We start from the raw sequence: 57,671 nt of genomic DNA, 5'->3' as shown, positions 1-57,671 counted from the left end.
TCCTGGCCCAGATCGCTCCCCTGGAGGGGATTTCCCTGCGCGTCTTCCACGTGGATCACGGCCTGCGCCCGGACTCCGCCCGCGAGGCGGAACACGTGGAGCGCGCGGCGCGCGGCTACGGGCTCTCCTTCCGCTCCGTAAGGGTCGAGGTGGAGGCCCCCGGACCCGGGGGATTGAGCCCGGAGGAGGCGGCCCGCGAGGCGCGCTACCGGGCCTACGAGGAGGAGCTGGCGAAGAGCGGCGCCCGGCGACTGGCCACCGGCCATACCGCCGACGACCGGGTGGAGACCCTGCTGCTCCGCTTGTTCACCGGCGCGGGGCCGCGGGGACTGGCGGGTATCCCGCCGGTGCGTGGTCCCTACATCCGTCCCCTTTGCCTCCTGTGGAGGGAGGAGATAGAGCGGTACGCGCGCTTCCTCCCTTTTCCTCCAATGGAAGATCCTACCAACCGGGATACGAGCATCCCCCGCAACCGCATAAGGCACGTCGTGATCCCCTTCCTGGAGGAGAACTTTCCTGGGGCGAGGAAGGTGCTCCTGCGGGAGGCGGAGGCCCTGGGAGAGGTCTGGGAATGGCTGGAAGACGAGGCCCGGGAGGCCGAGAAGAGGGGGGTGCGGGAAGAGGGAGGGGTCCTGGAGGTGAGCACCTCCCACCTCCTCGCCCTGCCCCCGCCGCTTCGCCGGGAGCTCGTCGCCCGCCTGGTGCGCCGGGCGGGGGCGGAACCCGATTACCACCTGCTGGAAGACATCCTGCGGCTGTCCAAGGGCGGGGGCAGTGCCTCCCTGGATCTGTCGGGAGGCTTGCGCGCGAGCCGGGAATACGGACGGCTCCTCTTCGGCCCGGCGCCCCGCGGGGCGGCGGTGGAGGGGGAAGGCTTTCACGAGGTGGACGTACACGGCGAGGGCGAGTATCCCCTCCCCGGCGGGGGGTGCCTGAAAGTGGAACTGGTATCCCGGGCGGGAGGGATTCCCCCGCCCCGCGAGGGGGATCCCCGCGTGGCCTGGCTGGACGCCGACCGCCTTACCTTTCCCCTGCGCCTGAGGAGGATGAAGCCCGGGGACCGCTTCCATCCCCTGGGGGCGCCGGGTACCCGCAAGCTGCAGGACTTCCTGGTGGACCTCAAGGTTCCCCGCCGGGAGAGGGAGAGGGTGGCGGTGCTGGAATCGGGGGGCAAGATCGCCTGGGTGGTGGGCTATCGACCGGACGAGCGCTTCAAGATCACGCCGCGGACGGAGAGGGCTTTGCGGTGCGAACTACTTTGAAGGTGGTCATGTCTTCGATCTTCGGTTGTCGTGGGGTGATGGACTCCTCCCCGTCCATTTTGCGACGGCAGCGGCGCTCCCGCCCGCGCCCCGCCGTCCCCAGGGCGGCCTCCGGCCCCCGCGCCGTATATGATCCCTCCCCGAGGGAGGCATCCTTCCTCCCCGGGTGGGCGGTGTCATCACTCTCCGGGCTGCCCGAGAATCGAAATCCTGCAATATAAGATCAGATGTTTTCCCATCATAATTCAGGAAAATAATGGTATATTTACATAATTTTATCAATTTTCGGTCACCTGTCTCCTTATCTGGCGGCCGCGACCCTCCTGCGCTTACCACGCTGTAACGTGGGCCGCCGGATTCCCTCGCACTCGCCGTGTATCCTCTCGAACCCGGTTGGGGTAAAATGAGGAGGCCGGGGCCCGCCAGGGCTCTCCCTACCCTATCCGCTTTACCGGGAACGCGGAGCGCCGTCGGTACGACAAAGGAGGGAGAAAGGAGGAAGAGGCCGGTGGAAGCGAAGCCCGGCAGGGTGCTCATCGGGCGCCGGGAACTTGACCAGCGCGTGGAGGAACTGGCCCGCCGCATCACCGAGGATTACCGGGGTCGCGACCTGGTGGTGGTGGGCATCCTCAAGGGGGCCTTCGTCTTTCTGGCCGACCTGGTGCGCCGGGTGGACCTCCCCCTGGAGGTGGATTTCGTGGCCGTCTCCAGCTACGGTAAGGACACCGAGACCTCCGGGGTGGTGCAGGTGATCAAGGACCTGGACCTGAACATTCGGGGCCGGGACGTGCTCCTGGTGGAGGACATAGTGGACACCGGGTTGACCCTGGATTACATCGCCCGGATGCTGCGCCAGAGGGAGCCGGCCTCCCTGGAGATCTGCGCCTTGCTCAACAAGCCGGAAGCGCGTAAGGTGGACATAGAGGTCAAGTACTGCGGCTTCGACATCCCTCCCCTCTTCGTGGTGGGGTACGGGCTGGATTACGCGGAACATTACCGGCACCTCCCTTACGTGGGGGTGCTCGAGGAGGCCCGGGAACCGGGGGGAAGCGCCTGAGCTTCCGCCGCTCAGCCTCCCGGTTTCAGGCCCGGGCCCCGGAGGTCGAATAGAGAAGTGACGGACGGATCCGGAAAGACGAACCGCCGGGACCCCGTTAGCCCCCTAAAAAGGAGGACGCCGGAAAGGAGGACGGGGACCGGTTGCGAGGAAGGGCGCCGGGACGCGAGGGGCGCGGCTGGGGTAGGTGAGCCCGCGGGGGTTTCTTCCCTGAGGCGGAACCACGCGACGGAGCGGCAGCCTGGACACGGGGAATCGCCCGGGCGCATTTCCCGGAGAAAGGAGAGCGGTAGGTCTTGAATACCGGAAACAAGAGGATTTGGCGGACAGCCATCTTCTACCTGGTGATTGTCTTCGTCATCCTGCTGGTGTGGACCAAGTCCCCCAGCATCTTCGGGACCAAGAAGGTCCACGACCTCTCCTGGTTCCAGGACCGGCTGGCGGCCGGGGAGATCTCCACCCTGACCATCAAGGACAAGGATCACGTGGTGGTGGGGACCCTCCAGAACGGTGAGGAGTTCGAGGTCAGCTTCCCCGCCGACTACACCAGCGACCTGGTGAAGGAGATCAATTCCTTCCGGGCCAAGGCCGATTCGGCGGATGCCGAGGAGGCCCGGAAGTATGCCGCCTACCGGGACCTGGAGATCAAGGTGGATACCCAGGGAGGCTTCGATTTCCTGGGAGTGGTCCTCAACTTGCTCCCCTTCATCCTCATCGTGGTCCTCTTCTTCTTCCTCTTCCAGCAGATGCAGGGAGGGGGGAGCAAGGTGATGTCCTTCGGCAAGAGCCGCGCCAAGCTGGTGTCCAAGGACCAGCCCAAGGTCACCTTCAAGGACGTGGCCGGGGTGGACGAGGCGGTGGAGGAACTCAAGGAGATCCGCGATTTCCTGGCCAACCCCGCCAAGTTCCAGGCCCTGGGGGCCAAGATACCCAAGGGGGTCCTCCTCTACGGTCCTCCCGGCTCGGGAAAGACCCTCCTGGCCAAGGCGGTGGCCGGGGAGGCCGGGGTGCCCTTCTTCTCCATCTCCGGCTCCGACTTCGTGGAGATGTTCGTGGGGGTGGGCGCCTCGCGGGTGCGCGACCTCTTCGAGCAGGCCAAGGCCAACGCGCCGGCCATCATCTTCGTAGACGAGATAGACGCCGTGGGGCGGCACCGTGGGGCCGGGCTGGGCGGAGGGCACGATGAGAGGGAACAGACCCTCAACCAGCTCCTGGTGGAGATGGACGGCTTCGACACCAAGGCCGGGGTCATCCTCATCGCCGCCACCAACCGGCCGGACATACTGGATCCCGCGCTCCTGCGGCCGGGAAGGTTCGACCGCCAGATCGTGGTGGACCGGCCCGACCTGCAGGGCCGCATAGAGATACTCAAGGTGCACACCCGGGACAAGCCCCTGGCCGACGACGTGGACCTGGAGGTCCTGGCCCGGCGCACACCGGGCTTCACCGGCGCCGACCTGGCCAACCTGGTCAATGAGGCTGCCCTCCTGGCCGCGCGCCACGGGAAGAAGAAGCTGGACATGGAGGAGATGGAGGAGGCCATCGACCGCGTGGTGGCCGGGCCGGAGAGGCGCACCCGCCTCATCAGCGACAAGGAGAAGGAGATCATCGCCTACCACGAGACGGGCCATGCCCTGGTGGCCCACGAGCTCCCCAACGCCGACCCGGTGCACAAGATTTCCATCATCCCCCGGGGCCAGGCCCTGGGCTACACCCTCACCCTCCCCACCGAGGACAAGTACTTGGTGACCAAGTCCGAGCTGGTGGACGAGCTGGCCATGCTCCTCGGAGGCCGGGTGGCCGAGGAGATGGTCTTCGGGGAGATCACCACCGGGGACCAGAACGACATTGAGAAGGCCACCCGCCTGGCCCGCAAGATGGTCTGCGAGTTCGGGATGAGCGAGAAGCTGGGACCCCTTACCCTGGGGCAGAAACAGGGGGAGGTCTTTTTAGGGCGGGATCTGGTCACCCACCAGGATTACAGCGACCAGATAGCCTACGAGATAGACCGCGAGGTGAGGAGGCTGGTGGACGGGGCTTACGACCGCGCCAGGGAGATCCTCACCCGGAACCGGGATAAGCTGGACCTCATCGCCCGCACCCTCATCGAGCGGGAGACCCTGGAGAAGGATGAACTGGTGGCCCTGCTCGAGGGGCGGGAACTGGAGAGCACCGCCCCGGCGGAAACCCCTTCCCGGGAGGAGAGGGGGGAGGAGCGGGAAGCGGTGCGCCCCCCCGCGCCCATCAAGGGTAAGCCGGCCATCCAGCCGGAGTGAGGTTCGAGTCGAGCTTTCCGGCATCAGCACGCGCTTCCGTCGCCCCTGTTGCCTATGTTCACCATGCTCCTGGAGCCCTACGCTAGTTTCGTTCCGGAAACGACGCTTCAGATTTGGTAAATAATGGTAATCAATCAGGCAAGACCATCCATGCCCGTATTGCTCCTCTGGATTTGGTCCCGGCAGGGGTGGGCGGCGGACGGCGCGACCTTTTGGGCGGCGTCCGCGGCCGCCTTCGCCAAAAGGTCCTGGCCGCCAGGGCTTGCGTTATAATATCCGGGTGGCGCTTCCCGGGGGCGGGAGCGGCATGGCACCGCCCATGGGCACGGAGCGAAGGGAGGACGGCCCCTCGCGGCCGCGGGGCGGAAAGCCGCGGAACCCGGGAGAGACGAGGCCTCGGGCCGGGAAGTGGTGGAAGGGGCGGGCACCGCTGGTCCCGCCGGACGCGCGGAAGGTGTGAGGTGGACCGGGAGAAGATAAAACAGGGCGTGCGCCTGATCCTCGAGGGGATCGGGGAGGACCTGGAGCGCGAGGGCCTGGTGGACACCCCGGAGCGGGTGGCCAAGATGTACGAGGAGATCCTCTGCGGGATGGACGTGGATCCCGCCAGCGTCATCCAGGCTATGTTTACCGAGGAACACGAGGAGATGATCGTGGTCAAGGACATCCCCCTCTACTCCATATGCGAGCATCACCTCATGCCCTTCCTGGGAAAGGCCCACGTGGCCTACATCCCCGGGCCACAGGGGCAGATAACCGGCATCAGCAAGCTGGCCCGGGTGGTGGACGTGCTCTCCAAGCGCCTCCAGGTGCAGGAGCGCCTGACCACCACCATCGCCGACACCCTGGTCAAGGCCCTCCGGCCGCGGGGAGTGCTGGTGATCATCGAGGCCGAGCACCTGTGCATGTCCATGCGGGGGGTGAAGAAGCCGGGCACCCTGACCATCACCTCCGCGGTGCGCGGTACCTTCCACACCAATGCCGCTTCACGCGCCGAGGCCATGGCCCTCATACGACAGAAGAGCTGAGGAGAGCTCATGCGGTACAACCCTCGCCTGCTCCGGGTGGAGGACCTGCGCGAAGCCTTTGCCCGCCTGGACGAGATCGGCCCCAGCGACCGCGGGCGCGCCATCATGGCCCCCAAGATGGTCCACCGCGTGGTCCGGGTGGACCGCCTGGATACGCGGGCGGCCAACATCCTCAAGCAGAACATGCTCTCCATAGGGGGAGAGGTCTCCCTCCCGCGGGAGGTCTTCGACTACCGGGAGAGGGAGGTCCCCGCCGTGATCTCCGGGACCCTCAAGCATTACCGGGCCCTGATCGCGCGCCTCAAGGAGCAGCCCTTCGGGTTAAAGGCGCTGGCCGCCGAGCTGGAGGAGGTCCTGGCCCCCGCCTTCCGGGAGGAGGAGAGGACCCTGGTCCTAGGGGGAAGGGAATACCGCCTGGGCGAGCGCACCCTGGTCATGGGCATCGTCAACGTGACCCCGGATTCCTTTTCCGACGGTGGAAGGTATTACCAGGTGGAGGCCGCGGTGGAACACGGCCTGAGGCTAGTGGAGGAAGGCGCGGACATCCTGGACATAGGCGGGGAGTCCACCCGGCCGGGGTCGGATTTCATCTCCCTGGACGAGGAGCTCCGGCGGGTCATGCCCGTGGTGGAGGAGCTCGCCGAGCGGGCCGGCGTCCCCCTGTCCATCGACACCACCAAGGCGGAGGTGGCCCGCCGCGCCCTGGACGCGGGGTGCGCCATGGTCAACGAGATAAGCGCCATGCGCCTGGACCCGGACATGCTCCCCCTGGTGGTGGAGCGGGGGGTCCCCTTCTGCCTCATGCACATGCAGGGTATGCCCAAGGACATGCAGGTCAGCCCCCATTACGATGACGTGATCGGCGAGATCGCCGCCTTCCTGCGGGAGAGGACGGAGGCGGCCCTGCAGGCCGGGGCCGATCCTTCCAACATCATCCTGGACCCGGGCATCGGCTTCGGAAAGACGCTCCGCCACAATCTGGAGATACTGCGGCGGCTCCCGGAACTGAAGTCCCTGGGTTACCCGCTTCTTTTGGGGACTTCCCGCAAGTCCTTCATCGGCATGATCCTGGATCTTCCGGTAGAGGAGAGGCTGGAGGGCACGGCGGCCAGCGTGGCCTTGGGGGTAGCCGGGGGAGCGGACATCGTGCGGGTGCACGACGTGCGGGAGATGGTGCGGGTGGTCCGCGTGGCGGAGGCCATCGCCGGAAAGGGTCCGTGGCGGGATGGAGGAGAGGAGTGAAAGGGCCCCGGCGGTCCGGGTAGCGGAGGAACGGTGGACGACAGGAGGTCGAGGTGGGTCGGGCCCAGAAATTGAAGCAGCAGCGCAAGGAAGAGGAGGCCAGGAAGGAGCGGGAGAGGAAGAGGGACCTCCGGATGCGGGTCCTGGCGGTGGCGGGGGTCTTGGCCGCGGTAGGGATAACCGTAGGACTGGTCTTTTTGGTCAACCACCTAAAAACCAAGGAAAAGGAGCCCAAGGTCACTTCCCGACTGGTGCTGGAGACCACCAAGGGGGAGATCGTCATCGGCCTATACGGTAAGGAGGCTCCCCTCACCGTGCAGCACGTGACCGACCTCGTGGGCGGGGGTTTCTACGACGGCCTGCGCTGGTACCGGGTGGAGGACTTCGTGGTCCAGACCGGCAGCCATTACCAGTCCTTGCGCGCGGAGTACGGGGAGGCCGAGCCCGACCAGGCGGCCCTGGAGGAGGCCATCTCCCGGGACGCCGAGGTGGAGAAGGTGGCGGACGAGATCGGCCTCTCCAACCTGCGGGGCATGGTGGGCATGGCCAAGCCCAACGACCCCGAGACCCAGCTCCCGGAGCCCGACTCCGCCACCACCGACTTCTACATCCTCAAGCGGGACTCCACCTTCCTGGATACCTACTTCACCGTCTTCGGGAAGGTTATCAAGGGCATGGAGGTGGTGGATTCCCTGGAGACCACGGACACCCTCGTCTCGGCCAGGGTGGAATGACCCCGTGATCCAGCGGGTTTCCGGGCCCGGGAGATACCGCCGGGAATCGAGGACCGCCTCCTGGAGGGCCGGCGGTAGCGAGCAGGTTTTGTGGTAAATACTACCATATTCAATCTGGGTACGGGTTGAAGCCCGCTTCCCGCGGGGTAAACGGAAGAAAGGGCGGCGAAGTGGTAGATATTTCCACAGCACGTCAAGGGAAGGAATTCAAGAAGTGAGGGGCGGGGGCGCAGAAGACGACCTTGAGGAGCGCGTTCGGCCGGGGAAGGAGAGGGGGCTCGAGGCGTGAGCGACCGGAAAGGCATGGCGAGGATCCTGATAACCGGGCTGAAGGCCTACGGATACCACGGCTGCACCGCGCAGGAGCGGGAGAAGGGCCAGGTCTTCCGGGTGGACGTGGAGCTGGAGTACGACGCCTCCGCGGCGGTGCGGGAGGACGACCTTTCCCTGGCCGTGGACTACGACCGGCTGGCGGAGGGCATACGGGACATCGTGTCCGGGAAGCCCTTCCGGCTCATCGAATCCCTGGCGGCGGAGATAGGGAGGTACATCATGGCCGATACCCCGGCGACGCGGGTGCTGGTCCGGGTGCATAAGCCGGAGGCGCCCCTGAGCTGCGAGGTGGGCGACGTGGCCGCGGAGATGGTCTTCCGCCGCGATGCCGGGAGCTGAAGGTCCCGCCATGTGGATGGGAGGGGTGCGTGGAGGGAAGCCGCGAGCACCGGGTCTACCTGGGGCTGGGGAGCAATCTGGGCGACCGCAGGAAGAACCTCCTCTCCGCCCTGAGGATGCTCGACGCCCTCTCTGGGGTGAGGGTCCTCAAGGTGTCCTCCATCTACGAGAGCGAGCCCTGGGGGCCGGTCGAACAGCCGGAATTCCTCAACCTGGTGGCCCTGGTCTCCACCCGGCGCAGCCCGCGGGAGATGCTGGAGGCCTGCCGTGAGGTGGAGGAGGCCCTGGGAAGGGTTAGGGATGTGCGCTGGGGGCCGAGGGTGATTGACGTGGACATCCTGCTGTACGACGATATCGCCTGGGAGGAGGAGGACCTGGTGATACCCCATCCCCGCATAGCGGAGCGGGATTTCGTCCTGGTCCCCTTGTGGGAGCTGGACCCCGGACGGGCGCCCTCGGCCGGCCGGGAGGGGGGAGCGCCGACGGGGCTGCGACGGGTGGGCCGTTTCGAGGAGGGGGAGTGGCGTGGTTAAGAGGAGCGACCGTTTCGTGGTCATCGGGGGCGGACGGGTGGGCACCGCGGTGGGCTACCTTTTGCTCCAGGCGGGACGGGAGGTCGCCGCCGTGGCTTGCCGCAGCGAGGAATCCCTGCAGAAGGTGAGGGAGTACCTTCCCCGGGCCTACCTGACCACGGACATGGTCAAGGCGGCGAGAAGGGGGAACGTGCTGCTCCTCACCACTCCCGACGATCTCATCGCCGACGCCTGCATTACCCTGGCCAGCGCAGGGGCCATCAAGAGGGGAAATTACGTGGTGCACATGAGCGGAGCCTTGGGCCTCGACGTGCTGGAGGCGGCGGAGGAGGCGGGGGCGGCCACGGCGAGCATCCATCCCCTCCAGACCTTCGCCGACGTCAGGGGGGCGGTGAAGAAGATACCGGGCTCGGTATTCGCGGTAACCGTCAGGGACCCGCGCACCGGGGAATGGGCGGAAGGCCTGGTGCGCTTGCTGGGCGGGGAACCCGTCCGGCTGGAGGAGGAGCACAAGGTCCTCTACCACCTGGGGGCGGTGATGGCCAGCAACCTGCTGGTGGCCCTGGAGCATGCGGCGGAGCTGCTCTACCAGGAGATCGGCATGGAAGGCGAGAAAGCCCTTCGGGCCCTGCTCCCCCTCATCGAGGGCACGGTGGGCAACCTGCGTCGCCTGGGGACGGAGATGGCTCTCACCGGTCCCGTGGCCAGGGGGGACATAGGGATCATAAGGCGCCACCTGGAGAAGCTGGAGGAGGAGGGCAGGGAGAAGCACCTGCGGGCCTACGTGGCCCTGACCCGCTTCGCCCTGGACCTGGCGGAGGCCAACTTGAGCCGCTCCAGGAGCCAGGAGATAGCCGAACTCCTGGAGCGCTATTCCTGAGGGAAGATAGCCACGGTTTGCCCGGCCGGCACGAGGAAGGACATGAACCTGGAGGAAACCGGATGCACATCGTCACCGCGCCGCGGGAGATGACCCGGCTGGTCATGGAGCGCCGGGAGGCGGGGCAGAGCGTGGGCCTGGTGCCCACGATGGGGTTCTTCCATCCCGGGCACGTGAGCCTCATGCGCGCCGCACGGGAGGAGAACGATTTCGTGGTGGTCAGCCTCTTCGTCAACCCCACCCAGTTCGGTCCACACGAGGACTTCAAGGATTATCCCCGCGACCTGGAGCGGGATGTGGAGATAGCGAGGCAGGCGGGCGTGGACTGCATCTTCCATCCCCGGGTGGAGGACATGTATCCCCAGCCCTATCTCACCTTCGTGGAGGTGGAGGGTATAACCGAGGGCCTGTGCGGGGCCTCGCGCCCGGGGCACTTCCGCGGCGTGGCCACCGTGGTTACCAAGCTCTTCCATATAATCCCCGCCCACCGCGCTTACTTTGGCCTCAAGGACGCCCAGCAGGTGAGGGTCATCCAGAAGATGGTGGAGGACCTCAACTTCGACATCCAGATCGTGGTCTGTCCCACGGTGAGGGAGGATGACGGGCTGGCCATGAGCTCCCGCAACGTCTACCTCCGGCCGGAGGAGAGGAGGGCGGCTACCGCCCTCTACCGCTCCCTGCGCCGGGCGGAGGACATGGTGCGCGAAGGAGAGAGGGAGGCCCGCAAGGTGCTCTCGGCGGTGCGGGAGATACTGGAATCCGAACCCCTGGTGGAGCCGGAGTACGTCGAGGCGGTGGACTGGGAGGGGCTGCGCCCCGTGGAACGGCTGCAGGGCAAGGTGCTCATCGCCCTGGCGGCGCGGGTGGGGAAAGCCCGCCTCATAGACAACGTACTCCTCGACGTTTAATGGGGGTCGTATATTCGATTATTCGCCCTCCGCAGCTTCCTCGTGATGGGACCACATCTTATCTGGGGGTTGGGTATTCGATTTTCGCCCTCGGCGACTTCCTCTGGATGAGTCCGCATCTTCTCCTGATGGGGTCAAACTTGATGGGGCCAGTCCTCGATATCCGCCCTTTAAATTTTTTCACGGAACCCCCCTCCGCCGCCTCGGAGCGGCCGGCGAAGGACGGAGACGCGACCCCGATTTTTCCCGGGCGGTTGTTATGTTATATTTATTGGGGACAGCCCGGCGTCGAGCGGAGGCGCAGAGGCGAGGAGCGAGGCACGCAGGGTAGTGAGATGGCCAGACGTCGTATCATGCTCAAGAGCAAGATCCACCGGGCCACGGTCACCGACGCCGACCTCCACTACGTGGGAAGCATCACCATCGACGAGGAGCTCATGCGGGCGGCGGACCTCCTTCCCTACGAGAAGGTCATGGTGGTGGACGTGGACAACGGGAATCGCCTGGAGACCTACGTCATAGGTGGCGTCCCCGGATCGGGCACCATCACCATGAACGGCGCCGCGGCGCGGCTCATCCACCGCGGGGACAAGGTGATCATCTTTTCCTTCGCCGTGGTGGACGAGGAGGACGTCCGGGACCTCAAGCCGCGTATCGTGTACGTGGACGAGCTCAACCGCATAACCCACGTGGAAGACCACGTGGCCGCCGACGACATCTGCTGATCGGGAGAGCTGTGCGGAAACGGGGCGGGGCCTTTTTTTATTCCTTTCCAGGGGAGGGGGAAGGATTGTTGCTTCCCTGCCGGGCATGTGGCGGTAGAGAGGCGGGGAAGGGCGGTAGGAACGAGGCGCTGAAAGGCCTCCATCCCTCCGGAAGGGCAAGCCTTCCCGGATCGGCGGGCGGGGAGCGATCAACGAGCCGAAAGGGGCGAACGGTTTCTTGGAACGCGAGAGGCTCATCGAGAGCATAAATAGCCTCCGGGAGGAGCGCGGGGCGGTCATCCTGGCCCACAACTACCAGCCTCCCGAGATACAGGACCTGGCGGACTTCGTGGGCGACTCCCTGGGGTTGGCCCGGCAGGCGGCGGAGACGGAGGCCAGGGTGGTGGTCTTCTGTGGTGTCCACTTCATGGCTGAGACATCGGCCATCCTCAACCCGGACAAGGTGACCCTGCTTCCGGAGCCGCAGGCGGGCTGCCCCCTGGCGGACACCGTGACCCCGGAGGGGATCCGAACCCTGCGCAAGCTCCATCCCCGGGCGGTAGTGGTCACCTACGTGAACTCCACGGCGGCGGTCAAGGCGGAGAGCGATTACTGCTGCACTTCGGGAAACGCCGTGGCCGTGGTCCGGAGCATCGAGGCCCCGGAGATCATCTTCACCCCGGATGGGAACCTGGGCAGGTACGTGCAGAAGGCGACCGGTCGCGAGCTCATCATCTGGGAGGGATGCTGTCCCATTCATGATGGAATACGCGTCGGGGACGTGCGGAGGCTCAAGGAGGAGCATCCCGGAGCCCTGGTCGTCGCCCACCCCGAGTGCCGTCCGGAGGTCCTGGAGCTGGCCGACGAGGTGGCCAGCACCTCGGGCATGTTCCGGGTGGTGGAGGAGTCGGATCGGGAGGAATTCATAGTCCTCACCGAGTCGGGAATGGGTTACCCGCTCGGCAGGAGGTTCCCGGGGCGCCGCTTCTACTTCCCGTTCGCCGAGCCCCTCTGCCCGGACATGAAGGTCGTCACCCTGGAGAAGGTGGAGAGGTCCTTAAGGGACATGGAACCCAGGATAACCGTTCCCGAAGAGACGCGCGTCCGGGCCCTGCGGGCGGTGGAGAGAATGCTTGCGATCGGTTGAGATTTGCCGGGCGGGAAGAGGACACCGAGTGATCCCCCGATACCTCGTCAACTTTGAACTGGAAGAACTTCCCACCACGGACTGCGACCTGGTGGTGGTGGGCAGCGGGGTGGCCGGACTGTCCACGGCGCTGCGGGCGGCCCGCCGTTTCCGGGTCGTGCTGGTGACCAAGACCACCCTCACCGCGACGGCCACCAAATTCGCCCAGGGAGGGATAGCCTCCGCCCTGGGCGCCGACGACTCGCCGGAGCTCCACTTCCGGGATACGGTGGAGGCGGGCAAGGGGCTGTGCGAGGAGGAGGCCGTGTGGGTACTGGTCCGGGAGGGCCCCCGCCGCATCACCGAGCTCATCGAGGAGGTGGGCGCCCACTTCGACATGACCGACGGCCACCTGGATCTCACCATGGAGGGAGGGCATTCGCGGCGGCGGGTGGCCCACGCCCAGGGGGACGCCACGGGGAGCGAGCTGGAGGCCTGTCTCATAAGGCGCCTGATATACAACAAGCGCCTCCAGATCCTGGAGGATTATTACGCGGTGGATGTCGTCACCCACGGAGAACGCTGTCTGGGGCTTTTGGCCATGGACACCGACACCGGCACCCTGCATTACCTGCGCGCTCCCGCCGTGGTCCTGGCCACGGGGGGCATGGGGCAGCTCTACTCCGTGACCACCAATCCCGAGATCTGCACCGGGGACGGCGTGGCCATGGCCCTGCGCGCCGGTGCCGAGGTGGCCGACGTGGAGTTCCTGCAGTTCCATCCCACCGCCCTGCACGTCCCCGAGAACCCCCGCTGGCTGATCAGCGAGGCCCTGCGCGGGGAGGGGGCGGTCCTGGTAGACCACCGCGGGCGCCGCATCATGCGTGGCGTGCACCCCCTCGAGGACCTCGCTCCCCGCGATGTGGTGGTCAACGAAATGGTCAGGGTGATGAAGGAGCTGGACCGGGACCACCTCTTCCTGGACGCCACCGGCATCCCCGCGGATACCCTGAAGTCGCGCTTCCCTTCCATCTACCGCCATTGCCTGGAGGCGGGGCTGGACATCACCCAGGCGCCCATCCCGGTATCCCCCGCCGCTCATTACATGAGCGGCGGGGTGGTCACCGACCTGCGGGGGAGAACCAGGGTGGCCGGGCTTTACGCTTGCGGGGAGGTGGCCTGCACCGGAGTGCACGGGGCCAACCGCCTGGCCTCCAACTCCCTCCTCGAGGGCCTGGTCTTCAGCTGGAGGATAATGGAGGACCTGGAGGAGACCGTCGCTGGGGGCGCGGATGTCCATGTGCGGACGCCGCGCGTGAGCTACAGGAGAAGGCGCCATCACATCCCGGTGGACGTGGCCCTGCTCCGGCGTTCCCTCCAGCAGGCCATGCAGGACGGGGTGGGCTTCCGGCGCAGCCGGGAGAGCCTCACCGAGGCGGCGAGGTTCCTGAACAAGAACCAGCGGGTCCTGGAGGCCTCCTACCTCTCCCCGGCCGGCTTCGAGGTGCAGAACATGATCCTTCTGGCCGGGCTCATGGTACGCGCCGCCCTCCTGCGCGAGGAGAGCCGGGGGTGCCACTTCCGCGTGGACTTCCCCGGGGAGGCGGAATTCTGGAGACAGCACATCGTTTTCCGCTCCGGGGAGGATGGTTTATCCTGGGAACTGAGGCCGGTGGGGGGACTCACGGGAGCCGGTTACCGGTGGTGGGAGGAGGTTTGATCGCCCTTGGACGAGGAGTTCAGGCGCACCTGCATGGAGGCCGTCCGGCGGGCGCTGGACGAGGACCTGCGCAGCGAGGGGGACATCACCTCCCGGGCCCTGATACCTCCGGATATGCGTGGCAGGGGGGTGATCGTCATGAGGGAGGAAGGAGTGGTGGCCGGCCTTCCCCTGGCCTCCATGACCTTCCGCCTCCTGGATCCCAGGGTCCGTTTCCAGCCCCTGGTGAGCGACGGCGACCGCCCCGCGACCCCCGCCGAGATCGCCGTGGTGGAGGGAAAGGTATCCACCATCCTGGAGGGAGAGAGGACGGCCCTGAATTTCCTGCAGCGGCTCTCGGGGGTAGCCACCCTCACCTCGCGCTTCGTGGCCGCGACCGCCCCCTACGGGGTGGAGGTCCTGGACACCCGCAAGACCACCCCAGGGCTCCGGACCCTGGAGAAGTACGCCGTGCGGGCTGGAGGGGGAAGGAACCATCGCTTCGGCCTGTACGACGGCGTGCTCATCAAGGATAACCACATCACGGCCGTGGGGGGCACCGCGGAGGCGGTGCGGCGGGCGCGCGAGGCCCTGGGGCCGGAGACGAGTATTGAGGTGGAGGTGCAGGACCTGGAGGAGCTCGAGGAGGCCATACGGGCGGGAGCCGACGTGGTCATGCTGGACAACCTGAGCGTGGAGGAGGTGCGGGAGGCGGTGCGCCGGGCGGCGGGCAGGGTGAAACTGGAGGTCTCCGGGGGGATCAACCTGGAGAACGTGGCCTCCTACGCCTCCACGGGGGTGGATTTCATCTCCGTGGGCGCCCTGACCCACAGCGCGCCCGCCCTGGATATAGCCCTGGAGCTCTCCATGTGAGCGGGTCCCGCAGGGCGGAAGGTTTCCGTGCCCCGGTTCCCGGCCGGGGACGGGGTCCGGACGGCAAGTTCCCGAGGCCCCTCGAGGGGTCGGCGGTTCCGGAAAGGGAGGTCGTCATGCTTCTGGCCATCGATGTAGGCAACACCCAGACGGTCATAGGCGCGTACCGCGGCGAGGAGCTGGTGGGCCACTGGAGGATTTCCACGGATGCCAACAAGACCGGGGACGAGCTGGCCCTCTACTACCAGGGTTTCCTGGGCCTCAAGGGCCTCAGCTTCGAGAACTTCGACGCGGTCATCGTCTCCTCCGTGGTCCCCTCGGCCACCATGGCCCTGGAGCACATGACCAGGGAATACTGGGAATTCGAGCCTCTCATCGTGGGGTACAACCTGGACGCGGGCATCGACATCCTGGTGGACAACCCGCGGGAGGTGGGCCCGGACCGGCTGGTGAACGCCGTGGCCGCCTTCCGGCGTTACGGGGGCCCGTGCATCGTGGTGGATTTCGGCACCGCCACCACCCTGGACGTGGTCTCCTCGAGGGGCGAATATCTGGGCGGGGCCATCGCTCCCGGAATCGAGATATCCTCCAAGGCCCTCTTCAAGGCCGCAGCGCGGCTCACCAAGGTGGAGCTGCAGCGGCCGCCCTCGGTCATCGGCAAGAACACCACCTGGTCCCTGCAGTCGGGGATAATCTTCGGCTTCGCCGGGCAGGTGGACCGCCTGGTGGAGATGATGCTTGCCGAGCTGGGCGAAGAGGCCACGGTCATCGCCACCGGGGGCCTGGCCGAGGTAGTGGTCTCGGAGTGCCGCACCGTTCACCATCACGATCCCCTGCTGACCCTCTATGGCCTGCTGCTCATCTACCAGGAGGTGGCGCGGCGCCTCCCGACTTGAGTTTTCTCGGGCGCCGCGGGACTTCAACGCCCGGGCTTTATCGCCGTCTCCAGGAACGGGGTGTCGACCTCCCCAGGCAGGACGGGCGGTTCGATGCGGACGGGTACGACATGAGGCTCGCCGGCGGCGGTGTATTTTTACCACCCGCGTTTTATTGACACCCCCAGGGGCTGAAGATATTATGTTACGGGAGTTGAGAGAAGGTGCCGAGAGGCGTGAAAGCCGAGAATCGCCCTGTAGGGTTCCGACGGACGGCCGGCCAGAGTCGAAGCAAGAGGTCGAAACACCATGGCAGGAGCTAGGCAGAGGTCGAAGGAGAAGGCCCGCGGAGGGAAGAGGAAGCCCAGGCAGATAGCCGAGCAGCTTGAAGAGAAGTTCGTCGGATCCCGGACCGAGGTATTCAGCCGCATATCCGCCAAGGAAGCGGAGATCCGCGCCAAGGTCAACGCCGAGAGGACCAGGGCCGAACGCCTCATCGAGGACGCCAAGGGGGAGGCGGCGGCCATCAAGCGCAAGGCCACCCTGGAGGAGCTCGGCCAGGACACCTACCAGAAGATCATCGCCGCTGCCCAGGAAGAGGTAAAGGCCATCGAGGAATCCACCGCCCGGGAGATCTCCGCCGTGGAAAGGCGGGGGGAGGAAAACCTCTCCCGGGCGGTAGAGTTCATCGTGGAGGCCGTGATCTCACCGCGGGCTTCCGGGACGCAGCAGGATCGTAGTTGAAAGAAGGACGCGGAAACGGACGCAGTAGAGTCGAAGGAGTTCTCCGGCAGGACAGAAACCAATCTCATCCGAAGTAGGGGGAGACGGAAATGCTCTTGACCATGTCCAAAGTGGAGATCGTGGGTCTCAAATCCCTCTTCTTCCAGGTGCTGGAAACCCTCCAGGACCTGGGAACCCTCCACCTGGAGGATATAACCAAGAAGAAGGGGCCCCGCTACGCGGATCTCCTTCCCATGGAGATGGATCCCGCCCTGGAGGAGGAGCGAAATCTCCTCCAGAACCTGGCCATGCGCAACAACGCCATCCTATCCGAGCTGGCTCCCCCGGAGAGGAAGGTAACTCGCGCTGAGATAGAGGAAAAATACAGGTCCTTCCAGGGGAAGACCCTGGCCGAGATATCCTCCATGGTGGAGGAGGAGGAGAAGGCCACCCGCGAGCTCATCAACTACAAGCACGAGCTGGAGGTGGAGCTATCCCGCCTCTCCAAGTACGAGCCCATCATCAAGAAGGTCTACCCCCTGGCCAGCAAGGTGACCGCCACCGAGAACTACACCTCCGTGGCCCTGCTGGTGGAGGAGAGGTACAAGCAGGTACTGGAGTACATAGAGAAGGAGCTGGAAAAGATCACCAGCAAGCAGTGCGAGGTCTTCTCCGCCCGGGTGGACGAGAACACCCACGCCGCCATCCTGGTCTTCCACAAGCGTTACTCGGAGCAGGTACACAACTTCCTGGCCACGGAGAACGTCAACCAGGTGCGCCTGCCCAGCGAACTCTCGGACAAGCCCTACGATGAGGCCCTCAAGGAAATCGAGACCCGCCTGAACGAGATACCTCCCAAGCTGAGAAAGGTACGCGAGGACCTGGATAAGATTTCCGAGGACTGGTACGTCACCCTGGTGGCCCTCAAGGAGTACCTGGCCGATCGCATCGAGTCCCTCAACGCCATTCCCAAGTTCGGCCAGAGCGGCCACGTATTCGTCATCACCGGGTGGATGCCTTCGGACAAGGTGGAGGAAGCGCGCCGGGTGCTGGAACAGAAGTTCGCGGGCAAGGTGGAGCTCACCGAGATGGCGCCCACCCACGAGGAGCTGGAGGAGGCGCCGACGGCCCTCAGGAACCCGGCCGCGGTGCGCCCCTTCGAGTTCATCTACATGCTCATCAACCCGCCCAAGTACGGGCACATAGATCCCACCTTCCTGGTGGCCATCTTCTTCCCCATCCTCTTCGGGTTCATGCTGGGGGACATGGGATACGCCCTGGTGCTCCTGGGCGTGGTCTTCCTCATGAAGCGCCTGCTCAGGAAGCGCGAGTCCCGGAGCCTGTTCTTCGAACTCTTCGCCAACGTGCTTCTGATCTGTTCCCTATCCTCCTTCGTGTTCGGGCTGCTGTACTTCGAGTTCTTCGGCGACCTGCTCATCAGGCTTCTCGGCTGGAAGGACGCCGCCGGGCACATGGTGGTCAAGTGGGTGTGGGGGCATACCTCCAGCGGTAAGCCCTGGGGCTGGCCCCTGGAGCGCATCGCCCAGGCCAACCCCGACCTCTTCAAGCTCCTGCTCATCGTGGTGGCCCTCATCGGGGTGCTGCACATGGGCAGCGCGCTGGTCATAGGGCTCATAGACGGCATCCGCCACCGCGACCGCAAGCACGCTCTGGAGAAGCTGGGTTACCTTCTCTTCGTCCTGGGGCTGGTGGTCATTTTCGGCGGCGTGTGGGGGATCAAGAGCCTCAAGTCGGTGACCATGCCCGTGGGCGCCGTCATGGCCGTGGTAGGCATCGGGCTGGCCGGCTACGGGGGCGGTTTCGGCGGCGGGCTGGAGGCCGCCCTCACCTTCGGGAACCTCCTGTCCTACGCCCGACTCTACGGCATCGGCCTGGCCTCGGTCATCCTGGCCGAGGTGGCCAACGAGCTGGGGGCGGAGTTCGGTGGCGGGGCCATGGTCTTCCTGGGGGTGATCGTGGCTGCCCTCCTGCACGTCTTGAACATCGCCCTGGGGGTGTTGAGCCCCTCCATCCAATCCCTTCGTCTCAACTTGGTGGAAAGCTTCACCAAGTTTTACAAGGAGACAGACGTAGTCTACAAGCCCTTCAAGCGATCAGGAGGTGAATAGTTTGGAACTCGGACTCATCGCCATCGGGGCAGCTCTGGCCATCGGACTTTCCGCCCTGGCCACCGGTTGGTCCCAGTCCAAGATCGGGGCGGCCATGGCGGGAGCCCTCGCCGAAAAGCCGGAGCTGGCGGGTAACGCCATCATCATGATCGCCATCCCCGAGACCATGGTGGTCCTCGGATTCGTTATCGGTTTCCTTATCACGGGGTTGAAACCCGGAGAATAAGCCGGGATTCTCCCCGGTTCGGCCGCATCGGCTCACCGGAACGGGAAGTGAGGACATGTCCATAGAAGACATCCTGCAGGCGCTGGACGAGGAATGCCGCGCGGAATGCCAGGAGATCTTCAGGCGCGCCGAGCAGGAGGCCAAGCAGATACTGGAGAAAGCCCGGGAGGAGGCGGAGTCCATCCGCCAGGCCCGCCTGGCCAAGATAAGGGCGGAGGCGCAGAGCGAGGCCACCTCCATCCTCTACTCGGCGCGGCTGCGGGCCAAGAACTCCGTCATCCAGGCCAAGGAAAGGGTTGTGGAGAAGGCCCTGCGGCAGGCGGTGCAGGGCATGGAAGGCCTGCGCTCGCGCGGCGACTATCCCGACATCTTGGCCGGGCTGATCGAGGAGGGCCTCTCCCGGGTGGGGGGAAGGGTGGTGGTCCACGTGGACCCCGCGGACCGGCAGCTGGCGGAGGACATCCTCCGCCGCCGGGGAGTGGAATTCGAGGTCCGGACGGACATCGAGACCCGCGGCGGCGCCGTGGTCTCCGATCCCGAAGAGAGAGTGCGCATCATCAACACCGTGGAGGAGAGGCTGAACCGGGCACGGGAGAAGTTGCGCCTGCAGGTTTCCGCCCTCCTCTTCGGCGAGGAGGTGGAGGCCGCCGGGGGAGGGGGATAAGCCCCCTCTTTCCGTCTGGAGAGGTTGCCCATGGTTCAAGTTCCCATAAAGGATTACAGCTACGCCAATGCCCGGGTGCGGGCCATGACCTCGCGCCTGCTGGAGCCCTCCGTCTTCCGGGAGCTCTTGGCGGCACCGGATTATAACCTGGCCCTGGGGGTCCTGGAGGATACGGATTACCAGGAGGACCTGGAATATTTCATGCTGGAGGGGGCCAGGCCCACCATCGTGGACCGGGCCTTCAACCGCAACCTGGTGCGAAACTTCGGGAAGATAAAGGAGTTCTTCACCGGCAAGCCCCTGAAGCTTGTGAACCTGCTGCTCTCCCGCTGGGATCTCCACAACCTGAAGACGGTCATGCGGGGCATGAGGGCCTTGGTACCCAAGCAGGAGATCCAGCGCATCCTGGTGCCCGTGGGGTTCCTGGACGAGGCCATCCTGCAGGAGATTATCAACCAGCCCGACCTCCGGGCCGCCCTGGACGCGGTGGTGATCTTCAGCATGGAGTGGCCCATCCCCTACGGAAGGGCCATAAGCGAGCACCTGGTGGAATACCTCCGGGAGCATGACCTCTCCATCCTGGAGCTGGCCCTGGACAAGTTCCATTACCGCCAGGTGACCGGGGAGCTGAAGGACAGGGACCCCAACACCTCGCTGGTACGCGAGGTGGTCAGGCTGGAGGTGGATGCCATCAACCTGGCCACCCTGATGCGCATCTGCGGGATGGAGCTGGAAACTTCCCGGGCGGAGGACTTCTTCGTCCCCGGCGGGAGCCTTGATGACCCTGCCGAGTTCATCCGCCTGATGTCCCAGGGCCAGCCGGAGAGCGTTTACCAGGCCCTTTTCCGGCGCTTTCCGGAGTACCGGGAATCCCTGCAGGAGGCCTGGAGAAACTTCGACGCGAAGGGGGAGGGGGCCTTCGAGGACGAACTACAGAAGAACCTCATCCGCAGGTGCCTGGGCATGGCCAAGGATCCCCTGGGAATAGGGGTGATCATCCATTACATGTGGAGGAAGTACCTGGAAATCACCAACCTGCGCATCATCATGCGGGGCAAGAGCATAGGGCTCATCGAGTCCCAGATTCGCAAGGAGCTCTTCCTGTGGGAGGAAGAGACGGCCCGGGAGGGTGCGGCGAGGGGGTGATGGAGGGTGTACAAGGCCATCGTGATCACCGACCCTGAGACCGCCGACGGGTTCCGCCTGGCGGGGGTCAGCGTGGTGGAGGTGGAGAACGCCGACGAGGCCAGGGAGAAGATAAAGGCCCTCCTGGACGACCCGGACGCCGGCATCCTGGCGGTCAACGAGAGCTTCTACAACGCCATAGACGAGAAGACCCAGGAGAAGATAGACAGCATTTACCGGCCCATCGTCATCCCCCTGCCCATCAAGGAGACGGTGGAGATGGCCGGCGAGAGGAGAGCCTACCTGGCCCGGCTCATCCACCGCGCCATCGGTTTCGACATCACCCTGAGGGCCCGGGAAGGGGAGTGACAGCCGGGGATGAAGGTGCCGGAGCGGTAGGGGATAATGGGAAATGGAGCGACGCGGCGTGAAAACCTGAGAACGGGGAGTGTAGGCATATGATCGAGGGAACCATCGTCAAGGTATCCGGACCCGTGGTCAGCGCCGAGGGCATGTCCGGCGCCAAGATGTACGACATCGCCAAGGTGGGTGAGCTGGGGCTCATCGGCGAGATCGTGCGCCTGGACGGGGACACGGCCATCGTGCAGGTCTACGAGGACACCTCCGGGCTGCGGGTGGGCGAGAAGGTCCTGTGCACCGAGGAACCCCTGCTCCTCGAGCTGGGACCCGGCCTGCTCACCTCCATCTACGATGGGATCCAGAGGCGGCTCACGGACATCGCCGAGAGGTACGGGGACTTCGTGGTCCGCGGAGTCTCCACCGACGCCCTCCCCCGCGACCGCCGCTGGGGGTTCCAGCCGGTGGTGGACGTGGGAGACGAGGTGGTGGAGGGCGACGTGGTGGGGGAAGTTCAGGAGACCGCCCACATCGTTCACCGCATCATGGTCCCCCCGGGGATCTCCGGCCGGGTGGCGGAGGTCAAGGAGGGGGAGTTTACCGTGGACGAGACGGTGGTCTTCCTCGAGGACGGGACGGAGATAAAGATGTACCAGACCTGGCCGGCCCGGGTGGCCCGCCCGGTGAAGAGGAAGGAGAAGCCCACCGTACCCTTCATCACCGGTACCCGCATCCTGGACACCTTCTTCCCCATCGCCCAGGGCGGATATAGCATCATACCCGGCGGCTTCGGGACCGGCAAGACGGTCACCGAGACCACCCTGGCCAAGTGGGCGGACGCGGACATCGTCATCTACATCGGGTGCGGGGAGCGGGGCAACGAGATCACCGAGGTGCTCACCGAGTTCCCCAACCTCATCGACCCCAAGACGGGGGTCCCCCTCATGCAGCGCACCATCCTGGTGGCCAACACCTCCAACATGCCGGTGGCGGCGCGCGAGGCCTCCATCTACACTGGCATCACCCTGGCCGAGTATTACCGGGACATGGGGTACAACGTGGCCCTCATGGCCGACTCCACCTCCCGCTGGGGGGAGGCGCTGCGCGAGGTCTCCGGCCGCCTGGAGGAGATGCCCGGGGAGGAGGGATACCCCGCCTACCTGGCCACCCGCCTGGCCGATTTCTACGAGCGCTGCGGCCGGGCGGTGTGCCTGGGCAGCGACGACCGGGTGGGCTCCATCACCGCCATCGGGGCGGTCTCCCCTCCGGGAGGCGATTTCTCCGAGCCCATGACCCAGAACTCCCTGCGCATCACCGGCGCCTTCTGGGCCCTGGACACCTCCCTGGCCTACCGGCGCCACTTCCCGGCTATCAGCTGGACCAAGAGCTACACCCTGTACCTGGACCAGATCCAGGACTGGTACGCCAAGAACGTGGCCGAGGACTGGAGGGCCCTGCGGGACAAGGCCATGAGCCTCCTGCAGAAGGAGGTGGAGCTGCAGGAGATCGTGCAGCTGGTGGGCCCGGACGCCCTGCCCGATTTCGCCAAGGCGGTCCTGGAGACCACCCGCATGCTGCGCGAGGACTTCCTGCAGCAGTTCGCCTTCTCCGACGTGGACGCCTTCTGCTCCCTGCGCAAGCAGTACCTGATGCTCAAGGTCATCCTCACCTACTACGACTGCCTGGAGGAGGTGCTGGTGCAGGGGGTCCCGCTGCGCCAGGCCACGGAGCACCCCATCAAGAACGAGATCGCGCGCATGAAGGAGATACCCTCCGAGGAGGCGGAGGAGAGGCTGACCGATCTCCTGGAAAGGGTGCAGCGGGAGCTGCGCTCCCTGGGCGAGTGGTAAAGGGACGGAATCGGGTCCCCGAGGTCCGAATGGAAAGATATGGTAAACAACGGAAACGGGTGATAGAGAATGGCTGACGGAAGAGCTTTTCTGGCGACCACCGAGTACCGGACGGTGGGGGAGGTGGCCGGCCCCCTCCTCTTCGTGAGCAAGGTGAAGGGCGCCGCCTACAACGAGATGGTGGAGATCCGCTCCGCCGACGGGTCGGTGAAATACGGGCAGGTCATCGAGCTCCACGGCGAGCTGGCCGTGGTCCAGGTCTTCGGCCCCACCGCGGGGCTGGACGTGGAGCGGACCAAGGTACGCTTCAGTGGCGAGGTGGCCAAGATGCCCTGCACGGTGAACCTGCTGGGGCGCATCCTCAACGGCATGGGCCAGCCCATCGATGGGGGCCCGGAGGTCTTTCCCGAGGAGGAACGGGAGGTTACCGGCTCCCCCATCAACCCCTGGAGCCGCGAGGAGCCCCGCGACTTCATCCAGACCGGTATCTCGGCCATCGACGGGCTGAACACCCTGGTCCGCGGGCAGAAGCTCCCCATCTTCTCCGGGGCCGGACTGCCCGGCAACGAGCTGGCCGCGGCCATCGTCAAGAACGCTAAAATCCTGGGGGGCGAGGAGTTCGCCATCGTCTTCGCCGCCATGGGCATCACCCGGCGCGAGGCGGCCTTCTTCCAGGAGAGCTTCGCCCGCTCCGGGGCCCTGGAGCGGGTGGTCTTCTTCCTCAACCTGGCCGACGATCCCACCGTGGAGCGGTTGCTCACCCCGCGCTGCGCACTCACGGTGGCCGAATTCCTGGCCTTCGAGCACGACATGCAGGTGCTGGTCATCCTCACCGACATGACCAACTACTGCGAGGCCCTGCGCGAGATCTCCACCGCCCGCGAGGAGGTCCCGGGCCGCCGCGGTTATCCCGGTTACATGTACACCGACCTGGCCTCCATCTACGAGCGGGCGGGGCGCATCAAGGGCAAGCCGGGTTCGGTGACCCAGGTGCCCATCCTCACCATGCCCGACGACGACATCACCCATCCCATTCCGGACCTCACCGGGTACATCACCGAGGGCCAGATCGTCCTCTCCCGCCAGCTGCACCGCAAGGGCATCTTCCCGCCCATCGACGTGCTTCCCTGCCTCTCCCGGCTCATGAACCTGGGCATCGGGGAGGGGAGGACGCGCGGCGACCACCGGGGACTGGCCGACCAGCTATATGCCTTCTACGCCGAGGGCGTGGACCTGCGCCGCCTGGTGGCCATCGTGGGGGAGGAGGCCCTTACGGACATGGATCGACTGGCCCTCAAGTTCGCTGACGCCTTCGAGCAGAACTACCTGGACCAGAAGGACGAGAACCGGGAGCTGGAACAAACCCTGGAGCTGGGCTGGAAGCTGGTGAGCATGATGCCCAAGGAGGCCATCAAGCGCATCAAGACCGAGTACATCGAGAAGTACTACAACCCGGAGTACGCCCAGGAGTTCACGGCCTCCGAGAGCTGAGGCCTAGAGAAAGAAAATGCGAAAGGGAGGATAAGTGGAGCAGGTCCACCCCACGCGCAGTGAGCTCCTGAAGCGCAAGGCCAACCGCGCCCTGGCCGAGCAGGGCATGAACCTGCTCAAGAAGAAACGCGACGCCCTCCTCCAGGAGTTCATGCCCATCATCGACGAGACCATGCGCCTCTCCCTGCGTCTGGAGAGGGTTACCGCCGACGCCCAGTACGACCTGGCCATGGCCAAGGCCAAAGACGGGGGCCCCGCGGTGAGGTCGGCCTCCTTCGCTTCCCAGGGGGAGGTGCTGGTGGACATCACCGGGACCCACGTCATGGGGGTGCCCATCCCGGTCATCCGCAAGGGCCAGAGCACCATGCGCAATGCCCTGAAGCGGGGTTACGCCGTGACCGGTGTCTCCGGGCGGGTGGACTCCGCGGCGGAGAAGTTCGAGGAGATCATCGACGTGATCATCGAAAGCGCGGACATCGAGACCCGCTTGCGCCGCCTGGGCGAGGAGCTGCGCAAGACCAACCGCCGGGTCAACGCCCTGGAGAATATCGTCATCCCCGATTTCGACGAGCAGATAAAGTTCATCGAGATGAGCCTGGAGGAGCGCATGCGGGAGGACATCTTCCGCCTCAAGAAGGTGAAGAAGGCCCTGGTGCGCAAGGAGGAAGCCCGCCTGGAACGCCTCCGCTCCGGCTGACCCCCTTTGTGTCTCCCATCCCTTCATCCCTTCTTACCGTTATCGCCCCCCTTTTTCGCCGTCCCATCTTTTCCCACACCGCTTCCCCTCCTTCCCACCATTGCCCGGCCCCCTTATTGTCATCGCGAGGAGCGGAGCGACGAAGCGATCTCCTCCGCATTTCCCTAAGGGATTGCTTCGTCGGCGCTGCGCGCCTCCTCACAATGACGTTGTCCGTGGTGCGCGCCTCATCTCAATGACGTTTACGCGATGTGTGGAACCGGTGTGGTATTATCGCAGCATGAATGGGGAAAAACTGGTCATTACGGGCGGAAACCCCCTGCGGGGGGAGGTGAGGGTAGGGGGGGCCAAGAACTCCGTGCTCAAGCTCATGGCCGCCAGCCTGCTCACCCCCGAGGAATGCGTCATCCACAACGTGCCCCACATCACGGACGTGGAGATCATGGCCGAGGTGCTGCGCCACCTGGGCGCCGAGGTGGCGTGGGAGGACGATACCCTCCGCGTCCGGGCGGGGGAGTTCTCCGGGCGCGAGGCCCCTTACCACCTGGTGCGGCGCATGCGGGCCTCCATCGTGGTCCTGGGCCCCCTGGTAGCCCGTTTCGGGGAGGCCAAGGTGGCCATCCCCGGGGGCTGCAACATCGGTTCGCGGAAGATAGACATGCACCTCCGGGGACTGGCGGAGATGGGGGCGGAAATAAGCACGGAGCACGGGTACATCTACGCCCGGGCCTCCCGCCTGCGGGGAAGGCATATCATCCTCGAATTCCCCAGCGTGGGGGCCACGGAGAACCTCATGATGGCCGCCGTCGGCGCCAAGGGGACCACGGTTATCGAGAATGCGGCCCGCGAGCCGGAGATCCAGGACCTGGCCGCCTTCCTGGTCTCCATGGGGGCGGAGATACGCGGGGCGGGCACCCCCGTCCTGGAGGTGGAAGGCGGGGGAGAGCTGCACGGGGCAGAGCACATTGCCATCGGAGACCGCATCGAGGCCGGGACCTTCGCCGTTGCCGCGGCGGTCACCGGCGGAGACCTGACCATCACCGGCATCCGGCCGGAGTACCTGGCCCTTCCCCTGGAGAAGATGCGGACCGTGGGGGTGGAGGTCGAGGAAGGGGAGGAGTTCCTGCGCGTGAGGGGAGGAGGGGATTATCGGGCGGTGGACGTGGCCACCCTTCCCTTCCCCGGGTTTCCCACCGACATGCAGCCCCAGATCATGGTCCTCCTGAGTTTGGCACGGGGGACCTCCGTGGTCACCGAGAACGTCTTCGAGAGCCGCTTCATGTTCGTGGACGAGCTCAACCGCATGGGATGCGATATCACCATCGAGGGCCACCACGCCATCGTGCGGGGAGGGAGGAGGCTCAGCGGAACCGAGGTCTGCGCCACCGATTTACGGGCTGGGGCGGCCCTGGTCCTGGCCGGGCTGGCCGCCGAGGGGGAGACCCAGGTCCTGGAAATCCACCACATCGACCGCGGCTACCAGCGCCTGGAGGAAAAACTTACCAGGCTTGGGGCGGAGATCAGAAGGGTGAGCGGGGATTGATGGCTTCCGCCGCACCTGCGACGTACCCGGTGGCGAGTTCCCGCAGAGCCCCGGTATGCGCCGTCCGGTTTTTGTATCGTGGTTCCGTCGGCGCGCTTGCCCGGAATACTCTTCCTTAGAAGGTGCAAGTTCTTGAGCCCGTCTGACGATACAATCATCAGCGGTCGGGTAGGGGAAGTTCCGGAAGGACCGTTCCGGGAGCCGGGGAGCGGGACGGCGCGACTGTCGAGTTCAGAAGGATTTGCGGGGGGTAAGGGAGCGGAAAACGGGAAGGACGGAGGGGATGAGAGGAAATCCAAGCCGCCGGGTAACGAGAAGGACTCTGCTCTCGCTCGTCGCCCTCCTTTTATCCCTTACCCTTTTCTACCCCGCGGCGGCGGGAGGGAGGGCCGACGCCGGGGCCGGCCATCCATCCGAAAATGCCGGAAAGCTCGATGCGGCCAGGGCGGCCCTCCTGGAAAGCCTGAACCCCGACCACTACCCGGCCGGTTCCTACTTCCCCGGGGAGGTGGTGGTGGAGCTCTCCGACCCCACTCTCTTCGGCGCCTCCCGGCTGCTGGCGAAGTTTTCCTCCCTTCTGGGGGAGGACCCTGCGGAGGTCCTGGGGCGCCTGGCCTCCCAGCCGATGCGCCGGGCCCTGCGCCTGCGCCTCCGACCCGGCCTGGAGGAGCTGGAGGCTTGCCGCAGGCTCCTCTCCTCTTCCCTGGTGTGGACGGCCGAACCCAACCTGGTCTTCCGGGCCGCGATCACTACCCCCTACGACCTGTACTATCGCCAGCAGTGGAACCTGTGGGACGACTACGGGATTAACGCGGAAGCCGCCTGGGACCTGCAGAAGGGCTCGTCCTCCCTCACCCTGGCGGTCATCGACACGGGTATAGACTTCTCCCACCCCGACCTGGCCGGTCGCATACTGTCCACCGGCTACGATTACGTGAACGGCGACCCCGACCCCAGCGACGACGACGGGCACGGGACCATGATCGCGGGCATCGCCTGCGCCAACGCCAACAACCTCAAGGGAATAGCGGGAATCGACTGGTACGCCAAGATAATGCCCATCAAGGCCCTCAACAGCTGGGGGCAGGGCAGCCTGGACACGGTGGTCAACTCCATCTACCACGCTGCCAACCACGGGGCCGCGGTCATCAACATGAGCTTCACCTCCTCCACCTATTCGAGGATGCTGCAGGATGCCGTGGAATATGCCCATGCCAAGGGATGCGTGATGGCCGCGGCGGCGGGAAACGAGGGGACCACCGGGGTGAACTACCCGGCGGGTCTCACCTACGTCATTGGGGTGGGCTCCGTGGGGCAGGACGGGGTCCGCTCCTATTTCTCCAATTACAACACCAACGTGGACCTAGTGGCCCCGGGGGAGAACATCTGGGGCACCTACCTCGGTGGTGGCTGCTACAGAGGGAGCGGCACCTCCGAGGCCACCCCGCACGTCTCCGCCGCCGCCCTGCTGGTGCTGGCCGAGTACCCCAGCTCCACGCCGGAGGAGGTCTGGAGGCGCCTGCGCGACGGGGCGCGGGACCTGGGCGCGCCGGGATACGACGAGGAATACGGTTGGGGACTCCTGGACCTCTTCGCTTCCCTGCGGGTCCCCCTGGTCTCCATTACCTCACCGGAGGATTATTCCTACCCGGCCTCGGGAAAGGTGTCCGCCGCCGCCTCCTCCGCCAATGTGGACATCAAGTATTTGGAGCTGTGGGTGGACGGGCAACTGGAGGAGACCCACACCCTTCCCGCCCCCTCCTCCTCCGTTACTCATACCTTCACTTCCTGGGACCTCTCCGGCCTGCAGGAGGGGACCCACGAGATCGCCGTCAAGGCCATCGACGTAGGAGGCACGGTGAGCGGCGAGCAAGCGGTGACCGTCTTCCGCAACACCAGCCAGCCCCAGCCCGCAACCGAATGGTACCTGGCCGAGGGCTGCACGGCCTTCGGGTTCGAGGAGTACGTGCTGGTGCAGAACCCCAACCCCAGCCCGGTGGACGTGGAGATCACCTTCATGCGCTCCAACGGCCCCACTCCCCCTTACACCTTCCCCATGGCCGCCCACTCCCGCCTCACGGTGTATGTCAACGCCCTGGTCCCGGAGAGCGACGTCTCCACCCACGTCCACGCCGACCAGGCGGTGGTGGCCGAGCGGGCCATGTACTGGGGAGGTAGAACGGACGGACATGTCTCCTCCGGGGCCAGCACCGCGGGCACCGAATGGTACCTGGCCGAGGGCTGCACGGCCTTCGGCTTCGAGGAGTACGTCCTGGTGCAGAACCCCAACCCCAGCCCGGTGGACGTGGAGATCACCTTCATGCGCTCCAACGGCCCCACTCCCCCTTACACCTTCCCCATGGCCGCCTACTCCCGCCTCACGGTGTATGTCAACGCCCTGGTCCCGGGGAGCGAGGTCTCCACCCGAGTGCGCGCCCCCCTGCCGGTGGTGGCCGAGCGGGCCATGTACTGGGGAGGTCGGGACGGGGGTCACGGGGCCCTGGGGGTGCCGGTTCCCTCCGTCTCCTGGTACCTGGCCGAGGGCTGCACCGCCTTCGGCTTCGAGGAGTACGTACTCATCCAGAACCCCAACCCGGACGCCGCTGCGGTGGTCCTCGACTTCAGGCTGCAGAACGGGACCAGCGCGCGGAGGACCATATCCGTGGACCCCGGCGCGAGGAAAACGGTCAACGTGGCCGACGTTGTGCCCGGGAACGACGTCTCTCTGTTCGTGAGAAGCGACCTCCCGGTAGTGGTGGAGCGGGCCATGTACTGGCCCAGCGGGTCGCGCGCCAGGGCGGGGGGGCACGCCAGCGCCGGTTCCCTCACCGCCGCCCGTACCTGGTACCTGGCGGAGGGCTCCACAGCCCATGGCTTCGAGGAATACCTGCTCCTGTACAACGCCTCCGGGGACCTGGCCCATGCCGTGGTCACCTTCATGCGCCCGGATGGGACCACCCGCGACCACTCGGTGACCGTGCCCGCCGGAGCCCGTTACACGTTCTCCGCCAGCGAGGTGGATCCCGGACGGGATGCTTCCGTGCGGGTCACCTCCGACCGCCCCCTGGTGGTGGAGAGGGCCATGTACTGGTCGGGGAGGGAGGGCGGCACGGCCGCCGTGGGGGTCCTCCAACCCTGAGCCCGGGGGATCGAAATACGGAGCAACGGCCGAGTTTGCGTTAGCGCGAACGTTGGCTGAGAGGTCACGTACGGGGCCATATCTTCCACTGGGATGCAGTAAAAGCGCCCGGAAGCGACAACCGGAACGGCAACTTTCGTTAACCTGGATGTTACGGATTTGTTACCGCAATGTAAAAAAGATGCAAAAAAAAGCTTTGCATATCGTCTTGAGCTTCATATAATTTTACCAATCTTATATACTATGGCTGTATGGCTGAAGGAGATGGATAAGCCGGAGGCGAAAGAAAGTAGGGGGCGATAGCGGCTTCTCCAATCGATCTTTTGGATGATTGACGCATCGATAAGGCCGGCGGAGCATCGTTTCGGCGGGTAAGGGTGATCGGGGAGAGGCGATCGGGAGCGGGTAAGGGAGAGGGCTAGGCTGAAGGCGGGAAGCGAGGCTGGGATGCTCAGGACTTCAGTCCAGAAGGTAATCAACCTATTGGTAATCGTCATTCTTGTGGGCGCCATCGCCCTGGGTGCCCTTACCCTTATCCCCTCCCGGAACCCCGCCGGTCCCCTCATCGGAAAGCTCCTCTCCATCAAGAAGAACCTCTCGGGCCTTCTGGCCAACCTGGACCCGGTGGAGCTGGCCGAAGCCCTGCGGGAAAACCCCAACATGATGAGCGACCTCTTCGCCGAGCTGGGGGAGGAGGGGGCGAAGCTCATTGCCCAGGCGGTCAACGAGAACCCGGAGTTCATCTCCGCCCTGCTCTCGGAACTGGACCCGGCCACCCTGGCTGCGGCCCTTAACGACCCCCGGTCCCAGGAGTTCACCCTGGCCCTCATGGATTACCTGGACCCGGCGGCCATAGCCTCGGTGGTCAACCGTAGCGGGGACTTCGTCTCGGCGCTGGTAGGCCACCTGGACCCGAAGGTGGTGGCGGAGGCGGTCAACGCCAACGGAGACTTCCTCACCGCCTCCACGGCGGCCATGGACCCCGCCGTCCTGGCCCAGGCGGTTAACGAGAACGGGGCCTTCGTGACCGCCCTCATCGGTTTCCTGGACCCCGCGGTCCTGGCGGCGGCCATGAACGCCAACCCCACCCTGGTGGCCGACCTCATGGGATACCTGGACACCGCGGTGGTGGCCCAGGTGATCAACGAGAACGGGCCCTTCTTGACCGGGCTGCTGCGCCACCTGGACCCCCGGGTGCTCACGGCGGGGATGAACGCCCGTCCCACCTTCCTCTCCCGCCTGATGGCCCATCTCGATCCGGCCACCATCGCCTACGTGCTCAACGCCAACGCCGATTCCACGGCGGACCTTTTGAACTATCTCTCCGACGATCTGCTCATCAACGTCCTGGCGGTGACCGCCCACGACACGGCGTGGCTGAACCGCCTCCTGGCTCACCTCGATCCGGCGGTGCTGGCGGCGGCGGCCAACAACTCCTCGCCCTTCACTTCCGGGCTTCTCCGGGCCCTCGACCCGGCCTGGGTAGCGGGGATCGCCAACGCCCACCCGGATTTCGTCTTCCAGGTCATGGACTCCATATCTCCCGACCTGGTGGCCACCATGCTCAACAACGGCACCCTCCTCACCAAGGTGCTCCCGCTGGTGGACACGGCGGCCATCGGGGCGGCCCTGGGAGAGCACGCCGACCTGGTGACCCGTCTCCTGCCCCTCCTGGACCCGGCCCTGGCCGAGATAACCAACGAGGCCCTGAAAACCAACCCGGACCTGGTGCGGGCGGTACTATCCAACCTGGACGGGGCCCAGATCGCCTCCGCCCTGGCCCAGGCGCCCTCCTTCCTGACCGGGGTGGTGGAGGGCATAGCGCCGGACACGGTGGCGGCCATGCTCCGGGGGTCGAACGATAACCCGGACCTTATGATAAACCTGACCAACGCCCTGGACGCGGCATCCATAGCCCATGCCCTGGACCTCTCCGGGACCTTCGTGCGCACCCTCCTGGCCATGCTTCCCAACAACGTGGCCCAGGCGGCGGCGCAGGCCCTGAACGCCAACCCGGCGCTTTTGGACACCGTGCTTTCCACGGCCGACCCGCAGGTGCTGGCGGGGATCCTCAACTCCGGGGCGGCGGATAATCTCATCGCCGGGCTCATCCCCCTGCTCAACGAGGGTATCGCCCAGGCCATAGCCGAGGGCATCAACACGGATGCCGCCCAGTCCACCGAGCAATCCCTGGTCAAGTCCCTAATCCTGGCCACCGACGCCGATGTGCTGGCTGGGGCCATAAACGACAACCCCGACTTCGTAGCCGGGGTACTGGCGGAGCTCAGCCCGGAGGCGGCGCAGGCGGTGGCCGAGGGCATGAACGCCAACCCGGACACCGCGCGCACCGTGGCCCGCTATCTCAATGGGACCACCAGCCGGCGCATCGCCGAGGCCCTCAACCTGAACCCGGGCATCATCCGTCCCCTGGTGGAGAACCTGAGCCCCCAGGTGGGCACGGCCATCGCCGAGGGGCTCAACCAGAACACCAGCGACCTGAGCCTCCAGCTCATGGCCAACCTCGACCAGGCGGTAGGCGTGGAGTTGGCGGCGGGGCTCAATGCCAACCCGGAGCTGGTGGAGGAGCTCCTTCCCAACCTCAACGGGTACGTGGGGCAGGAGGTAGCCGCGGGGCTCAACGAGAATTCTCTGAATCTCAGCCCCTCCTTCCTGGAGGCCATGCTCTCGGCCACCTCCCCCGACTTCGCCCAGGTGATCGTGGAGGTCATGAACACGCCGCCCTACAACATGGACGGGTTCCTCTCCCAGCTGATCCGGAACCTCAACGCGGATACCGCCCGGGCGGCGGCGCAGGGACTTAACGGCAATCCCACCCTGGTGGAGTACCTCTTGCGCAACCTGGATGGGGCGGCCACGGCGGAGCAGATGAACGCCAACGCCGACTGGACCATAGCCCTGCTGCAGAACCTGGACCCCGCCGCCCTGGCCGACGCCGTTAACGGGGCCCTATCCACGGCGGGAGGCAAAGCCTTCGTGACCTCCCTCTTGCAGAACCTGGACGGGGCCATCGTGGGCAGGGCCCTGAGCCAGAACCCGCAACTTACCGAGGAACTCCTGAAGCGGGCCGGCGGCTGGGACCCCGACGGCCCCGGACCTGAGACCCCCATCCACCTGGGCACCACCCTGAAAGATCTGTTGAAGGACGCTGACGCCGGGGGACCGAGCGGGTTCCTGACCACCCTGCTCACCGCCCTGGACCCCGACGTGATAATAAGGGTCATCAATAACGCCGCGGGCATTAGGAACTCCAAGGGAGATATAAATGATCCTAACAACCATGGTCCTTATTACGACGACCCGAGGTTGAAATATAGACCGTTTACCTTCCTGGACGTAACCTGGTTCCAGGTTTGGTTGCGGTCGGATATCCTTGGAATCGAGACGGCGGGTTGGAGCAAGATCGAAGGAGACGCGGAACGCGCTGACTGGTGACGCGGGAACGGCGGAGGAGAATCAAACGGTGCTGTTGCGGAGGCCGGTGCAGATAATAGTTAACCTGGCGGTCATCCTCCTCCTGGTGGGGTTGATCGGGGGTGGAGTACTCATGCTCCTCCCGGTGAAGGGCCCCATCGGAACCCTGCTGGGCAAGATGGCCTCCCAGCGACAGACCCTGGCCGGCATCATAGAGGGCTTGGACCCCCGCGAGGTGGCCAGGGCCATTAATGAGAACCCGGAGTTCCTCTCCGCCCTCCTGGCCGAGTTGGAGGACCCGGCGAACCAGGAGGCCACGGCCAGGGCCATAAACGAGCACCCCGAATTCCTGGTGGCCCTGGTCTCCGAGCTGGATCCCGAGCCGGTGGCCTTGGCCGTCAATGCCAACGGGGAGCTCATTTCAAGGATGCTCCCGCTTCTGGACGTGCAGGTCCTAGCGGACACCGTGAACCGGAGCGCGGACTTCACCGCTGCCTTGCTGCCGGAGCTCGATCCTGAGGTCATCGCCCGGGTGGTCAACCAGAACGGCCCCTTCCTCACCGCCCTGGTCTCCTACCTGGACCCGGCGGTGGTAGCCGCCTCCATGAACGCCAACCCGGGCTTCACCTCCCAGCTCCTCTCCCACCTGGACGCGGCGGTCATCGCCGCGGCGGTGAACGCCAACGGGAGCTGGATCTCCGCCCTGCTCTCCATGTTGGACCCCGCCCCCACCGCCCAGGCCATCAACGGCAACCCGACCTTCGTCTCCAACCTTCTGCGCAACCTCAACCCGCGGGTCATCGCCTCGGCGGTGAACGCCAACGGCTCCTTCTTGGTGGGGATGATGCGCTACATGGACCCGCAGGGCCTGATCAACGCCATCAACCAGAACAAGTCCTTCCTCATCGGGGTGGTCAACCGCATGGACCCGCGGGCCTCGGCTCGGATAGCCTCCGACCAGAAGGTGCTCACCCGTATCCTGGGGCTTCTCAACCCGGCGCCCGTGGCCGCGGCCCTCAACTCCAACGCCTCCTTCCTCAAGGCGGTGCTGAACCGGCTCGACCCGCGGGGCCTGGCCGCCTCCCTTTCGGGCACCGGGGACAACGTGGCGGCCATCGTGTCCTACCTGCGGGATGATTACATCACCTACCTGGCCAACGACGAGGAGTTCCTCAACCAGGTCATTCCCCTCATCGACCAGTCGGCCCTGGCCGGGGCCCTCAACGCCAACGCCGGGTTCATCGCCTCCCTCCTGGCCGACCTGCCGGCCTCCCTGGGAGGGGCGGCGGCCCTGGGCCTCAACCTGGCGCCGGATTTCATCGACCGCATGATCGCCTCCTCCGATCCCGCCTTCCTGGCCGGAGTGCTGGACAGCGCCGGGAACTTTATGACCGCGCTCCTGGCCAACCTGGACGAGGGCGTGGCCCAGGCGGCGGCGCAGGGGGTGAACAACAACCCGGCCCTCGTGGATGCGGCCCTCTCCAACCTGGACGTGGACGGGCTCCTGGACATCCTGGAGGCCACCACCGGCTTCACCGAGGAGCTCTCCGCCCACCTCTCGCCCCTGGCGGCGGCGGGTATCGCCGTGGGCCTGAACAACAACATGGACTTCCTGGCCACCCTTATCGGGGAGCTGGATGCACACGGGCTGGCCACCTTGCTCTCCCTGCACCCGGACACCACCCGGGAGCTCTCCTCCTACCTGGATTCCCACTTCGCCGGGGCGGTGGCGGGAGGCCTCAATGGCGGCGGAACCTTCCTGGCCCAGCTCATCTCCTACCTGGACCCGGCGGTCATCGCCCAGGCCCTGGACGTGAACCCCGCCGTGACCCGGGACCTCATCGCCAACCTGGACGGGGACCTGGGGACAGCGATAGCGGAAGCCATAAACGAGGACCCCTCCTTCCTGGTGGAAGTGCTGGCCAACCTCTCCTCCGCTTCGGGGCAGGCCATGGCCGAGGGGACCAACCTCAACACCAGTGATTTCCTTAAGAACCTCGTCGCCAACCTTAGCCAGGACGTGGCCGCCGCGGCGGGACAGGCCATAGGATACGGGGACCCCATGTTCCTGGTCCAGCTGGTGGGCAATCTCAAGGCGGACACCGGGGTGAGGATGGCCCAGGCCTCCAACGCCAACCCGGGGCTCATGGAGGTGATCATGAAGAACCTGGCCCCGGAGACGGCGCGGGCGCTGGCCGAGGGCCTCAACCTTAGCGCCGCGCAGAACCCCGGCTTCCTTACCAATATCGTGGCCAACCTGGATGCGGCCACGGGGGCGGCCGTGGGGAGGGGGCTCAACGCCATGGCGGCCGCCGGGACGGCGTCGGCTCTCTATGTCACCCTGGCCGGTTCCGAGGCGCACACCGTGGAGGCCATCGCCGACGCCCTGGAGGGGAACACCGCCTTCCTGGACGCCCTGATCAAGAACCTGGATGCCGCCTCCCTGGCCGCGGGGGTAAATGCCGGCATCGATGCCGCCTCGGGGCCGGTGCCGGGGCAGGCACCGGGCTATTTCCTGCGCAACCTGCTGGCCAACCTGGACGCCGCCGTCCTGGACCGGGTGACCGACGAGGCGGGAATGGACCTGGCCAGGAGCCTCCTGGGCCGGAACCCCGCCCCCAGCCTCCTGCGCGGGGACCTGGTGGCCGATGCCCTGGAGGGAGGGCTGGGCGACCTGGTGACGGGAATACTCTCCGAGCTGGACGCCTACGATACCCTGCAGATTATGGATAGAGCCTTGCCCTACTCGAAACAACTGATGATCGACATGATGGCCACCAACCCGGACCTGGCAGTGGTGCTGGGCAACGCCATCACCAACAGCGTGAACACCGGGGGAGGCCTGTTCCATCATCTGGGGATAGGGGTGCGGTTGAGACTAAGGGTTCTTTTGGAGATGGACGTCAAGGGGTGGGGTTATATCACTGGCGCCGCCGGAGGAGTTTGGTAACGGGTGGGTGATAGCGACATGTTCCTGGTGAAGAAGCCCGTGCAGCTGGTGGTCAACGTGGCCGTAGTGGTCCTCCTGGTGGCCTTCCTGGCCCTGGGGGCGGTCATGGTCCTGCCCTCGCGGAGCCCCCTCGGTCCGCTCCTGGGGAAGATCGCTTCCGACGTGGACCTCCTCTCCAACATGCTCAAACACACCGAACCGAAGGCGGTGGCCGAGGCGCTGAACGAGAACCCGGAGTTCGTCTCCCAGCTCCTCCAGGCCATGGTGGAGGAGGGAACGGTGGCGGTCATCGCCCAGGTGGTCAACGAGAACCCGGACTTCCTCTCCGCGGCCATGCCCTATCTGGACCCGGAGGCCGTGGCCTACGTGGTCAACAACGTGGGGGACATGGTCACGGGGCTTCTGCAGTACCTGGATCCCCAGGTGGTGGCCCGGGCGGTCAACGAAAACGGGGATTTCCTAGCCAAGCTCCTGGGTTACCTGGACCCGGCAGCCCTGAACCAGGGCATCAACCAGAACGGTCCCTTCCTATCCGCGGTGATGTCCTTCCTGGACCCGGCGGTGGTGGCGGGCATCATCAACCAGAACGGCACCTTCCTCACCGCCCTCATGGGGCTCTTGGACCCGGCGGGCACGGCTCGGGTGGTCAACGAGAACGGGGCCTTCCTCTCGGCACTGGTCTCCTATCTCGATCCGGTGGTGATAGCCCAGGTGGTCAACGAGAACGGGGACATGCTGGCCGCCTCCCTCGATTACATCAACCCGGCGGTGGTGGCGGGCATCATCAACCAGAACGGCCCCTTCCTCTCCTCGGTGATGCGCTACCTGAACCCTGCCGTCCTGGCCGGCGCCCTCAATGCCAACGTGTCCTCCGCGGTGAGGATAGTGCGCTCCATATCTCCCGAGTACCTGGCGGATATACTCAACTCCACCACCATGCTCTCCGCGGCGGCGCCTTACATGCAGCCGGTTCCCGTAGCTCGGGCCCTCATGTCCTCCACCGATTTCGTGAACGATCTCCTGAACTTCCTGGACCCGGCGGTGGTGGCCGACCTCATCAACTCCTCCATCGACCTGGTGAGGAGGTCCACCGACTACATAGATCCCGCCTTCGTGGCCGACCTCATCTCCAACACGGCCATGCTCTCCCGGGTGCTGGGGCTTTTGGACGTCAACGTCCTGGCCAACGTGGTCAACGCCAACCCGGGGATGACCGCCGATCTTTTACCCCTGCTGGCGCCGGAGGTGGGGATGGGACTGGCGGCGGGCATCGGGGCCAACCCGGACCTCATCGTGGAGGCCCTGAAGGCGCTGGACCCGGCCATCGTGACCAACGCCCTCAACGCCCACCCGGAGATATCCGAGGAGCTCTCCCGGCTGCTGCCTCCTTCCCTGGGGGTTCCAGTGGCCCAGGGACTCAACCAGAACCCGGAGTTCATCGGGGCGCTACTGGCTGCCCTGGACCCCGCACCGGTGGCGGCGGCCCTTTCCGCCCACACCGATTTCCTTTATGACCTGCTGTCCCAGATCTCCCCTCCCGTGGCCGCGGCCATGGTGGAGGGCTCCAACCGCAACCCCGATTTCCTGGCCTCGGTCATCTCGAACCTGGATCCGAAAACCATCGCCGGGGCGTTGAACGAACACCCGGATTTCCTGCGTACGCTCTTGACCGACCTGCAGGGGAGCCTGGGCACGGCGGCGGCCCAGGGCATGACTCGTGATTTCCTATCCGCTCTCATCGGGGCACTGGACCCGGCGGTCGTCGCCCGGGCGGTGAACGACAACCCGGATTTCCTGCGCGATTTCCTGGCCAACGCCAGCGCCCTGACCGCCGAATACCTGGCCCGGGGGATCAACTCTAACGTGGCCTCCCATCCCCTGGGACAGGATCTTGTATCCGTCCTGGTCACCAACCTGAGCGAGGAGACGGCGGCGGCCCTGGCCCAGGGTATAAACCGGAACGTGGCCGGAAACCCCGCCGACAACTTCCTCACCGGCCTCCTGGCCAACACCACGGGTGAAGTGGGGGTGGCCCTGGCCAATGGGCTGAACAACAACCCCTCCTTCATAAGGGTGCTCATCTCCAACATAGACCCGGAGGTAGGGGTGGCGGCAGCCTATGCCGTGAACTACTCCTGCCAGCGGGCCCAGGCGGATCCCCAGTACCAGTTCCTGCGCAAGCTGCTGGCCAACTTGGGACCGGCGGTGGCCCAGGCCTCGGCGGAGGGCCTGAGGCTCAACAGCAACCGGCAGGGACTGGTGTCGGCTATCGTGACCAACCTCAACGCCGGCCTGGTGGCCCCCCTCATCGCCGCCGCGGTAAACGCCAACGCCGCTTCCCAGACCATGATCCAGGCGGTGGTCGCCCAGCTGGACGCCACCACCGCACAGACCATAGCCCTGGCCCTCAACGCCAACCCTGAGATGACCTCGGTGCTTCTGCAGTCCCTGGACCCCGCCGTGGTGGCCGGACTGCTCAACGCCAACGCGCCCTTCCTCTCCGCCCTCATCTCCAACCTGGACGGCTCGGTTATCGCCCAGGCCGTCAACGCGGAGTATGCCATGCACCCCGGAAGCTCTCTCCTGGAGAGGCTCCTGCCCCTCATGAGCGGCGCGGACCTGGCGGAGCTGCTCAACGACTACGGGTACCAGTTCCTGGTGGATCTTCTGTCCAACCTGGACGGAGCGCCGGTGGCCTCCGCCTTGAACAGCCCCGCCGGCGAGACCTTCCTCACCGAGCTCTTGGCCTTCATGGATCCCGACCTGGTGGTGGACCTGATCAAGGCGGAGCCCGACTGGCCCAACGGAGGGGCCGTCAAGGAGCTGGTGGTTCACATCTTCGTATATAGGACCGAGTTGATACCTTTAGGCCCTTCCCGGTTCCGGGTGATGGACGCCGGGATATACATACCGCCCTCGTACCCCTCGGTCTGATGCGGAAGGGGTCAGTCTATGCCCCTCAGCGGGTAAATCCATCCCCTAAACGTTTCCGTGCGGCCGTTTCCAGGATATGGAACGGTGCGGCGGGTTCCACAATCCCTTTATCAAAGCAAAATCACCCATCAGTGTAGGCGACCGGCGTGCCGTTTCCGCGGACGTGCTCTCCGCTCCTCGAGGGAGTGGTCACGGTCGGATGCTATAATTTACATATGAAAGGCGAACTTTCCCTTTTCATAACCACCGCCTCGGGGCTCCTGAGTCTGGCAACGGGAATTTTCGTGCTTTTCCGGGGACGCCGGCAACTGGTGAACATCCTCTTCTTCAGCATGACCGTTTTCCTTGCCCTTTGGTCCCTGGGGGACGGCCTGACCATCGCCGCCTCCTCCCTGGAGGCCAAGATATTCTGGACCCGTTTCCAGGGACTGGGAGAACTTCCGCTGGTTCCCAGCTACCTCCTCCTGGCCCTGTTCTTCCCCCGTACCAGGGATTGCGTCCGGGAATGGAAGCGGGCGGTCCCAGTGATCCTGGCCATATACGGCCCCTTCCTCCTGGGGCTGGCCTTCCTCTATACTACCGGCCTCGTGTATCCCCGCTACCTGCCGGGAGACAACATTCACGGCCTGGTGGTGGCGCGCACGCCCTTCTTCTGGTTCCTCACCGTGCTGGGCTTTTCGCTGGTCCTTTTGGGCTCCCTGCTCTATTACTCCGAGAGTCGGGAAAGCGATTCCCTGCATCGCCGGCGGGGGCTCATGTTCCTGGCCCTGGCTCCCCTTCCCATGCTGGCCGCCAACCTGGCACAGAACCTGGAATGGAGCGGAAACGTGACCACGCCCCAGGCCAGCATCCTCTTCGTTGGACTGCTGGGTTACGGCATCATGCGCCACGGCCTCTTCCTGGATTTCCGCTCCGCGACTCGGAGGGCCCTGGCCCATGCCCTGGCCCTCACCATTAACTACTTTATATACCTTCTCCTGTTCGCCATCCTTCGCTACGGGTTGAAAATGGAATTTTCCTGGAGCGGGATCATCCTCTTTTTGGTATGCGCCGCGCCTCTCCTTATCGCTTACCCTGCGGAGGTAGGTTGGGCCAATGGATTGCTGTCCCGGCGACTTTACCGCCGCGAAGACCGTATGGGAACCATCCTGGAGGGACTGAGCCGCTCCATCCGCACGGTTAGGGACCTGTATACGCTGGCCGCGGACGTGACCGGCGTGGTGCGCGATTCCCTGGACCTGGCCTCCTGCGCCCTCATGGTCCGGGAGGACGGCGGCGGGGGGTACCGGGTCATCGGGTTCGCCTCCCATCCCGGGCACCCGGCACACCAACATCGCGGGGTGGTGGAATCCGGGATGTTCATGCGGGCCTGGAAGGGATCCTATACCTTCGACACCCCCGATGGTCGCTTTTCCAGTTACTGGCAAGTGGGTAAGTGCCTGGAACGGGGCGGGTGCCGCCTCGAGTACCTTGGCCTGGGGGTGCTGCGCATCCACGAGGGAGGAGGGGTGGTGAGGGAATCCCTCTGGAGGGAAAAACCGGAAGGGGAAGCCATATCCTTGCCCCTGGAGGTGGGAGGGGAGAGGGTGGGGCTTCTCTGGCTGGGAGGGAAGATGGACGGCTCGCCCTTCAGCCTGGAGGAACTGGACCACCTGGTGGCCCTGTGCGCGCAGGTGGCCGTTTCCTTGCTCAACGCCCGCCTCGTGCAGGAGATCGTGGACCGCAACCGGCGCCTGCGTGAACTGGCGCAGAGGGTCTCCTCCGCCCAGGAGGAGGAGAGGATACGTATCTCCAGGGAGCTGCATGACGGACTGGCCCCCTTCTTTTTAGACATCCTCTACGGCCTGGACGTCCTCGAAAGGGAGGCCGGAAACGCCGACGGCCTTTCCGACGGCGTGGAAGATATTAGGGCACGGGCCCGGCAGGGCCTGCAGGAGCTGCGGCGGCTCATATCCGACCTCCGGCCTTCCTCCCTGGAGGTGCTGGGCTTGAGGGATTCCCTGGCCTCCTACCTGGAGAGGTTCGGCGTCGAGAACGGCCTGGAGGTGAGGTTCGAATGTCGGGGCTCCCTCCAGGGGCTAGACGCGCTTTCGGAGATGACCCTGTTCCGTGTGGCCCAGGAGGCGCTGTCCAACGTGGCCAGGCATGCCCGCGCGCGGATGGTCCGGCTGTCCCTCGAGGAGGGGGACGGCCAGGTTCATCTGGAGGTCGAGGATGACGGGACGGGTTTCGTGCTGGACGACTTCATCCGCAGGGGGGATATCGTGCCCTGCCTGGGACTGAGGAGCATGGAGGAGCGTGCGGAACTGGCCGGCGGCAGGCTTTCCGTAGATACCGGACCGGGAAGGGGCACCAGGATTAGCCTCCGCGTCCCCAAGGCGGCGGGGCGCCCGGCGTAAGGAGGAGTCGTGGAGGAGGAAATCCGCCTGGCGGTGGTCGACGATCACCTCATCGTGCGCATGGGGATCAACAACCTCCTCAAGGGAACGAAGGGGATATGCCTGGTTGGTGAGGCTGACTGCGGGAGGGCCGCCCTGCGGCTGGCCCGTTCAGCGCGCCCCGACGTCATGCTCCTGGACGTGAAGTTGCCGGACATGAGCGGCATCGAGGTGATCCGCCACCTCAAGTCCGACCCGGAAACCTCGCGCATCCAGGTGGTGGTCATCACCGTTTACGACGACATCGAGATAGCCTCGGAGGCCATCCGGGCCGGAGCCATGGGCTATATCCTCAAGGACCTCTCCCGGGAGGAGCTTCTGAACGCTATCCATGCCGCGCACCGGGGCATGCCCCTGGTCTCCGACAGCGTGGCCCGGAAGCTGGTGAGCACCCTGTTCCGCACCGACCAGCTTCCTGGGACTCCCCAGGAAACGGAAGAGGTGGCGGAGGAGGGGGAACAGCCCGAGCTCACGGAGAGGGAATACGAGGTCCTGAGGCTGGTGGCCAAGGGGTACAGCAACAAGGCGGTGGCCCGCGAGCTCTCCATCAGCCTGAGCACCGTAAAGACTCACCTCCGCCACATCTTCGGCAAACTCGGCGTGGAGGATCGCGCCCAGCTGATAATCAAGGCCATCAAGGAAGGCATAATCTGATCTCCGTCCCAAAACGGTGGCGCTAATGGCTGCCTTCCGTTCTCCGGGTTGAACTTGTCCTATTTGTTAACCAGGGGCCTCGAGGTAGGTGTGTCCAGTTTTCCTTTTAAGCCTTCGCACCAAAACCCAGAGCAGGCCTTGGATCTTTCCCGTGAGGATCGCGCCCAGCTGATAATCAGGGCCCTCAAGGAGGGCATGAACGGACCTCCTTCTCGCATCCCAGGACCAAGGGCAGGGATTAGACCGGGATCCATTCCACGGGAAAGGGCGAAAACGCGTGGCCATTTTCATGTAAACATTATCCAGGAACATATTACCATCTTGTACGTTCCACAGCTATGGCTGGTAGCCCAGGTTCGTGATGAGCAGCTGCTGTTGCGTAAACCTGGGAATGATATGTATTCGTGATAACCCAGAGCCGCTATGAACAGGTGCTTTGAAGTTGGAAAGCGCACACCCGTCAACGGCGTGGGTTCGCGGTAGCCCAGGGAGGTTATGAAAAGGTATTGGTGAAGGTTCAAGAACGTGCGGCGAGGAGTTCAGATGATGAGAGGGAGCACAAAGCCATGATGCCTGTCCAGGTTAAGAAACATGATGGACAAGAGCCGATGGAAGGTGCTATATTAGGCAAAACCTCGCGGAACGGGCGCAAGAAAAAAAGGGCAGTGGACCTGCGTCAATCGTTTATCGAATCTTTTTACTTTTTGGGGAGGGAAGACGCCGGGGATGTGGTCGAACATGGATGGTTCGATGAAGGAAGAACCTTCATCCCTGCACAGGATCAAGGAAGAGATAATCGATTTCTTCGCCTCCAATCCCTTCCTCCTGGTGAGCGAGGACTGGCTGGCATCCCTCATATGCAGGCCGGCTCGTCTGGTGGAGGAGGCGGTCCTGGAGCTGCTCGCCGAGGGGACCCTGGAAAAACGCGACCGGCATATCCTGCTGGGCCACGTGGAGGGAAGCGTGGCGCATCCCGAGGAGGGGCGGGTTAAGGAAGGGGGCCGGAACGCTTCATCATGAATCAAGCAAAGCCCTGTTGCACGAGGGCGGAATAGACAAGTCCCACCCTGTCCCGGATACTTCATCATGAATCAACAGAGGCCCTGTCCAGGTTGCCAGCTCCGGTAAGCGGAAAAAGAAGGAGGTCGGAACGCTTCCCCTCTATTCGTAGACCCGGAAAGGGCCTCGAACCCTTCCCATCCGCGCCTGCGACCCGGATTTCCGCGAACTGCATGCGGACCTGCTCTTCTCCGGCGCGCGTCCTTCCCTTTCGATCCGGCGGCCCCTTCTCGCCCTTTCCGGTCCGGAGGACTCCGGGCCAGGCCTCGGATCGGGATTCCAGCGGTAACCTCAATCCCGCCTCCCGCGAATGGGTAGCATTTCCTTCACGGATACCCCGTTCTTCTTTGGTCAGGCTGTGGTCCCCTCCTTTGTCGGCCGGGAGAACTCGAACCGAAAGGGCCGTTCCTTCGACGAAAAGTCCGATTTGAATAGCGCCTCCAGCTTGTTAGGTATTTCAATTATTGTTGATTCTGATAATTAATGTTAAAACAATAAGGGCGGAAGGTTCTCGGATGGAGAGGAAAGGAATCCCGCCTCCAACTTGTTGGGTGTTTAAATTATTGTTGATTATGATAATTATTGTTAAAATGAAAAGGCCTGAAAGTTACCTGAAAAGGGAGGGGTGTTTCTTGAATTGGGATGGCCTTTGATCAGGACGGAGGGATGATCGGCGGTGCGAACTCCTTCCCGCCCACCATTTTCGCGCGGCAAGGGAAAACAGGGGTGGGAAGGTAAAGGAGAGGCGCGTGAACCGATAAGGTAAATAACGAACAGGGTAGATGGAAGGTCTTCTCCGGTTGGTAGGAGAACAGAGAAAGGAAAGGCCGAACGGGACTTGGGAATCGGTGCCGGAAAACTTTTCCTGTAAGGATAAAGAAATGGGGGACGGATCACTGCCATGAAAGATGTCGGCGGAGTATGGAAGTACAGCAAGGCTGGTTGTAGAAAAGGGAAGTGAAAGGCAATTTCCAGATCTCGGAAAACGATGCAGAGAAGCCTCCCCTTGAAGCCATGGAAATGAATGGAAGGGAGGATGACCGGTCTCGGACATACGTGTTAGTAGGGAGGAGAACATGGGGAAGCGCTCCAGGATAGCCCTGGCCTTGGCGTCCGGCTTTCTTCTGGCTTTCCTCGGTATGGCACCGGGGCCGACGCCCGGCGGCGGTCCGTTGGTGGCCGGTGGGGGGAACATCACCTTCATCGGTTACGGAAGGGGCCACGGGGTGGGGCTGTGCATGGCCGGTGTCTATTACCGCGCCCTGCGGGGCGAGGAGTACCATAACATCATCCGGACCTATTACACGGGTGTGAGCTTCTCCCGCGTCAGCGATGACCAGATAATCCGGGTCAAGTGCCGGGATGGCGTGGTGCGCCCCTACACATTGCGGGAGTACCTGTACCGCCTGCAGGAGGAGCCGGACACCTGGCCGGCCCAAGGCTTGCGCGTGCTGGTGGTGGCGGCGCGCACCTACGTGCTTTCCTGCATTGCCCGGGGCAAGCACGCCACGGACGGCTACGACATATGCCCCTACGGGAGCTGCTGCCAGGCCTTCAACGAACAGATCAACCCGGCCACCCGTCCCAACATCGTGGCCGCGGTCAACGCCACCGCGGGGGAGATAATCACCTACAACGGCCAGCCCATCATCGCCGCCTACGACACCTGCTGCGGAGGCTATACCGCCGGGCCGGAGGAGGCCTGGGGGGGCAGCCCCGTCCCCTATCTCCGGCCGGTCCCCGACGACGCCTGCGCCCCGGACGAGGACCACGACTGGAGGGTCACCATGTCCTGGGAGGACCTCCAGAACCGCCTCAACTCCCGCCCCGAGACGGCGGTGGGAGTCCTCTACGGGGTGGAGGTCCTCTCCCGCTGGACCTCGGGCCGGGTGAAGGAGATCCGAGTCTTCGGAAGCGGGGGGAGCAAGGTGGTCTCCGGGAAGCTCTTCGCCTCCATCGTGGGGTTGCAGACCCATTTCTTCTACATCGCCGCCCAGAACTTCGACGAGTACCTGCTCCTCCAAAACCCCGGGGAGGAGAGCGCGGAGTGCCTGATCACCTACATGCTGAGCGACGGGAACACCCTCCAGGAGGGGTGCATCGTGGAGCCCCACAGTCGCCAGACGCTGAAGGTTAACGACCGGGTGCAGAACGCCGAGGTATCCATAAAGGTCTCCTCCAACGTACCGGTGGTGGCCGAACGGGCCATGTATTTCGATTTCCTGGGCCTCGGGCGGAAGGGCGGCCACGCTTCCCTGGGGGTCAAGGAACCCCGGCAGAGGTGGTATTTCGCGGAGGGGTATACGGTGGGCGGTTTCGACACCTTCTTCCTGGTACAGAACCCGGATCCGGTCAACCCCGCGCACCTCACGGTGTCCTTTCTGGGCAACGACGGAGAGGTGGATGAGTTGTACTACACCGTGGCTCCCTCCTCCCGCATGACCATCTGGATGGACCAGGAGCCCGGCCTGGACCAGGGCGAGTTCACGGCGGAGATGGAAAGCGACATCCCGGTGGTGGCCGAAAGGGCCGTCTATTTCGGGTACCGGGACCTGGGGGGAGGGAGCGTCGCCGAAGGCGCTCCCGACCCGGACACCAGGTGGTACTTCGCCGAGGGCTACACCGGCGGCGAATTCGACTCCTGGATCCTTTTGGCCAACCCCAACCCGGAGGCGGCGACCGCGCGGCTCACTTTCTTCCTCCCCGGCGGGTCCACGCGGCAGACCGAGGTGCCGGTGGCCCCACGGAGCAGGGCCACGGTAAGCGTGGATGCCCTCCCGGGCATGGAGAACCAGGAATTTTCCGCGTTGGTGGAGGCCGACGCTCCCATAGTGGCCGAGCGGGCCATGTACTTCAACTGCCGGGGAAGAAGGGGAGGCCACGACGCCATGGGGGTGAGGGAACTCTCCCGGGAATGGTACTTCGCCGAGGGCTACACCGGCGGCGAATTCGACTCCTGGATCCTTTTGGCCAACCCCAACCCGGAAGCGGTGAGGGCCAACTTGACCTTCATGCGCGTGGACGGGAGCCGGCTGGAAAGGGGAGTGGACCTGCCCCCGCGTTCCCGGCGGACGGTGCACGTGGACGAGATACTGGGCCTGGAGGACGCCGAGTTCTCCATCCACGTACTGGCGGACGGGGCCATCGCCGCGGAGCGGGCCATGTATTTCTCCTACCAGGGAAGGGACGGGGGCAGCTGTTCCCAGGGGGCTGCGGCTCCCGCCCTGGAGTGGTACTTCGCCGAGGGCTACACGGGGAGCTGAGCAGTGACCTCCCCCTCCGGCGGCCCGCGCCCTTGGGGGTGGGCAAGGGAGCGTGCGCGAGGGGAAGGCCATGCCCCGCCATTAGTCCCGGTGCCGATTACCGGGCAAGGGTCATGTACGGGCAGGAGGCCTTGCTTTGTGGTGGGAATAGCCCCCGGTTCCCGGCTTGCAGGGGAGGACGGGAGAGCGAGAAGCTGCCGGCGCTCCTGGCCCGGCACAGACCAGCCCTTGGCACATATGGAAGAATATACCAAGTATTGATGCTGCATCTCCCTTCCAGCGGATAACCGGCCCCTCCCATGTCGTATAATCGTCCTGTAAGTGGTGCTTGAAGGCTGAAAGAGTGGTTGAGGGGAGGAAAAGGATGTTCAGGATAGCCGCGATCACGGCGCGCGAGGTGCTGGATTCGCGCGGAAACCCGACGGTGGAAGCGGAGGTGCTCCTGGAGGGGGGCACGACGGGAAGGGCCATTGTGCCCTCGGGGGCCTCCACCGGGGCCTTCGAGGCCCTGGAGCTGCGGGACGGGGATGAAAGGTACGGGGGAAAAGGGGTCCTCAAGGCGGTGAAAAACGTCCGCGAGGTGATTGCGCCCCGCCTGGTGGGTGCGGACGCCTCCCGGCAATGGGACATCGACCAGGCCCTCCTCGAGCTGGACGGGAGCGAGGACAAGTCCGTGCTGGGGGCCAACGCCATCCTGTCCGTGTCCCTGGCCTGCGCGGCGGCGTCCGCCGAAGCCCTCGGCATACCCCTCTTCCGCTACCTGGGAGGGGTGTCGGCCAGGGTCCTCCCGGTCCCCATGATGAACATCCTCAACGGGGGCAAGCATGCCGATAACAACGTGGACATCCAGGAATTCATGATCCTTCCGTGGGGCATGGAGAGCTTCGGGGAGGCCCTCCGCGCCGGCGCGGAGGTCTACCACGCCCTGCGCGGGGTCCTCAAGAAGATGGGCCTGCGGGTGGGAGTGGGCGACGAGGGCGGTTTCGCGCCCGACCTGCGGAACAACCGGGCAGCCCTGGAGGCTCTCGTGGAGGCCATCGAGAAAGCCGGGTATCGCCCAGGTGAGGATATCGCCCTAGCCCTGGACGTGGCGGCGACCGAGCTCTACGAGGGCGGCAGGTACCGCTTCTCCGGGGAGACAAGGGAGTTCGAGGCTGGGGAACTGGTGGAATATTACCGGGGCCTGGTGGAGGATTTTCCGGTGGTGTCCATCGAGGACGGCATGGCCGAGGAGGACTGGGAGGGTTGGGCGCTGCTCACCTCCCGCCTGGGGGACAGGGTCAGGCTGGTGGGGGACGACGTGTTCGTGACCAACCCGGTACGCCTCCGTAAGGGGGTGGAGAAGGGGGTGGGCAACGCCATCCTCATCAAGCTCAACCAGATAGGGACCCTCAGCGAGACGCTGGAGGTCATGCGCCTGGCCTCCGAGGCGGGATACCTGTGCGTGGTATCCCACCGTTCCGGGGAGACCGAGGACACCACCATAGCCGACCTGGCGGTGGCCACCAACTGCGGCCTGATCAAGACGGGGGCTCCGGCGCGGACGGACCGGGTGTGCAAGTACAACCGCCTTCTGCGCATCGAGGAGATGCTGGGGGAGGGAGCTCTCTACGCGGGGAAGGGCGCCCTCCGCCGTTGAGGGCGGACCGGCGGCCTGGAGGGAAAAACGTCCCGTGGCCTGGTTGACGGGTGCGTGGCGGCCTACAGGGCGCTCGGGACAGCGCCTGGGATGGTTAGAGATGAACCGCTTTCCAGGCATTGCTGCTGGCCCCGGTCACGGTCGTCGTCGCGTGATTGCTTGTGGTCCCTGGAAAGATAGGGGTTAAAGGTCGTCCGCCGTCGGAAGCTTTGACCTTGCGATAGCGAGGCACGTCCTCCCGAGGGGGAGTTCTGCATCGGGAGCATAATTCGTGGAACCGCGAACTCTTCCGCGGAGGGCTACTCGGATTAGGGACGAGGAGAGCGCGGCACTCCGGTTTCCCGGTAAGAGAAAGCACCCTGCTTACGCTGAAGGTGGTGCAGGGTAGAGGGCGAGGATAGGGGAGGTAGAGAGATCTCAAGGCGGTTCCTGACCATCGTGCTGGTCATGCTGGCCTCCTGCTTCATCCTGGTGGGGCTCAGCTACTATCTCCTGAACCTCTTTTCCGGGATGGTGGCGGTCCCCCGCACGCCGGTGGAGGAGAAAGATGACCGGGGCGAGCTCTTCCTTCCCCTCGAGGAGGAAATCACCTGGATGGAGACCTCCCTGGACGGGCGCTTTCTGGCGGCCGTCGCCCGTGGCCGGGAGGCTTCTCACTGGCTACTGGTGCTGGACCTGGAGAACGGGGGCCGGGTGGTGTGGAGCCGGCAGGTGGGGGGAGACCGGGCGCGCTGGGCCGGAGGTTCCCTCACCCTGGTCTTCGAGGACGGAGGGGATATCCTCGCCCTGGACCTCGAGCGGGACCCACCGACGCCGGCTGAGCTGACCTCGGGGCCGGAGTACGACGAGGACCCCGTTCCGTCGCCCGACGGCCGCCATGTCCTCTGGAGGGCTTCCGCCGGGAGCGGGAGGGGCGGCGAGTTACGGGTGATGCGGCTGGACGGCGGGGAGAAACGTATCCTGGGGCCCGGCGAGGAACCGACCGCCTGGGACCCCACGGGGACCCGCTTGATCTGCATGGTTCCACTGGACGGTTCGGCGGTGGGGGAAAGCGGCAAGCCGCTCCTCCAGGAGGTGGATATACAGACGGGAACCTGCGTCGACCGGTACCCCTGCCGGGAGGAAGCCCGCTACCTCTGGTGGCCGGAGCCCGGCGCGTTCCTCTACGTGGCTCCCTATACCCGGGGCGAGGAAACGCGAGCGGTGTGGTTCGAAGTGAAGCCCTCGGGGGAGGAGGAGAAGAAGGCCTCCACGGACGGGGTGGACGCGGACTTTTCCCCGCAACTGTTCTGTCCGGAGAGAGGGGGGCCGCGCCTGGCCTACCGAGGCCTCAAGGGCCTGGAGATACTGGATATCCGCCGGTGGGTCATCATCCGCTACCCCCATGCCGGGATGACCGGTGCTCCGCTGACCTGGAGGGAGAGCGCCGGGGAGATAATGTGGTGGGAACCGGGCGGCATCTACCGCCTGAGCCTGGATTGAGGCTCTCCGGCGCCCGGTTTTGCATCCGGACGCATGGGGCGGATAAGGTGGGAACAGCTGGATGTTATGCGTCGGGAAATCCTTCCTGGCGCGCCTCGAAGGGGCGGAGAATGAAACGGGAGTACAAGACCAAGATCGTGGCCACCGTGGGACCGGCCTGCCGGGACACAGAGACCCTCAGGCGCATGGTGGAGGCCGGGATGGACGCGGCGCGTCTCAACGCCTCCCATGCCGACCACGCCGTCCTCCGGGAGGAGGTCCGGGCGGTGAGGGAGGCCTCGCGGGCCGCGGGGAAGGAGGTCGCCGTCATCCTGGACCTCCAGGGTCCCAAGCTGCGTATCGGGGATTTCAAGGATGGCTCCGTGAACCTCCGGGAAGGGGCTGTCTTCCGCCTCACCACCCGTCCCCTGCCGGGAGATGAAACGGGGGTCAGCGTTAGCTACCCCTGGCTACCCGCGGCGCTCAAGCCGGGGGACACCATTCTCCTGGACGACGGGGCCATCGCCTTGCGGGTGAAGGAGGTGGGGGACCGGGAGGTCGCCTGCAATGTCCTCAAGGGGGGCACGCTCTCCTCGCGCAAGGGGATGAACCTGCCGGGAGTGGAACTCCCGCTTTCCTCCCTGACCGAGAAGGACCTGGCGGACCTGCGCCTGGGCCTGGAGCTGGAGGTGGACTGGGTGGCCCTCTCCTTCGTGCGCTCCGCGGGGGATGTGGAGGCCCTCCGCCGCACCCTGAGTGAGCTGGGCGGCGAGCTCCCCGTCGTGGCCAAGATCGAGAAGAGGGAGGCGGTGGACAACCTGGAGGAGATCGTGGAAAGCGCCGACGGGGTGATGGTGGCCCGCGGGGACCTGGGGGTGGAGATGCCCCTCGAAGACATCCCCCTTCTCCAGAAGCGCATCATCAGGACGGCGGCGCGGCACGGGAAACCCTCCATCACCGCCACCCAGATGCTTCAGAGCATGATCGACTGTCCCACGCCCACCCGCGCGGAGGTCACCGACGTGGCCAACGCGGTCTTCGACGGCACCGACGCGGTGATGCTCTCCGGGGAAACGGCGGTGGGAAGTCATCCCCTGCGGGCGGTGGAAACCATGATGCGCATCGTGGGCAAGGCGGAGGAGGAGCTCCCTTATGCCGCCTGGCTGCAGGAGCGGAGGGGATGGATCGGCTCCGGCACGGTGGAAGCGATATGCATGGCCGCCTGCGAGCTGGCCCTCCAGGTGGGCGCTGCGGTCATCGTGGCACCCACGGAGTCTGGCTTCACCGCCCGCCAAATGAGCCGCTTCCGCCCCCGCCAGCCCATCCTGGCTCCCACCCCTGACATCCGAGTGGCCCGACGCCTGGCCCTCTACTGGGGTGTTCAGCCCCGTCCGTTGAAGGTCAGGGGGAGCGTGGAGGAGGCCTTCGCCGCCGCACGGACCCTGGCCCGCCAGGAGGGATACGTGAGAACGGGGGACACAGTGGTCATCACCGCCGGGCTTAAATACCCGGGTGCGGAGGGCCTGCCCACCACCAACACCATCAGCTGCGTCACCGAGGGGGAGTGAATCTCGGGAATCGGCTTTGACGCTCGGTACGTGGTTCGCCAATCGGACATTTAACCGGATGGATGAGTCCCATGCCGGTTAAAAACCATGGTTTTCTTTCCAGCGGAGAAGGTGGACGCATATCCGACATGGCCAGTTTTGCGCCCCCGGGGCTTCCTGTCTTATCATTGACCTTGCTGGTCGGTGACCTGTTATCCGTGTAGGAAATACTTTCCAGAATGGGGTCCACCCCGGACCGATGGTATGCCGGAACGCAGGGAGGTGAGTCATGATCTCCGAGGAGGCCTACCGGGAACTGGAAGAGATCGTGGGACCGGAAAACGTTTCCCGGGAGCCCGCAGTGCTGGAGGGTTACGCCTGGCAGCCCTTCCTCAACGACGACCCCGAGTTGTGGATAAAGAGGCCGGTGGCGGCGGTGCTTCCCGGAAGCACCGAGGAGGTCCGCGAGGTGGTGAGGGCCTGCAACCGCCACGGCCTTAAGTTCAAGGCCCTGTCCACGGGCTGGGGGGCCATCGGTGGACCCAGCACCGAGGGCGTGGTCCAGGTGGACCTCCGGCGCATGGACCGCATCCTGGAGATCGACGAGAAGAACATGTACGCGGTGGTGGAGCCCTACGTGTGCGGGGCCCAGTTGCAGGCGGAGGCCATGAAGCGGGGCCTCAACACCCATATCATCGGCGCCGGTCCCTCCTGCTCCCCCTTGGCCAGCGCTACCTCCATGAGCGGGGTGGGGCATGACTGCATCTTCATGAGCTACAGCGCCCGCAACGTGCTGGGGGTGGAATGGGTCCTTCCCGACGGGGAGATACTGAGGCTGGGGACGCCGGGCTCGGGCCTGGGATGGTTCTCGGGAGACGGCCCCGGTCCCTCCCTGCGCGGTATCATGCGCGGAGCCCTGGGTGCCCTTTCCGGCCTGGGAATCTTTACCAAATGCGCCGTCAAGCTGTACAATTGGCCCGGCCCGCAGCGCATAGAGGCCGAGGGCCTGGTGCTCGACTCCCAGGTGGAAGTTCCTCCCAACCTCCGCTTCTACCTCCTGGTCTTTCCCGGCCCGAAGGAGTTCGCCGACGCGCTTTACGAGATAGGGGAGTCGGAGATCGGTTACGCCGCGGTGCGCATAGCCGCCGTGGCCTACGTGGCCCTGATGATGCCCCATTCGGGGTTCAAGCTCCTGGAGACCAGGGCCCTGAGGCCCTTGCTCACTAAGACCTTGAAGTACCCTCTCACCTTCGTCCTGGCCGGAGATTCCCCGGAGGAGACGGATTTCCAGGAGGCGGTGCTCAAAGAGATCGTGGACCGGAACCGCGGCATTCTGGTGGACTTCCGCCGCCTGGGACCCATGGAACGCTTCATGCCCCTGAACTTCCTCCGGGTGAGCATCATACCCCTGGCCTTCCGCCCCGGGGGCATCTTCGGGACCTGCCTGGACGGCAACGAGGTGCTGGACACCCAGATGAAGTGGGTGGACGTCATCTCCGAGGCCAAGAAGGAATTCATCGAAAAGGGGGCCATCATGGATGATGAGGGGGACAACCCCTATTTCGTCCCCTACGAGAACAATACCTGGGCCCATTGCGAGATAACCTACGCCTACCGGGTGGACAACCCGGTCAGCCTGGAGAATCTCAATCCCATCGAGTTCACCTCCACCCTCAACGCCATCGAGCAGTGCATGACCCCCCTGTCCGTGTTCATACCTCCGGTGCGCAAGGTGATGAGCCCCCTGGCCGGGCATTTCAACCGCTGGCAGAGGAGGATCTCCGAGGCTCTCGACCCCAACGGGGCGGCGGACGTGGGCTTCTACACCGAGGAGAAGGACTTCGCCTGGCAGCGCATCGACGAGGCCAAGAAGGAGAGGCTGCGTCGCTTGCAGGAAAAACTTACCTGGACGGAGGACGGGCCACCCGCTTGAGAAAACATGTTCCTGCCGGAGGAAGGCCGAACCCCGCATGACCAGCCTTGCCGGAGCGGGGGTTTCCGGCCTTCAGGAAATGATTACCAGGATCGAGTCGGGCGAGGGCTATCGGTTCATGCTCAGGGCGCCGCCTCCATGGCCGGCTTTCGGGGGCGATGACGAACCTTCTCCCCGTGCCCCCATGCTTTGAATCGTGTTCTCGGGGCTCCGGACCACACCGCCCGCTCCGCAATATCGACCCTGCATGATCGGGACATGGGGCTCGAAATGGTGGACATGTGGCTGTTTAAGCGGTGGACGCACCTAATTACGGGAAATGGGAGGGGCAAATCGGTCCCCTGGCAATCGGCCGGCCGTGCGGATGGAGGCCAGTTGGCGCCTGTTTGCGTGGTTCATGTAAATTAGAGTTGTAATTTTATTTCATTGATATAAAATGATGGTAGAGTTATAAGCTGCGACTATTGTTTAAAGATGAGAAAAAAATACATGGAAAAGGGGGAAGCGCGCCGGAAGGGGAATGCCGCCCCGCGCACCCCGCGACGGGGGAGCGGCGCAGGATACCGGGTGAACACAAGGCAGCAGCGCCCTGCTCCCCTAACCGCCGTTTCCGGGAAGCTTACGTCCTCTCGTGGACGAAGCGGGAAAGCGGGTTCCCTTGGGTTGGAGCGGCCCACCCGGAAGGGTAGCGGGGCGGTGATCCCCTCCGCAGGGTGGGAGAGGTCCGAGGCGCGGAGGGGAAACCTTCGGGTGGTGAAGGGACGGTATGCCGGAAGCGCGGAGCAAGACCGGGGAAGCAACCCGTCCGGTGCCCGGAGGGAAAGGAAGGACCGTTCCCCGAGGCGCCGCGCCGTGGCCCTGGTGGGGCTTTTCCTGGCCCTGGCCTTGGCGGCGGCGGTTCTCTACCGTCCGATGGCCCGCTACCTGGAGAGCAGGAACGAACTGGCCCGTAGCGAGGCCCAATTGGCCGAGGAGCGGGCCCTCACCCGGGAGCTGGAAGAGCGCCGGGACCGTGCCTCCAGCGATGAATACGTGGAGGGGGAGGCCAGGCGCATGGGGTACGTGAAACCCGGCGAGGTCCCTCTCATCATCCTCGATGACATGGAAGACACGGAAACGGTCGAGGGAGAAGACCCCACCCGGCCATGAGCTCTCACGGGGCGCCTTTCCCGTGCCCGGAGTCATACGCTCTTCCGCATCCGGGCCTTTGCTGCTCCTGGGGATCGCCTTGGCCTTCTTGGCGCAAGTCGGGAGAGTCATCTCCTCCGTTTCCGGGCCTCTGCTGCTCCTGGGGATGGGCGTCTCCTCCCTCCATGCCGCAGCGCCGGCGCATGCGCATCATGCTTCCGTGACATTCCTTGTGTGCTACCTCCAGGAAGGGACGGCTCTCCTCCGGGGCCTCGGTGGACATCAGCTCCAGGAACCCCACATGTTCGCTCAGCATGCTCTCGAAACTCAGCGACAGGGACCGGGATTCCGTATCGGGCAATGATTCCAGGAGCAGCTCCACCCGGGAGAGGTTACGGCGGTACTCCCTCAGCCAGCGTTCCCAGTCGTGGGAGCCCCCGTCCTGCAGCATCCCTTGGAGCTCCCGCATCCGGCGCTCGCAGAATTCCATTTCCAGGCCGGCGTCCGAAGAGGGCGAGGGGGTGAGGGCCAGCCGGGCCCTCTCGAAGAATATCTTGCTCCCGTAAAGGGGAGACCCGGGGAGGGCGCCCGAGGAGGCGGCATAGAGGCCGGAGGTGGCTCCGGCCATCAGGAGGAGGGTCAAGAGCGGAACGGCCACGGCGCGCCGCAAGCGGGCCGGGTGGCGCAGATACCTCTTGCCTGTCGCTTCATCGCGCGCCCTGGAGGCGCGGGCCATGATCCTCTGCAGCCCGAAGTCTCGCAGGGTGCTGGGAGCGTGAGGAGACGGTGTCCCGCGCAGGAATTCCTCGGCCATCCTCGCCTTTTTCCTCGCCCTTTCGAACATGGCTTCATACCTCCGCCCGGAGACGTGTCGGGTTATGGGCGCCGCGGGCGGAAGGGTGCCCTAACCCGCAAGTGCACCGTCCCTCATGTTTTCCCAGGACCGCGTCGTGGCAGGCGTTTCCCGTCGCAAGTTCCCTTTCCGGCATGCTCCTCATCCCGCCCACCCCCACCGCTCCAGGATACCACCCAGCTTGCGCAGGGCGCGGTGCTGGAGGGCATTGACCGCCCCCTCGCTTTTCCCCAGGGCCGAGGCGACCTCGGTGTTGTTCATCCCCGAAAAATACTTCATGATCACCACCTGCCTCTGGGTGGGAGGCAGCTCCTCCAAGGCTTCCCGTACCGCGCGCCGCCTTTCCTCCTCCTCGAGGGTTTCCCCCACCGGGGGTTCTCCCGGAGCCTCGTGCGCCGTCGCGGCCTTCCTCTCCCGCCTGGCGGATTTCCTCAGGTGGTCCACCAGCATGTTGCGGGCTATGCGGAAAACCCAGGCCCTGAAGGGTGCCTTCCGGGGATTATATTCCCCTATGTGCACCAGGCACCTCAGGAAGACCTCCTCGGTGAGGTCCTCGGCCTCCTCCCGCGAGGATAGGTTCCAGAAGAAATACCCATACAGGGGGTCCAGCAGGACCCGGTAGATCTCCGCGAAGGACTCCAGGTCCCCTTCCGCCGTCCTCTGGGCCAGCTCCTCCAGGGATTCCAAGCGCTTTTCCTTCCCCATAGTGTTTACGCTTATACCGCGAATTATATACGTTACGAAATACTCAACCGGTGGTCCCCGCCAGGAGGGGTCCCCGGGCGGCGGTTGCCGATGGAATAATGTCCCGCCTCTCGAAAGCCTATAAAAACCTCGTCTCCGTCGCTGCTTCCGATAAGAGATGGAAATTTCCCCGGATCGGGAGAATCCGAAGGCCGCCTCCGGTGTAGCAGGTCGCGTATATCTCCGCACCCGCGGACGTATTAGGGGTTGAGGCATGAAAGGAGGTGAGAGTATGAAAGGAAAGGCCCTTGTCATCACCGCCGTGTTGGCGCTGGCGGTCATGGTGGCCGCCGGGGTTGCCGTGGCAGCTACCTCCGCCGGAGGCGAGAGGAGATCCGGATGCCCCGAGGGAATGACCAAAGCCGGAGTGCTCTCCAGGGTCCGGACGGGTGAAGCTGGAGAGCAGGCCACCCGGAACGAGGGCGAGGAGAGCCGAATCCGGGCCGAGAATTGCCTCGAGGAGATGAGCGGCGAGTGTGCCGGCCAGTGCGAGCGGTCGACGGAACGCCTGCACGAGCGGGCGGAGGACGGCGCCTGCCCCGAGGAGTGTCCACATCGCGCCGAGGAGTGCCCGATGTATGGCAACGGCGCCCCCGAGAATGCGGGAGTCTCCGGTAACGGGGCCGCTTTCACCCCGTTTGGCTCGTCCGGAACGGAAAGCGGCCAGAGTGGCGATTGCGACATGAGGCGGGACCGCCTGCACGCGCGGGACCGGGATTGCACGGCTTGAGCCGATGTCCGCCCGGGTGCCGGAGCCGGAGGCGCGGGTAAGAGCGGAGATATCGTTCCGGAAAGGCCGTCTCCGGCGGCTCGAGGGCATGGAAGGGAAAACGCCCGTATTACCGCGGGCAACAGGGTTCAGGATCGAGGATGGAGGCCCCACACCGGATCCCACGGTGCGGGGCCTTGTCCTGGAAGGGGATGGTAGCGGCCACCCATAACGGCCGCGATGCCCTCTTCTTTCCGGAGCAGGTGACTGCGGAGGGCATATAACCCGTAAAGCCGGCCCCTCATGCCTTGTCGACCCTCCCCTTTCGTGACCATGAAATGTGCGGGTGCTGACGTTTTCCGTTCCGCCCTCGTTCATGCCTATACACCTTACCGGGGTATGTTAAAATCTTCTTGCTCTGCCGGCTGTGAAGGCGGGAGAGCCTGCCGGGGCGTGGTTTCGGGAGGGAGAGAATAAAAGGAGGTAGGCCTATGATCGACCACAAGTGGATAGGCAAGACCTACGGCCCCATCAAGTACGAGATCGGCCGGGAGAAAATGCGCGAGTACGCCGCCGCCGTCAAGGACCACCGGCCCATCTTCCATGACGAGGAGTTCGCCAAGCAAACCAAGTACGGGGACATCATAGCCATGCCCAACTTCGCCGCCGTGTACGCCCTGCGCGGCGCGGGGATGATGCTCCTGGACCAGGAGATAAAACTCAACCTGGCCATGCTGGTGCATGGGGCCCAGGAGTTCGAGTGGTTCACGGTGGTCAAGCCCAACGACGTGATCACGGAGACGGGAAAGGTGGCGGACATCTACGAGAAGGGCAACCTGGACTTCATCGTCTACGAGGGGGAGGCCAGAAACCAGGACGGGGAGTTGGTGTGCCGGGCCCGGGCCACCTTCATCATCCGGGGAGGTGGGGCGCAATGATCGAACTCTGCAACCTCAGGTACGACGACGTGCAGGTGGGACAGGAGATTCCCAGTTTTTCCCACCAGTTCGACCGCATGGACGCCATCGTTTACGCCGGGGCCAGCGGCGACTTCAACCCCATCCACGTCAACCCCTACTTCGCCAAGGAAGTGGCCATGCTGCCCGACGTCATC

General features: G+C 65.0%; 43 protein-coding genes (2 of these 43 cut by a window edge). 41 read left to right on the top strand and 2 right to left on the bottom strand.

The features are described from left to right. From tilS to QME84_02150, 38 genes are all read left to right on the top strand, one after another. Nucleotides 1-1,262 carry the 3' portion of a tRNA lysidine(34) synthetase TilS gene (gene tilS / locus QME84_02335; GenBank protein ID MDI6873114.1) on the top strand. The gene continues 136 nt to the left of window position 1, outside the view, so only the last 1,262 of its 1,398 coding nucleotides appear in the window; its start codon lies beyond the left edge, outside the window; it ends in the stop codon at nucleotides 1,260-1,262. 508 nt (nucleotides 1,263-1,770) lie between these two features. Further along, nucleotides 1,771-2,319: a hypoxanthine phosphoribosyltransferase gene (hpt, locus tag QME84_02330; protein MDI6873113.1), complete on the top strand. Its 549-nt coding sequence runs from the start codon at nucleotides 1,771-1,773 to the stop codon at nucleotides 2,317-2,319. A 296-nt stretch (nucleotides 2,320-2,615) separates the two neighbouring features. After that, nucleotides 2,616-4,595 carry an ATP-dependent zinc metalloprotease FtsH gene (ftsH, locus tag QME84_02325; protein MDI6873112.1) on the top strand — a complete coding sequence of 660 codons (1,980 nt, stop codon included), beginning with the start codon at nucleotides 2,616-2,618 and terminating at the stop codon, nucleotides 4,593-4,595. Nucleotides 4,596-5,056: 461 nt separating this feature from the next. Beyond that, complete coding sequence (gene folE, locus QME84_02320) at nucleotides 5,057-5,623, top strand: GTP cyclohydrolase I FolE (GenBank protein MDI6873111.1); 567 nt, start codon at nucleotides 5,057-5,059, stop codon at nucleotides 5,621-5,623. A gap of 9 nt (nucleotides 5,624-5,632) precedes the next feature. Beyond that, a complete protein-coding gene (gene folP, locus QME84_02315; protein MDI6873110.1) occupies nucleotides 5,633-6,865 on the top strand; it encodes a dihydropteroate synthase in 1,233 nt (410 codons plus the stop codon). 53 nt (nucleotides 6,866-6,918) lie between these two features. Then, complete coding sequence (locus QME84_02310; protein MDI6873109.1) at nucleotides 6,919-7,599, top strand: peptidylprolyl isomerase; 681 nt, start codon at nucleotides 6,919-6,921, stop codon at nucleotides 7,597-7,599. 303 nt (nucleotides 7,600-7,902) lie between these two features. Further along, nucleotides 7,903-8,271, top strand: coding sequence for a dihydroneopterin aldolase (folB, locus tag QME84_02305; GenBank protein ID MDI6873108.1), 369 nt, complete (start codon nucleotides 7,903-7,905; stop codon nucleotides 8,269-8,271). Between the two features lie 29 nt (nucleotides 8,272-8,300). Beyond that, nucleotides 8,301-8,804 (top strand): 2-amino-4-hydroxy-6-hydroxymethyldihydropteridine diphosphokinase, encoded by a 504-nt coding sequence (gene folK, locus QME84_02300; protein ID MDI6873107.1) that lies wholly within the window; start codon nucleotides 8,301-8,303, stop codon nucleotides 8,802-8,804. Then, nucleotides 8,797-9,684, top strand: a complete 888-nt coding sequence (locus QME84_02295) for a DUF2520 domain-containing protein (protein MDI6873106.1) — start codon at nucleotides 8,797-8,799, stop codon at nucleotides 9,682-9,684. Before folK ends, QME84_02295 begins: the two co-directional genes overlap by 8 nt. A gap of 62 nt (nucleotides 9,685-9,746) precedes the next feature. After that, nucleotides 9,747-10,592 (top strand): pantoate--beta-alanine ligase, encoded by an 846-nt coding sequence (gene panC / locus QME84_02290; protein MDI6873105.1) that lies wholly within the window; start codon nucleotides 9,747-9,749, stop codon nucleotides 10,590-10,592. Nucleotides 10,593-10,927: 335 nt separating this feature from the next. Next, nucleotides 10,928-11,317, top strand: a complete 390-nt coding sequence (locus QME84_02285; protein ID MDI6873104.1) for an aspartate 1-decarboxylase — start codon at nucleotides 10,928-10,930, stop codon at nucleotides 11,315-11,317. A 217-nt stretch (nucleotides 11,318-11,534) separates the two neighbouring features. Continuing rightward, nucleotides 11,535-12,443, top strand: coding sequence for a quinolinate synthase NadA (gene nadA, locus QME84_02280; GenBank protein ID MDI6873103.1), 909 nt, complete (start codon nucleotides 11,535-11,537; stop codon nucleotides 12,441-12,443). A gap of 28 nt (nucleotides 12,444-12,471) precedes the next feature. Next, nucleotides 12,472-14,142 carry an L-aspartate oxidase gene (gene nadB / locus QME84_02275; GenBank protein ID MDI6873102.1) on the top strand — a complete coding sequence of 557 codons (1,671 nt, stop codon included), beginning with the start codon at nucleotides 12,472-12,474 and terminating at the stop codon, nucleotides 14,140-14,142. A 33-nt stretch (nucleotides 14,143-14,175) separates the two neighbouring features. Further along, nucleotides 14,176-14,994 carry a carboxylating nicotinate-nucleotide diphosphorylase gene (gene nadC / locus QME84_02270; protein ID MDI6873101.1) on the top strand — a complete coding sequence of 273 codons (819 nt, stop codon included), beginning with the start codon at nucleotides 14,176-14,178 and terminating at the stop codon, nucleotides 14,992-14,994. 116 nt (nucleotides 14,995-15,110) lie between these two features. Then, nucleotides 15,111-15,890, top strand: coding sequence for a type III pantothenate kinase (locus QME84_02265; protein ID MDI6873100.1), 780 nt, complete (start codon nucleotides 15,111-15,113; stop codon nucleotides 15,888-15,890). A 288-nt stretch (nucleotides 15,891-16,178) separates the two neighbouring features. Next, nucleotides 16,179-16,613, top strand: coding sequence for a V-type ATPase subunit subunit G family protein (locus QME84_02260; protein MDI6873099.1), 435 nt, complete (start codon nucleotides 16,179-16,181; stop codon nucleotides 16,611-16,613). A gap of 89 nt (nucleotides 16,614-16,702) precedes the next feature. Then, complete coding sequence (locus QME84_02255) at nucleotides 16,703-18,721, top strand: V-type ATPase 116kDa subunit family protein (protein ID MDI6873098.1); 2,019 nt, start codon at nucleotides 16,703-16,705, stop codon at nucleotides 18,719-18,721. 1 nt (nucleotide 18,722) lies between these two features. Continuing rightward, nucleotides 18,723-18,947, top strand: coding sequence for an ATPase (locus tag QME84_02250; GenBank protein MDI6873097.1), 225 nt, complete (start codon nucleotides 18,723-18,725; stop codon nucleotides 18,945-18,947). Nucleotides 18,948-19,002: 55 nt separating this feature from the next. Then, complete coding sequence (locus QME84_02245) at nucleotides 19,003-19,611, top strand: V-type ATP synthase subunit E (GenBank protein MDI6873096.1); 609 nt, start codon at nucleotides 19,003-19,005, stop codon at nucleotides 19,609-19,611. Between the two features lie 30 nt (nucleotides 19,612-19,641). Further along, nucleotides 19,642-20,757 (top strand): V-type ATPase subunit, encoded by a 1,116-nt coding sequence (locus QME84_02240; protein MDI6873095.1) that lies wholly within the window; start codon nucleotides 19,642-19,644, stop codon nucleotides 20,755-20,757. 6 nt (nucleotides 20,758-20,763) lie between these two features. After that, a complete protein-coding gene (locus tag QME84_02235) occupies nucleotides 20,764-21,105 on the top strand; it encodes a V-type ATP synthase subunit F (protein ID MDI6873094.1) in 342 nt (113 codons plus the stop codon). An 89-nt stretch (nucleotides 21,106-21,194) separates the two neighbouring features. Beyond that, complete coding sequence (locus QME84_02230; GenBank protein MDI6873093.1) at nucleotides 21,195-22,943, top strand: V-type ATP synthase subunit A; 1,749 nt, start codon at nucleotides 21,195-21,197, stop codon at nucleotides 22,941-22,943. Between the two features lie 69 nt (nucleotides 22,944-23,012). Beyond that, nucleotides 23,013-24,434: a V-type ATP synthase subunit B gene (locus tag QME84_02225; protein MDI6873092.1), complete on the top strand. Its 1,422-nt coding sequence runs from the start codon at nucleotides 23,013-23,015 to the stop codon at nucleotides 24,432-24,434. A gap of 34 nt (nucleotides 24,435-24,468) precedes the next feature. Next, nucleotides 24,469-25,131: a V-type ATP synthase subunit D gene (locus QME84_02220; protein MDI6873091.1), complete on the top strand. Its 663-nt coding sequence runs from the start codon at nucleotides 24,469-24,471 to the stop codon at nucleotides 25,129-25,131. 280 nt (nucleotides 25,132-25,411) lie between these two features. Next, nucleotides 25,412-26,674 carry a UDP-N-acetylglucosamine 1-carboxyvinyltransferase gene (murA, locus tag QME84_02215; protein ID MDI6873090.1) on the top strand — a complete coding sequence of 421 codons (1,263 nt, stop codon included), beginning with the start codon at nucleotides 25,412-25,414 and terminating at the stop codon, nucleotides 26,672-26,674. Between the two features lie 283 nt (nucleotides 26,675-26,957). Continuing rightward, entirely contained in the window at nucleotides 26,958-29,813 is a 2,856-nt protein-coding gene (locus QME84_02210) for a S8 family serine peptidase (GenBank protein MDI6873089.1), read from the top strand. A 447-nt stretch (nucleotides 29,814-30,260) separates the two neighbouring features. Continuing rightward, on the top strand, nucleotides 30,261-33,266 hold the full coding sequence (locus QME84_02205) for a hypothetical protein (protein ID MDI6873088.1): 3,006 nt from the start codon (nucleotides 30,261-30,263) through the stop codon (nucleotides 33,264-33,266). A 28-nt stretch (nucleotides 33,267-33,294) separates the two neighbouring features. Then, complete coding sequence (locus tag QME84_02200) at nucleotides 33,295-36,195, top strand: hypothetical protein (GenBank protein ID MDI6873087.1); 2,901 nt, start codon at nucleotides 33,295-33,297, stop codon at nucleotides 36,193-36,195. A 3-nt stretch (nucleotides 36,196-36,198) separates the two neighbouring features. Beyond that, nucleotides 36,199-39,129 (top strand): hypothetical protein, encoded by a 2,931-nt coding sequence (locus tag QME84_02195; GenBank protein MDI6873086.1) that lies wholly within the window; start codon nucleotides 36,199-36,201, stop codon nucleotides 39,127-39,129. Nucleotides 39,130-39,344: 215 nt separating this feature from the next. Then, the gene (locus QME84_02190) at nucleotides 39,345-41,528 is read left to right on the top strand and encodes a histidine kinase N-terminal 7TM domain-containing protein (GenBank protein ID MDI6873085.1); all 2,184 of its coding nucleotides are present in this window, start codon (nucleotides 39,345-39,347) and stop codon (nucleotides 41,526-41,528) included. 9 nt (nucleotides 41,529-41,537) lie between these two features. Further along, the gene (locus QME84_02185; GenBank protein MDI6873084.1) at nucleotides 41,538-42,221 is read left to right on the top strand and encodes a response regulator transcription factor; all 684 of its coding nucleotides are present in this window, start codon (nucleotides 41,538-41,540) and stop codon (nucleotides 42,219-42,221) included. A 750-nt stretch (nucleotides 42,222-42,971) separates the two neighbouring features. After that, a complete protein-coding gene (locus QME84_02180) occupies nucleotides 42,972-43,241 on the top strand; it encodes a hypothetical protein (GenBank protein ID MDI6873083.1) in 270 nt (89 codons plus the stop codon). A 1,214-nt stretch (nucleotides 43,242-44,455) separates the two neighbouring features. Then, nucleotides 44,456-46,543: a SpoIID/LytB domain-containing protein gene (locus QME84_02175; GenBank protein MDI6873082.1), complete on the top strand. Its 2,088-nt coding sequence runs from the start codon at nucleotides 44,456-44,458 to the stop codon at nucleotides 46,541-46,543. 364 nt (nucleotides 46,544-46,907) lie between these two features. Next, nucleotides 46,908-48,182: a phosphopyruvate hydratase gene (gene eno, locus QME84_02170; GenBank protein MDI6873081.1), complete on the top strand. Its 1,275-nt coding sequence runs from the start codon at nucleotides 46,908-46,910 to the stop codon at nucleotides 48,180-48,182. Between the two features lie 438 nt (nucleotides 48,183-48,620). Then, nucleotides 48,621-49,664: a hypothetical protein gene (locus tag QME84_02165; GenBank protein ID MDI6873080.1), complete on the top strand. Its 1,044-nt coding sequence runs from the start codon at nucleotides 48,621-48,623 to the stop codon at nucleotides 49,662-49,664. A gap of 110 nt (nucleotides 49,665-49,774) precedes the next feature. After that, nucleotides 49,775-51,211 (top strand): pyruvate kinase, encoded by a 1,437-nt coding sequence (pyk, locus tag QME84_02160; GenBank protein ID MDI6873079.1) that lies wholly within the window; start codon nucleotides 49,775-49,777, stop codon nucleotides 51,209-51,211. 268 nt (nucleotides 51,212-51,479) lie between these two features. Then, entirely contained in the window at nucleotides 51,480-53,123 is a 1,644-nt protein-coding gene (locus QME84_02155) for an FAD-binding oxidoreductase (GenBank protein ID MDI6873078.1), read from the top strand. Between the two features lie 750 nt (nucleotides 53,124-53,873). Next, a complete protein-coding gene (locus tag QME84_02150; GenBank protein MDI6873077.1) occupies nucleotides 53,874-54,272 on the top strand; it encodes a septum formation initiator family protein in 399 nt (132 codons plus the stop codon). A gap of 4 nt (nucleotides 54,273-54,276) precedes the next feature. On the opposite strand, the gene QME84_02145 is transcribed toward QME84_02150, so the two are convergent. Then, nucleotides 54,277-55,095, bottom strand: a complete 819-nt coding sequence (locus QME84_02145; GenBank protein MDI6873076.1) for a DUF5667 domain-containing protein — start codon at nucleotides 55,093-55,095, stop codon at nucleotides 54,277-54,279. A 150-nt stretch (nucleotides 55,096-55,245) separates the two neighbouring features. Continuing rightward, nucleotides 55,246-55,791 carry an RNA polymerase sigma factor gene (locus tag QME84_02140; protein MDI6873075.1) on the bottom strand — a complete coding sequence of 182 codons (546 nt, stop codon included), beginning with the start codon at nucleotides 55,789-55,791 and terminating at the stop codon, nucleotides 55,246-55,248. A gap of 289 nt (nucleotides 55,792-56,080) precedes the next feature. Here QME84_02140 and QME84_02135 point away from each other — a divergent pair, with 289 nt between their 5' ends. The 3 genes from QME84_02135 to QME84_02125 form a co-directional block, all read left to right on the top strand. Then, nucleotides 56,081-56,578: a hypothetical protein gene (locus QME84_02135; protein ID MDI6873074.1), complete on the top strand. Its 498-nt coding sequence runs from the start codon at nucleotides 56,081-56,083 to the stop codon at nucleotides 56,576-56,578. Nucleotides 56,579-57,048: 470 nt separating this feature from the next. Continuing rightward, nucleotides 57,049-57,495 carry a MaoC family dehydratase N-terminal domain-containing protein gene (locus QME84_02130; GenBank protein MDI6873073.1) on the top strand — a complete coding sequence of 149 codons (447 nt, stop codon included), beginning with the start codon at nucleotides 57,049-57,051 and terminating at the stop codon, nucleotides 57,493-57,495. Beyond that, a protein-coding gene (locus tag QME84_02125) for a MaoC/PaaZ C-terminal domain-containing protein (GenBank protein MDI6873072.1) crosses the window boundary here: on the top strand, nucleotides 57,492-57,671 show its 5' end (the start). The gene runs 246 nt beyond the window's last position; 180 of the gene's 426 nt are visible here — the first part of the coding sequence; the start codon lies at nucleotides 57,492-57,494; its stop codon lies beyond the right edge, outside the window. Before QME84_02130 ends, QME84_02125 begins: the two co-directional genes overlap by 4 nt.

This window comes from Actinomycetota bacterium (assembly GCA_030019255.1).
GTDB lineage: Bacteria > Actinomycetota > Geothermincolia > Geothermincolales > RBG-13-55-18 > Solincola_A.
This window is presented reverse-complemented; position numbering and strand designations above follow the sequence as displayed.

Coding starts and splice junctions, on each gene's coding strand:
- folP (MDI6873110.1), top strand. CDS start 5,633: ATGCGGTACAACCCTCGCCTGCTCCGGGTGGAGGACCTGCGCGAAGCC.
- folB (MDI6873108.1), top strand. CDS start 7,903: ATGGCGAGGATCCTGATAACCGGGCTGAAGGCCTACGGATACCACGGC.
- panC (MDI6873105.1), top strand. CDS start 9,747: ATGCACATCGTCACCGCGCCGCGGGAGATGACCCGGCTGGTCATGGAG.
- QME84_02285 (MDI6873104.1), top strand. CDS start 10,928: ATGGCCAGACGTCGTATCATGCTCAAGAGCAAGATCCACCGGGCCACG.
- nadC (MDI6873101.1), top strand. CDS start 14,176: ATGGAGGCCGTCCGGCGGGCGCTGGACGAGGACCTGCGCAGCGAGGGG.
- QME84_02265 (MDI6873100.1), top strand. CDS start 15,111: ATGCTTCTGGCCATCGATGTAGGCAACACCCAGACGGTCATAGGCGCG.
- QME84_02260 (MDI6873099.1), top strand. CDS start 16,179: ATGGCAGGAGCTAGGCAGAGGTCGAAGGAGAAGGCCCGCGGAGGGAAG.
- QME84_02255 (MDI6873098.1), top strand. CDS start 16,703: ATGCTCTTGACCATGTCCAAAGTGGAGATCGTGGGTCTCAAATCCCTC.
- QME84_02245 (MDI6873096.1), top strand. CDS start 19,003: ATGTCCATAGAAGACATCCTGCAGGCGCTGGACGAGGAATGCCGCGCG.
- QME84_02240 (MDI6873095.1), top strand. CDS start 19,642: ATGGTTCAAGTTCCCATAAAGGATTACAGCTACGCCAATGCCCGGGTG.
- QME84_02230 (MDI6873093.1), top strand. CDS start 21,195: ATGATCGAGGGAACCATCGTCAAGGTATCCGGACCCGTGGTCAGCGCC.
- QME84_02225 (MDI6873092.1), top strand. CDS start 23,013: ATGGCTGACGGAAGAGCTTTTCTGGCGACCACCGAGTACCGGACGGTG.
- murA (MDI6873090.1), top strand. CDS start 25,412: ATGAATGGGGAAAAACTGGTCATTACGGGCGGAAACCCCCTGCGGGGG.
- QME84_02210 (MDI6873089.1), top strand. CDS start 26,958: ATGAGAGGAAATCCAAGCCGCCGGGTAACGAGAAGGACTCTGCTCTCG.
- QME84_02205 (MDI6873088.1), top strand. CDS start 30,261: ATGCTCAGGACTTCAGTCCAGAAGGTAATCAACCTATTGGTAATCGTC.
- QME84_02190 (MDI6873085.1), top strand. CDS start 39,345: ATGAAAGGCGAACTTTCCCTTTTCATAACCACCGCCTCGGGGCTCCTG.
- QME84_02180 (MDI6873083.1), top strand. CDS start 42,972: ATGAAGGAAGAACCTTCATCCCTGCACAGGATCAAGGAAGAGATAATC.
- eno (MDI6873081.1), top strand. CDS start 46,908: ATGTTCAGGATAGCCGCGATCACGGCGCGCGAGGTGCTGGATTCGCGC.
- pyk (MDI6873079.1), top strand. CDS start 49,775: ATGAAACGGGAGTACAAGACCAAGATCGTGGCCACCGTGGGACCGGCC.
- QME84_02155 (MDI6873078.1), top strand. CDS start 51,480: ATGATCTCCGAGGAGGCCTACCGGGAACTGGAAGAGATCGTGGGACCG.
- QME84_02145 (MDI6873076.1), bottom strand. CDS start 55,095: ATGTTCGAAAGGGCGAGGAAAAAGGCGAGGATGGCCGAGGAATTCCTG.
- QME84_02135 (MDI6873074.1), top strand. CDS start 56,081: ATGAAAGGAAAGGCCCTTGTCATCACCGCCGTGTTGGCGCTGGCGGTC.
- QME84_02130 (MDI6873073.1), top strand. CDS start 57,049: ATGATCGACCACAAGTGGATAGGCAAGACCTACGGCCCCATCAAGTAC.